This window comes from Aquimarina sp. I32.4, from assembly GCF_002924285.1.
Lineage (GTDB): Bacteria > Bacteroidota > Bacteroidia > Flavobacteriales > Flavobacteriaceae > Aquimarina.
The window spans coordinates 1-57,671 of the sequence record NZ_PGUB01000009.1 but is presented as its reverse complement, the minus strand read 5'-3'; the positions used below and the strand labels follow the sequence as shown (position 1 = coordinate 57,671).

The following is a 57,671-nucleotide window of genomic DNA, read 5'->3' as shown; positions in this document are numbered from 1 at the left end:
CCCGCAAAGGCAAAATTTATATGAGAATCGTGAAACCATTCCATAGATTGGTGGTTAAGAGGATGGTAAGAAATGCATATGCCGTTTTATAATTTTAAATGGAATACTGGTTTAATTTTGAAATAGTGATTAATGTGGGATAAATAAATTGATATAAGCATACAAATAAAAAAAATCATCAAACTCATAGTAACAGATCAGGCAAAAGAACCATATACTATAAAGAGATCGTAAATGAGGGCAAAACCACAATCAAAAAAAATAAGAAAAGAAAACCTGCCATGGCAAACTGTAGCAGATAGTGAGTTAAATTCTTCAGAATGGTTTGGGGCAATCTTTAGGTATTTTTGGTATTTAGGAAAAAGAGAATTTAATTCATTTTATAACCAAGAAGAGCTTAAGAAAAATACAGCAATTGGGTATCTGTTTAAAATCTCATTTGTTATTCTATGTATAGGGGTAGTTGTTTATTATACTGTGATTAAATTGTAAAAAAATATTTTGTTTCGCGGTATAAAGGGAGTCATGTGTGGTATATAACACCTTTCTTTGTATAGAAGAAAAGAAGATAATTATTATGAATATATTAGTGATTATAGTGTTTGTTCTCATGATGATATGGGGAATCATTTTTTTGAGATATCGTATGTCATATTCAAAATCTATTGTCTTTGAGTCAGAAGTTAAGTATGTGATGATTGAACTAGGGCAACAAGATTTTTATAGACATGCTTTTGAATCTTTAATGGGGAAAAAGAAAGTGTGGATCAAAGATGGTTTTATAGACATAGCGTACATATATGTTGATAGAAAAAATGATGATACTATATATCCAGAAAATCCATTCGAAATGAAACAAAAAAACTATACCATGCAATTACAATGTAAAATTAAGCCATTGGTTTTTGGGGGGTATAGTCCAGCTACTATTATTTCATGTCAGTCTATTAAAGGAGAGCCACTAATACGTAAATCTTAATATACATGCTGCATATGCGAACCAGTTTAATTCTTATAATAACAATATTCATAGTTTCATGTAAGGTAAGAAAGGAACGTGATGTAGAGGATACAGTGATTGAGCAGCAGCCAAATTTGATAATAACAAACCAAGAAAAGGAAATAACGACTAAAAGTATATGGGAGGAGAAGCAGGATTTATTAAAAACAGTACTGCTTAATTCTAAACCAAACGAAGCCTTGAAATTGAGTATGCTTCAAGAGTTTTATATAAAAGGAGTTGTCGATGAGCGTGATGGAATGTATGAGTTTACTCTCAATTTTGATTTGCATGATTTTGATTGCGGAGCTCCCGATTGTTATTTCACAAATATTACATTCAGCATTCCTGCAACAAACCCTGTATCATTTCCTTCTGAAATTAACTTTAAACTGATAGAAGATGGATGTATTGATAAGAAAATTTCAAAAACAGGAACCTTTGAGCTGGTCGAGCAAACCACCGAATTTGTTAATTATTATTCAAAAAATGAGCAAAGTAATTTGTTGCTATTAGGAATAGACAAAAATAAGGAGTATGCCTATTATTTTACAGAGGTAGATTCTGGTGCGACAAAAAAAATGTTGATAGATGAGCTGTTGGATAATTATAATCAAGAAGATTCTACAACTATTGCTCCATATCGAATTACTACTATGAGAACTAGAGAGTACGGGATGTTTTTAGAGGAAAAGAGTAAAGCCCATTAGACACAGAAGTAGACTTTTATGGTTGTAAAACATTTAAATCGATGAAACAAGAACAACTAGATACTTATTATTTAAACAAAGAAGAACCTAATAAAAGTTGTTTACTTGCTTTGCGAGATATTATACTTGCACAAGATGACAATATTACTGAAACCCGAAAATATGGAATGCCTTGCTTTTGTTATAAACAAAAGATGTGTTGTTATTTATGGACAGATAAAAAAACGAATGAACCTTATATCCTAATGGTAGAAGGAAAACATCTTGATCACCCAAAACTGGAGGCAGGAAACCGCTCCCGAATGAAAATTTTCAGAATTAATCCAAATAAAGATATTCCTATTGATGAGATTTCTTTATTGCTAAAGATGGCTTTAGATTTGTATAGAAAAGGAATTGTTAAAGTGAAATAATATAAAAAAGAAGAGTGTATATCATATATACAAAGGCTGAATTCTTAGAATTCAGCCTTTGTGTTTTTATCAAATATTGCCTGTTATTTACTGCACAGTGGCAGTAGTCGTAGCAGGTATTTCTGCAACGTTCTTTTTGCTAAATCTAACCTTTATGCGGTTTACAATAAAGAATAGGCAAGGCACGATAATCAATGTAAGGAATGTTGCGATAATCAACCCATAAATTACTGCCCATGCTAGTGGTCCCCAGAAAATTACATTATCTCCTCCTAAGTATATCTTTGGATCAAAATTAGAGAATAATGAAAAGAAATCAATGTTGAAACCTATAGCTAGAGGTATTAAGCCTAATACTGTGGTAATAGCAGTTAGTAATACAGGTCTCAAACGAGCCTTTCCACCTTTGATAATGATTTTCATTACTTCATCATTAGGTAGTAGACTTTTCTCTGGGATATTGAGTTCTACTTTTTTACGATCTATAAGAAGTTGTGTGTAATCCAGTAAGACAACCCCATTATTTACAACAATTCCCGCTAAAGAAATAATACCCATCATCGTCATCATAATAACAAAAGATGCTCCAGTCACTAATATTCCTCCAAAAACACCAATAAAACTCAAGAAAATAGCAATCATAATGATAGTTGGTTTTGAAACAGAACTGAATTGGAAAATCAGAATCAACATAATAAGACCTAATCCAGAGAAAAAAGCTCCCATTAAAAAGGCCATCTGTTTACCTTGTTCTTCTATCTGACCTGTGTAATCAATCTTAACTCCTCTAGGTAGTTTTATAAAACTACCCATTTCTGTTTGTATCTGTGACACGATAGCTCCAGCATCTGTATATCCTGGTTGTAAGCCAGAATAAACAGTAACCACTCTTTTTGTGTCCTTGTGCTTAATAGCACTAAAAGATGAGGTGTTTTTCTTTGAGGCAACAGTAGATACTGGGATCTCTTTTAGTTGACCTCTAATGTTTCTAAATGTAATATTTTGATCAAATAGTGCACTTGTATTATACCTGTTGTCTTTATTAAAACGAACATAGATATCATAATCTTCTCCGTCTTTTTTGTAGACTCCTGCTTTTTCTCCAAATATAGATCTACGAAGTTGGTTTCCTACTTGACCAGCGGCTACTCCTAATCCACCAGCTTTTTCACGATCAACCACTACTTGCATAGCTGGTTTTCCTTTATTAACATCGATTTTTAATTCTTCGATACCAGGAATATTCTTCTCATTAATAAAGTTGCGCATTTTCTCTGCAATATTGATCAACTCGTCATAGTCTGGTCCTTCTATTTCAATATTAATAGGGTATCCTACAGGTGGTCCTACAGGATCTTTTTCTACAGAAATAGCAACACCTGGGTAGATTCCTTTCAGTGCTTCCTGTACTTTTTGACGTAATACCTCAGAGTCTTTTCCTTTGCGATACTTATATTCTCGCATGGTGGCTGTAATTTTACCTTTGTGAGGCATTTCGGCATTACTTCCCCCATCAGTTTGGGGGTTTCCTGCACCTGCACCTACTTGAGAAACTGCAGACTCTACAAGGAAATTATGATTTGCTCCCTCTATATATTCAGTATCGTTGACAACAGCGTATACACGTTGTTCGATTTCTTTGGTTATCGTATTGGTTTTTTGGATATCGGTTCCTTGAGGATATTCAATGTATACAACAATCTGATTAGGTTTGTTGTCAGGAAAAAACTCAACCTTTGTACGTTGGCTTCCTATAGAGCCTCCAAACATTGCAAATACAACAAATAGTAGAATAAAGGTTCCTATAACAAATCCATATGCTTTCCAGCCTTTTAGCGCTGAAGTCAAGAAACGCTGATATTGATTCTCTAACCAGGCTAGAATTCTTGTTTGAAAGAAAATTGCAGCTTTTTTGAGGCCGTATTTATATCCCCAAAACATGATTGCAGTAAAAATCATAAGGCTTCCTAAACCACTTACTGTTCCTCCAAAAATTAATACGAAAAGACCTAGACCACCTAGGATAATACTTAATCGTATTAGTTGTTTTACCGTCAGAGTTTTTTCACCAACTTCCATAAACCTAGAAACTAGCATAGAGTTGATGAAAATGGCAACAAATAATGAGGATCCTAATACTACGGATAATGTGATTGGGAAATAGATCATAAATTGCCCCATAACTCCAGGCCACATACCCAAAGGAATAAATGCAGCTACGGTTGTAGCGGTAGAAATAATGATAGGATATGCAATTTCACCGATTCCTTTTTTTGCAGCTTCAATTCTAGACATACCTTCTTCCTCCATTAATCGGTATACGTTTTCAACTACTACAATACCATTATCTACAAGCATTCCTAACCCCATAATCAAGGCAAAGAGGATCATCGTATTCATGGTGTATCCTAGAGCTGATAGGATCATAAAAGACATAAACATTGACATTGGGATGGCAAACCCTACAAATAGTGCATTTCTAAACCCTAAAAAGAACATTAAAACACCAACAACTAGAATGATACCAAAAATAATATTGTTTACCAGATCATTTACTTGGTTGTTAGTCTTTTCTGACTGATCATTGGCTACAGTGATATCTAAATCTTGTGGAAAAATATCCTTTTGAGCATCTTCAAGAATTAATTTTATCTTTTCTACTGCCTCAATCATATTTTTTCCAGAACGTTTCATCACGTCTATCATAACTACACTATGACCAAACTCTCTGGCATAGGTGGTTTTATCTTCGTCTTTAAAACTAATCTTAGCAATATCTCTTAGGTATACTACCCCATCTATATTTTTTACTACAAAATCATTTAGTTGAGAGGGGGTGTCAATTTCTCCCAATATTCTTATGGTACGTCGTTGCCCGCTAGCAATCATATTTCCAGCAGACATCGTCATATTACCATTACGAATAGTGTTAATCACATCGTCAAAGCTCACTTTGGCTGCCATCATCTTATAAATGTCTACAGCTACTTCTACTTCTTTTTCTTGAGCCCCTCTGATTTCTGCTTTTTTAATCTCGGGGAGATCTTCGATCTCATCTTCTAGATATTCGGCAAACTCCTTCAGTTTTTCAACAGGATAATCACCTGCTAAATTGATATTCATGATCGGTGTCTCTTCAGAAATACTTAAATCAAAAACATTAGGTTCTACTTTGGCTCCATTAAAAGTAGGCCAATCTTCATTTGCTTTTTCAGAATCTACTTCGTCTTTTACCTTTTGTTTGGCCGCAGGAACCGAGATTTCTTCATCAAACTCAATTGTCAAAATCCCATAATCTTCTTGAGAAGTAGAAAGAACTTCTACTACATTACTTATATTTTTTAGTTTATCCTCAAGAGGATCAATAATAAGACGCTCAATATCTTCTGCTGTATTCCCAGGATAGGGGATACTGATATAAATTTTGGTTTCGTTGATCTCTGGAAAATTTTCTCTTGGCATAGAAAAATATGCAGAGAGTCCTAGCACCAAGAATATACCGATCATTACATAGATCGTGGTTGGGTTATCTATAGCCCAGGACGATAGCTTAAATTCTTTATCTACCTTTTTGTTGTTGACTTCCATAGGTGTACTAGTTTAAAATTTTAACTTCCTGACCATCTTTTACACTTCTAGCTCCTTCACTAATAATTGCATCACCACTAGAAATCCCTTTGATAACCTCGATAAGGTCTCCTTGTGTTTTTCCTGTTTTTATGATCACTCTTTTGGCTTCTGCAATATTCTGATCATTTTTGCTAGAGGTAACATACGTGTACTGATCTCCTTCTGCATTTTCAGAAATAATACTTTGTGGTATTAGTATTGCTTTCTCATTGGTGTAATCATTAATTTTTACTTTGGCAGTTAGGTTTGGTTTTACAGTTCCTCCTTCAGATGGGATACCTACTTCAACCATAAAAGAACGGTTGTTTGGGTTAATGTAATTTCCTACTTGTCTAATTTTGGTACTGATTGTTTTTCCTAGTACAGGAAAAAATACTTCTACATTCTTACCAACAGTAACATTAGGGATGTAGCGTTCTGGGACTTCCGTTTCAATATACATATCATCTAGATTAATGATACGTATGATAGATGATTGTCCTGGGGACACAACAGTTCCTTGTTCTGTAATAATATCATCAATTACTCCTGAGAAAGGTGCGTTGATGGTTGTTTTTGCTAATTGGCGTTTGACTTGATTCACAGCATTTTGTTGCGCCTCAAAATTTGTTTTGGCTTCTAGAAATTGAATTTCTGAGCCAATTTTTTGATCCCAAAGTCTTTTTTGGCGATCAAAAGTAGTTTTTGCCAATTGCGCTTGTACTTGAATTTGTGATAATTGCTGGCTCAATCCACCATCATCAATTCTAGCTAATAATTGACCTTTGGATACTTTTTGTCCTTTTTTGACATAAACGCGAGTAAGAATCCCTCCCATTTCTGGGTAGAGTACAATATTCTTCTTGGTTTCTACATTACCCTGCAATTCCAAATAGTGATTGAATATTGTGTCTTTTGCAGTAATAGTAGTTACCAAAGGAACTTTCTTTACTGAGCCCAAAGAGGCTATTGCTTCATCCAATTGTTTTAATTGGTTAGCAATAGTTTGCTGTTCAGCCATTACTTCGGTTCTCTTAGTACGCAATGCCTGTAGATTACCTTCTTCTATAATTTTATCAATAGACTTCGAATTATTGTTTCCACATGAAATGATAAGAAGTGATATAGGTAAAATAATGAATATCTTTTTCATAATATGGTTAATTATTATTATTTGGTGTGTTTAAAATCGTCTCTAAATCAGCTTTTCTATTAATGATCGTTAGCATTGCATTTAGTACTTCATTTTGCGATGTATATAACTGTAATTGTGCTTGTCTTAATTCAAAACTACTGGCAAGACCTTCAGAATACTTAATTTGATTCTTCTTTTCGATACGTTCGGCAAGAGTTAGGTTTTGTTTTGCAGTGTCATAGCTTTCTATAGAGAATTTATAATCATTAATGGCATTGTTGTATTGCAAATTAATCTGTTGTTGTGTTTTTAATAAATCTGTAATAGATTGTTCGCTTGCTATTTTTGCTTGTTGTGTTTTGGCACTTCTTTTTAATGAGCTAAAAATTGGGATTTTTAGGCTCGCTCCCAAAATAGAAGATTGAAACCATCTGGTCTCACTATCAAGAAATACAAAATCATTATTAAAGGCTGCAGTTCCGTAATTTACAAAAGCAGACAAAGAAGGGAGTGCTCTACTTCTTTCTAGTTTTAATTCTAATCGTCTTTGCTCTGTAAGAAGATGAGCTAGTCGATAATCGATATTGTTTTCTATATTAAATGGTTTTGTGATCACAGATTGATCCGTGTTTTTTACAGCAAGACTATTAAGATCATCAGAGAGAATTATCTCTGAATTTACATCTACACCTATAGTTAGATTAAACATTTGCATAGCAGTTTTTTCTAAACGTTCTGCATTGTTAAGCTGATTGGTTATTTGTAGCAGAGTGATTTGAATTTGCTCTAAATCTTCTTCTTCGGCCATACCGTTTTCAAAGATTTTTTTGGTTTCATTGTAGTTTTTATCTAAAGTAGCTACATTGTTTCTCAGTATTTTTACACTTTCTTGAGCAATCAAAACGCTACCGTAGGCATTAATTACACCCTTACGAACTTCTAGTTGTGTTTTTTCTTCAACATCATTAGTGTATTGTAAAAAACTTTTTGCTGCTTCTAGACCTACTAGATATGACCCATCAAAAATAAGTTGTGTCAAGGTTGCAGTAGCAGATGCTTGCTGTTTGGTTCCAAAAACAACGGGAACAAAGGTGCCTGGTTCTCCACCAGTAATTTCTGCTGGTAATAATGATACGGGTTGTTTTAATTGGTTTTGATAATCAATAGAGGCATTAAGTTGTGGTAGACCATCTGCCGTTGTTTCCCATTTTCTCTTTAAAGCTTTTGCTACATCTCGTCTGGCATTGATAGATTGATAGCTGTGTTCTAATGCGAATTCTATCGCCTCATCCAGTGTAAAGGAATATGAAGAATTTGCTGGTGGTTGTTGCTGGGCTAACACAGTGGTTGCATATAGCCAGCCTAGACAAATTAACCAAAGGTTGTTTCTCATACTTGGTTCTCTTTTATTAGATTGTTTAAAATTGTACGTCCTTTTTCTGTGGTAATACCTAGAATATGATATTCTAGGTAATCATCCATAAGTTTTGTTACAGGAAACATTTGATCAGGAAACATTTCCTTGTCTTTGATGCCGTTAGTTCCTATAAAATAGATTCTTGAAATAAATTCGACATCAATATTATCTCTAAAAACACCTTTTTCAATTCCTCTATTCAAATTATCGACAACAGATTTTTGCATCACATCAAATTGTTTTGATTTGAGTACTTTATAAATCTTCGGATAATATTTTTGAAGTTGATATTGCGGTGCTGCCTTTTCGTTTTTTAGATAATTCATTACAAATGCCTTAATGGCATATAGTTCCTCTATAGGGTCAAAACCTTCTTCTATGATTGTGTCAATTCCATTACAAACAAGGCTGAATAGCAGTTCAATAGTAGCTTCTACTAGTTTTGTTTTGTTTTGAAAATGAGTGTATATTGTTTTTTTAGAGATGCCCATCTCAGAGGCAAGATCATCCATAGTAACACTTTTAAAACCTAGTGTCAAAAACATATCAGTAGCTTTTTCTATTATTTTCTCCTTCATTGTTGGATGGACTTATTTTTGTCAAATGTACGTAATGGAAACTTTTAAAACAATAAACGTTTCCTAAGTTTTGCATTTTTTTAACATTTTGTATAACTCTTGTCATTTTTTATCACAAAAAATACTTTTAGATAATGAGAGTTAAAACACTTTATTTTTTTTAAAAAGATTCAGTTATTTTAGCAAAAAAAATACTGTGCATACAATTTCTGATTATCAACGTTTTTTTCTAGAATATCTCTCTAAAAAAACGATTACCAAAGAGCCCAAAAATCTTTATGAACCAATATCATATATCCTTAATCTAGGAGGGAAACGATTACGTCCAATCTTGGTGTTGATGACTTCTGAAATATTTAACGGGTCTTATGAAAAAGCATTGGACGCAGCTTTGGCAATAGAGGTTTTTCATAATTTCTCTTTAATCCATGATGATATCATGGATGATGCTCCTTTGAGAAGAGGGAAGGAGACTGTGCATGAAAAATGGGATTTGAATACGGGAATACTTTCTGGTGATGCTATGTTGATTAATGCATATCAGTTATTTGAAAGTTATGAAGGAGATACATTTAGAGAATTAGCAAAGTTGTTTACAAAAACAGCAATAGAAGTGTGTGAAGGGCAACAATACGATATTGATTTTGAAACGAGAGATGATGTGAGTATCGAGGAGTATATCAAGATGATAGAATATAAGACTGCTGTTTTGGTAGGAGCAGCTATGCGAATGGGAGCTATAGTTGCCAATGCTTCAGAGAAGTGTAGTGTTTCTATTTATGATTTTGGACGGTTGTTGGGATTAGCATTCCAGCTTCAGGATGATTATCTGGATGCTTTTGGTGATCCTAATACTTTTGGTAAACAAGTAGGAGGAGATATTATAGAGAATAAAAAAACTATTCTATACTTGAAAGCATTAGAGTTTGCTAGTGAGGATGAGAGAAAACAATTAAAAGGATTGTTTTCACTTACTCCAGAAGATCCAACTCAAAAAATACAGACCATAAAGTATCTTTTTGAAACCACAGGAGCAAAAGATCAAACTAGATTAGAAATAGAGAAATATACAAATAAAGCATTTGCCGTTTTGGATCAACTATCTATTTCAGATGATAAAAAGGCAGTATTAAAGTTATTTGGAGAACAATTAATGAATAGAAGTGTCTGAAAAATATAGTCTTACTGTTTTGAATCAATGGATAGATGAGGTTTCAGAATCGGATCTGTATCCTAAGTTTTTGATGCAATTACAAAAAGATTTCGATCGTGCGGGCATTGATTATAGTATTAAGAGTAAAATGCCGAGAGATTTGTTCTCAGAAATGGTCCATGTGCTTCTAGATAAATTGCAAAATGCATTTAATGAATATTTAAATTTATTATATGCAGTAGATGTTTCAGAGTCAAAAATACGAGCTATTAAATCTGAAGATAGTGTAGAGATTACGGAGTATGCAACTTATTTGATTTTGAAAAGAGAATGGCAAAAAGTTTGGTTTAGAAATAAACAATCAAAAAAATAAAGTAAAAAAATGAAGCTATATACAAGTGTTTTTTTCTTTTTAATTGTTTCTTTAGCATATAGTCAGGAGCTCTCCAAGGATACAACTGTTTCTGGATATGAAACCCTTTTGAAAGCCATAATTGCAAAAGATACATTGATTACCAGGGCATTCAAACAATATGAATGTTCTGAACAGTTTTCGGGAAGTATTGATTATTTTTATAAAAAAGAAAAATTGAAACTGATAAAGCATGTGTATAAAGAAAATGCAGATGTTACATTAGAGTATTATTATGTTCAAAATGATACATTAAAGTTGCAAACTATATTTACAGAGATTACTCGTTTTAATACCTTGTTACAGGAGTCAGCTCAGAGAAAAGCATTTTCAGCAGAGAAAGTATTAGATGTTACAGAATATAGAACTTACATAAAAGATAATGTTATTGCCTCATGTTATACAAGGGGAGATATGCAAAAATTTTCAGAATGGGATCACGATGCGTTTAATGCGTTAAGTTTTGAAAAGAGCGGTTGTAAAATACCTATAGATGAAATTAATTACAAATATAATTTACTCCGTAAGGCAGAGAAAAAACTTATAAACTATTATGGGCAAAAACCAAGATGTATTTTTCATCTTTGGTAAACAGAGAATGTTGTTTAGAAAAAGACTCTTACAAAAGGAGAATAAGCACTGCCGTAAATACTTTTGTTATCATCGTATAATACATCATATCTCAAGCCAAAACTTACAAGTCCAGTTCTGTAACCTGCCCCAATAAATAATGAAGGGTACCAGTAATTCTCGGTGATTTTTTGGTTTTGAATCTTAATTTCTCTGTTCACTCCCATTTCTTCAAACTCGGCAGAAATTTGTAATTGTGGCAAGGGGTTGAACATAGTTATAATACTACCTCCGTAATTGAAGCTTTTATTTTTTTGATCAAAGCGATCATTCTCAAAAGTACTGTACCCAAAACTCAGCCCTAATCCAGCACTAAACCATTCGTTGAATTCATACACTGCGGCGGGTGCAATAATGGCGTTGAATGTGTCATTGGTAAAGCCAATACCTATATTACCACCAAATCGCACATTAGACCAAAAATTCTCATCCTGCGAATATCCTTTATGCAAAGAACATAGAATGATAAAAACTAGTGTGATAATTCTTATATTTTGCTGAGTACGTACTTTCATTGTTAATTTTATAAAAAATTATAATATAAATATAAATAATTCGATACTTAATATACCGTAATTGTTGTATTTTTGTGACGTTTTATCATTAAAAAGATAATTGAGTACTTACATATGGATAAATATTCATTTTTGAATGCGGCTAATACCGCATTTTTTGCAGATTTGTATGATCAATACCTGCAAAACCCAGATAGTGTAGAACCTAGTTGGCGAGCGTTTTTTCAAGGGTTTGACTTTGGAATAGAAAGTAGTAACGGATCAGAAGATACCGTGTATGTTGAACAGACTCCCGGAGGTAGCACTATTGAAGTTCCTCAAAATGTCCAAAAAGAATTTCAGGTAGTACGATTGATAGATGGCTACAGGACTCGTGGTCATTTGTTTACCAAAACCAATCCTGTACGAGAACGAAGGAAATACAACCCAACGCTAGCATTAGAAAATTTTGGATTAAGTCAAGCGGATCTTAACACTGTTTTTAATGCTGGAGAGATTATCGGAATAGGTCCTAATACGTTAAGCAATATAATTGTTCACTTAGAGCAAATATATTGTGATTCTATAGGTATTGAGTATATGTATATTCGTAATCCAGAAGAGCGAGAATGGATACAAGCACGTGTTAATTTTAACACCAATAGAACCAAGTTCTCTCCTGAGCAGAAAAAACATATTCTCAAGAAATTAAATCAAGCAGTTTCGTTTGAGAGTTTTTTGCATACCAAATACGTAGGACAAAAACGATTTTCTCTAGAAGGGGGAGAATCTTTGATTCCTGCACTAGATGCATTAGTAGAAAAAGCGGCTGATTTAGGAGTAAAAGAATTTGTAATGGGAATGGCTCACCGTGGCCGTTTGAGTACATTGACCAATATTTTTGGGAAAAGCCCTAAAGATATATTTAGTGAGTTTGATGGTAAAGATTATGAAGAAGCGGTATTTGATGGGGATGTAAAATATCATTTAGGGTGGACCTCTAAACGAGCATCAGATTCAGGAAAAGCTATTAATATGAATATTGCACCAAATCCATCACATTTGGAAACAGTAGGTGCAGTTGTAGAAGGAATAACAAGAGCAAAACAAGATGCCCATTATAAGAATGACATCTCACAAGTGTTGCCAATCGTAGTGCATGGTGATGCAGCTGTGGCAGGACAAGGATTGGTGTATGAGATTGTTCAGATGGCACAATTAGAAGGCTATAAAACAGGAGGTACAATCCATATTGTAGTAAATAACCAAATAGGATTTACAACCAATTACCTAGATGCACGATCATCTACCTATTGTACAGATATAGGTAAAGTAACCTTATCTCCAGTATTACATGTTAATGCAGATGATGCAGAAGCAGTAGTTCATGCTACCAACTTTGCATTAGAGTTTAGAATGAACTTTGGTAGAGATGTGTTTATTGATTTATTAGGATACCGTAAATATGGTCATAACGAAGGTGATGAGCCTCGTTTTACACAGCCTAAATTATATAAAGCTATTGCTAAGCATGATAATCCAAGAGATATTTATGCAGAAAAATTGATAGCAGAAGGAATCATTGATGCAGGGTTTGTCACAAAGCTTGAAAAAGAATATAAAGCATCACTAGAAGAAGAATTAGAAGACTCTCGTAAGCAAGAAAAAACCGTTATTACTCCATTTATGCAAGATGAATGGGCTGGTTTTGAGAGAGTGCAAGAGGATGAAATGATGCAAGTAGTAACTACTTCATATCCTAAAGATGCGTTGACAGAGATTGCAGAAGTAATCACAAAGCTTCCGTCTGATAAAAAATTCCTTCGCAAAATAGAACGATTGATAGATCAAAGGCGTAAAATGTTTTTTGAGAAAGATCAACTTGATTGGGCTATGGGAGAACTATTGGCTTATGGTTCACTATTAAAAGAAGGATATGATGTAAGAATGAGTGGTCAGGATGTAGAGAGAGGAACTTTTTCTCATAGACATGCTGTAGTAAAAGTAGAGGATAGTGAAGAAGAGATAGAATTGTTGAACCACCTCAAAGGAGAACAAGGAGACTTTTGTATCTATAATTCACTATTGTCAGAATATGGAGTTTTAGGTTTTGATTATGGATACGCAATGGCAAATCCAAAAACATTAACTATTTGGGAAGCACAGTTTGGAGATTTCAGTAATGGAGCGCAAATTATGATTGACCAATATATTTCTTCGGCAGAAGATAAGTGGAAATTGCAAAATGGTATAGTAATGTTACTGCCTCATGGATATGAAGGTCAAGGAGCAGAACATTCTTCGGCTCGTATGGAGCGCTATTTGCAATTGTGTGCCAAAGATAATATGTTTGTTGCAGATGTAACTACACCAGCCAATTTGTTCCATTTATTGAGAAGACAAATGAAAGCAACATACCGTAAGCCTTTGGTTGTATTTACGCCTAAGAGTTTGTTGCGTCATCCTAAAGCAGTTTCTTCTGTTGATGAATTTGTGAATGGTAGTTTTCAAACTGTATTAGATGATACCGATGTAAAAACCAAAGATGTTAAATCATTAGTGTTTTGTACTGGTAAATTTTATTATGATTTATTAGAAGAAAGAGAAAAGCTGGATAGAAAAGATGTTGCATTGGTAAGAGTAGAGCAGTTGTTCCCGTTGCCAGTTGCAGAGATGGATAAATTGATTGCAAAATATAAAGCAGATGATGTAGTGTGGGCGCAAGAAGAACCTCGTAATATGGGGGCTTTAAGTCATATGTTGTTGAATTATGATAATGCAAAAACAGTAAGATTTGCAAGTAGAAGGCCTTATGGTGCTCCAGCAGCAGGAAGTGCTACAAGATCAAAAAGAAGACACCAGCAAGTTATCGATTATGTGTTTGATAAAACAAAAGATAATCAAAACAGATAAAATTTAATAAATAATAATCATAGATTAAAGGTTTCCGAAGGAAATTTACAAAGGATAAATTCAGAATTATGGCTTTAGAAATGAAAGTCCCATCACCGGGAGAGTCTATTACAGAAGTAGAAATAGCTCAATGGCTTGTTGAAACTGGTGATTATGTCGAAAAAGATCAGGCAATTGCCGAAGTAGACAGTGATAAAGCAACACTTGAACTGCCAGCAGAAGCAAGTGGAGTAATTACACTTATGGCAGAAGAAGGTGATGCGGTAGCAGTAGGACAAGTAGTATGTCTTATTGATACAGATGCTGCTAAACCAGAAGGTGATGCTTCATCAGCTCCCGCTGTAGAAGCACCAAAAGTAGAAGAGAAAAAGCAAGAAGTAGTAGCACCTGCCAAAACAGAAACGTATGCTACAGGAACAGCTTCTCCTGCAGCCAAAAAAGTATTGGCAGAAAAAGGAATAGATGCTTCTGAGGTAAAGGGTACAGGACGTGATGGTCGTGTTACAAAAGCTGACGCTGTAGATGCAAAACCATCTATGGGAACTCCTGGACTTGGAGCAAGAGGAGAAAGCCGTAAGAAATTATCAATGCTTCGTCGTAAGGTAGCAGAACGATTAGTTTCAGTTAAAAATGAAACAGCTATGCTTACTACTTTTAATGAGGTAGACATGCAACCTATTTTTGATCTTCGTAGTAAATACAAAGAAACATTCAAAAGTAAACATGGGGTAAGTTTAGGGTTCATGTCGTTCTTTACGCTAGCCTGTGTGCGAGCATTACAAATGTATCCTGCAGTAAACTCAATGATTGAAGGTAAAGAAATGATTTCTTATGATTTTCAGGATATCAGTATTGCCGTTTCTGGACCAAAAGGATTGATGGTACCAGTAATTAGAAATGCAGAGAATTTGAGTTTCAGAGGGGTAGAGTCTGAAGTGAAGAGATTGGCAATACGAGCAAGAGATGGTCAGATTACGGTAGATGAAATGACAGGAGGAACCTTTACTATAACAAATGGAGGTGTATTTGGTAGTATGTTATCTACACCAATTATCAATCCACCGCAAAGTGCTATTCTAGGAATGCATAATATCGTGGAACGCCCAATCGTAAGAGATGGACAAATTGTAGTAGCACCAATTATGTATGTGGCATTATCATATGACCATAGAATTATTGACGGTAAAGAATCTGTAGGATTTTTGGTAGCAGTAAAAGAAGCATTAGAAAATCCAGAAGAATTACTAATGAATAATAATGTAACCAAAGCATTAGAATTATAATACAATAAGATTTTTAATCTTCAAATCCCATTAGTGTATTGCTAATGGGATTTTTTTGTTTGGTTAATTCTGTTTTCTATTCTAGTGTAAACAGGAATCCATATGAAATATCAATAGCAACGATCAAAATATTGAATGTAAAATTAATCTCCCCTCTCAATTCTAATACCAGTTCTGATTTAAATTTACTCATAAGAAAAATGATGTATTTTTGACTTAGATGAAAAAGAAAATTCAAGCATAGTAGAGCTATGGTCGTGTTTTATTTTGAAATATCAGACAAAAAGGCGCGGTTTTATTGAGTGAATTTAAGTTGGAAATGGTATAACTTCTCAATACTATTGCTACAACATTTTTACGATCTTTGTTGATTATATATGTGCCCTCATGATCAGTCTTAGATTACTACCTCTTAATACAATTGGATGTTTGTTATGGTTTTGTGTTTTGTATTGTTATATAGGATATGCCCAAACAGCAAAAGATACATTGGTGGCTTCTCAATATTTCTCAGAAGCAGAAGTATGGTATGCTCAAAAAAAGCCTGATAGTGCAATTGTTTATTATAATAAAGCATTATCAGAATTTGCTAAAATAAATAATTTAAAGCGAGTGGCAGATTGTTATGCTGCTATAGCAAAGAGTCATAAGGATGCTTATAATTTTGATATAGCGCTGTTGTACGCGCAAACATCTTTGGGAATGCGTTTACAGTTATTTAGTGAAAAAGATCCAGAGATTGCCACATCGTATACAGGTTTAGGACATATCTTGAAAGCCAAAGATCAATATCAAGATGCTATGAGCTATTACCAAAAAGCATTAGATATTCGATTACATGTATTTGGAGAGAATAACCATCATGTTGGGAATTCTTATCGCCATATTGGGACTATTCATCACGTATTGGCACAATATGATAAAGCATTGAGTTATTATGTCAAAGCATTATATCTACAACAACAATTTTATGGTAAAACACACCCGAATATAGCAGAGACGTATATCGATTTTGGAACTACCTATTATCATTTAGGAAAATATGATAAGGCATTATCCTATTACCAAAAAGCTTTGAGGATAAGGACTGTAGCTTTTGGTGATCATAGCCCAGAAGTGGGGCTGTGCTATAATCATATAGGGAATATTCTTCTTCGATTAGATAAGTTTGAGAAAGCTATAGAGAGTCATAAAAAAGCAATATCTATTCTATCTAAAACCTATCCACAAGGTCATCCTGATATCGCACGGTGTTATGTCAGTATTGGGGTTGTGTATAGAAGAAAAGGGGTGAATGATTTGGCTTTACAGAATTATAATAAAGCGTTTCATCTTTTTAGGGGTAAATATAAACAGCTTAATAATAGTGGAGTTGTTAGTAGTCTGTATAATGAATTGGGTGTTGTTAATTCTAAGAAAGGATTGTATGATGAATCATTGAATTATTATCAAAAATCTTTAAGTATTAAGTTAAAAATGTATCCTGAAAAACATTCTTATATAGGAGGAAATTATAACAATATTGGGTCTAGTTTTTATAAGAAAGGAGAGTATGATAAAGCATTGAATTACTTGAAAAAATCAAGTGTTAGTCTTATGCATTCTTTAGGAGAAAAACATACTGCTTTAGCTCGTACTTATAATAATATGGCGAATGTGTATAAAGCTTTAAAATCATATGATTTAGCTTTGATGTATTATCAAAAAGCTTTGGGTATACGTGTTCATGGTGGAGGAGAACACAGTTCTATGGCTTCCTATTCATATGTTGATATAGGAGATATTTATGTGAAGCAAGAAAAATATTCAACAGCATTGACATATTATAGAAAGGGGTTAACAATTCAAAAAAAGCTATTTGGAGAAATTAACTACTATGTGGCGGATATTTATAATCGTATAGCTACTGTATATACAGGGCAAAAAGAATATACTACAGCATTAGAATACTTGCATAAAAGTATGGATATTCGATTGCAAACAGATGGGGTGCATCATCCCAGAACCGCCAAATCGTATAATCAGATAGCGAAGGTGTATTGTGAGAGTAAGGATTATAAAAAAGCAATCTCGTATTACGATCAAGCTATTCTTGCCAATATTAAAGCGGAAGAAACTTTGGTAGCTAATCAATTTAATGTTCAGCAGTATATAGACCTCAATGTGCTTTTGCGTAGTTTACAATATAAAGCCAAAGTATTACAAGAACAGTATATAAAAGATCAAGCTCCAAGTCATCTGGTAGAAAGCATAGCTTTATATCAAAAAGCAGATGCTGTAATCCATGCCATTAGACAAGGATTACATACACATGAAGATAAGCTTACTTTTGCCACCCAAATTCAAGAAGTATATTCTGGGGCTATACAATCCAAACTATTACAATATAAAAGAGACCAACAATCGCAATCATTACACGATGCTTTTTATTATGCAGAAAAGAGTAAAGCCAATACGCTACAAGGGTTATTGGCAGCATCTAACGCTAAAAAATTTGCAGGTTTACCAAAAACCATCCTAGAAGTAGAACAGAGCCTAAAAGCAGAACGTTCGGTGTATACCTCAGATTTGATGCAGCAAAGATCAGAAACAGTACCAGACACAACAAAAATTATGGCCTATGAAAACCGATTGTTTGATATTGCGAGAAAACAAGATTCTCTTACTCGTGTTATTGAGCAAAAATATCCTAAATATTATGAATTGAAACATAAGGATCATAGGATCACTGTAGCTGATATTCAAAAAAAGATGGATAAAAATATAACCTTGCTAGAGTATTTTTATACAGAAAATAGAACGTATGTGTTTGCGATAACCAAAAATGATCTGAATATCGCTTCTTTATCTACTCCCAATCTTATTCAGGATATTGAGCAATTGAGGGTAGCGATTACGGCAAAGAATACTACTGGATTCAAGAAGTATGCACATCAATTATATAATCAGTTAATAGCTCCAGTGCAAGATTATATAAAAGGAAATCAACTTGTTGTCATCCCTGATGGCCCTTTGTGGCATCTTAATTTTGAATTGTTGTGTACTCAAAATGATGCTTCAAATAATCCAAAAGAGTTGTCATATATGCTTAAAGAATATGCAATTTCTTATGCCAATTCTGTTAAGTTACTTATGATTCCTTTTGTTATAGGTCAGGACTCTCAACAAAAACAGGAATGTCTTGCGTTTTCTTTTTCTGATACCGATATAATAGACACAAATGCTATGAGTCTTGCTACTTTGAGAGATAGTAAAGAGGATTTGCCAGGAACTCGCAAAGAAATCAAAGCAATAGCAGATATTATAGATGGTAAATACTATTTTGGATCACAAGCGATAGAGCGTAATTTTAAGAAAAGTGCAGGAAGTTATAGTATTCTTCATTTGGCATTGCACGGGGAAGTTGATAATGAGCATCCTGAAAAATCCAGACTGTTATTTACAAAAGAAAAAGACACTATAGAGGATAATTACTTATATGGTCATGAATTATTTGCAATGAATATTCCTGCAGAACTTACAGTATTAAGTGCTTGTAATACTGGTACAGGAAAAATAGCCAAAGGAGAAGGGATTATGAGCTTGGGTAATGCGTTTCAATATGCGGGAACCAAAAGTTTGGTATTAAGTAGTTGGGAGGTGTCAGACCGAACCACTCCTGAATTGATGAAATATTTTTATAGCTACCTAAAAAAAGGGATGAATAAATCCAAGGCTTTACAACAAGCAAAATTACAATATCTGAATTCAGCACATATTAATAGAACTGCTCCTTTTTATTGGGGAGGGTTTTATTTGGTAGGAGACCACTCACCAATTCATTTTGATGCTAATTATACAGTATATTGGGTATTAGGAATAATGGCTGTTGGAATTCTGTTTTTTGGGTTGATTTGGTATCAAAAAAAACATAATCGTTAGAATTACTTCATAGAGATTAATTAAATGTTTTTTCAGATAGCTGAACACCTGCTTTGTAGATGATCTCTTTTTTTACTTTTCCTGCCAGAGAATATATTTTCCATATTCCTGTTTTTTGGCCATTGTTATAATCTCCTTGTGTGTGTAAGTTTCCTGCTTTATTGTACTCTTTGTAAGTTCCTTCTTTGGCTCCATTTTTGTATTCCTGCTCCCAAAGTAATTGCTTATCATCATTATAAGCTGTGCTTTTTCCGTTTTTGTATCCATCGAGATACTGTATTTCGAAGGTTTTGTTTCCTTTTTTATTATAAAAAATATGTGTTCCTTCTTTTCTTGAATTTTTATAATGGCTAATCTCTTCAGTAATTCCGTTTTCATAATACTTTTTTTTAAGGATAATACTTCCGTTTTCGAATTCCTGAGTGGTTATTTTCAGACCAGAAGCTGTGTATTCTTCATGAATTCCATGAGGCTTATTGTCTTTATAGCTTTTTGTAGTGTGTAATGTGCCAGTAGGAAAAAATCTCTTTTCTGTATAATCTCGATGCGCTGTGTATTTCTTACTCCATATTAATTTGTTATCCTCATTAGATATGGAAGTCCAGGTTCCTGTACGTTGATCGTTCTTATAATGTTCTGTTGAGGTAGAAGTGGTTTGGGTTTGAGGGTGGATAATGGTTTTTTTCCATTTCCCATGTTTCATTCCATCTTTATAGGTTTCTGTAGATCGCACTTTCCCTTTTTTAGTATAAGATTTCCAAGTACCTACTTTTTTTCCTTTGTCCCAATAAGATTCGCTTTCTACTGTTTGATTTTGAAAATACGAAATTGCTTTTCCGTCAATTATTCCGTTTATAAATGTAGAAACATCCTCTTTTTTACCCTCAGAAGAATAGTCTGTCCAAGTGCCGTTTGCTTTTCCTTGTTTGAATGTGATCTCAGAATAACCTCCATAAGATGATTCAGCAACTTTATAAGTTCCATCAAGGAGTTCACCTTTATAAGTTTGATATATGATTTCTGTACCATATCGTACTTGTTTGACCGCAGACCATGTAGTATAAGTTTGCGCAGAGCTTGTGGTAATGCATAAAATGGTGGCAAGTACTAAAAATAGATGTTTCATAGATGTTACTAAAATTGTTATACATCTTTCTAGATATTTTGATTTGTAGCAATATCTAGAAAGTAATAGTTGTTCTTTATGTGTATGATGCGTATTTTAATAATAATAACAAAATAAAGTTGCTATAATACCATTTCTGCATAAGGTATTATAGTTGTGTATCCTTTGTTCTTAAAATATGTCATTTCTGATATACCCCCAGTAACCAATACAAAATCGCCTCCCCATCCTCCGAGACTCTTTATGCTTCCCGTGTAATCGGGAAACAAAGTTGATTTTATGGTAGGAGTTTTTATTATTTTGGATATGATCTCTTCATGAGCGTTGATTAAAGCCTTAAACTCTTCGAGTGTATCACAGTTTAAAATTTGGGAAGTGATATCGTTAATCAAATTTTCTGCCTTGTCAAAATCTTTAAGAGGTAGTGATTGATAATGTTTTATAGATGCCTTGCTATCTTGTTTTTGATTTAAGTAAACAAAGAATAAGTCATCTTTAAAAGAAGGAGTAAAATTAGCTATTGTTATGATAGGTTTGCCTTCATTACGTCTGTATAGTATAGGAGAATCATTTTGTGCACAAGCAATATCATACCCACTGCCTCCAAAGCTTTTTTCTAATAAAGTAAACGCATCTACTTTTGCCCACTGTGCAATATTATTAATAAGAGTAGAAGAAGATCCAAGCCCCCATTGGCGGTTGAATTCTAGTTTGCTTTCAACAATATATCTTTTTTCTGTGGCAAGAAAATTAGGATTTAATTCTTTTGCTGTATTTAGGATATTGATCAGTGTATTGATGATATCATGATCCTCAGAACTGGTAGTATCAGATAATTGAAAGGAAGTGTCTTTTAAGATGAGGTCGATCTCAAACCAGCAAAGATTGTTTTCATCCAGACTTTTCCATTTGATTTGATGGGTATCATTTTCTTCTTCTTCAATAGTTAGCCATTGTCCTTTTTGGGTGGGTATTGCCAATGCCTGTACTCCATCCAGTACCAGATATTCTGATGTGATCAATAACTTACCATGACTATAAAAGGACTTTTTCATTTAGGATCTTAGTTTTTCAATTTGGGTTACCACTAGACTATGGGTTACCGCATTGGTTTCAAAATATTTTATAAGTAGTTTTTTTTCGCTTTCTGTAGCTTTGTATTGATTTAGGATATTCATAAGATGCATTTTCATGTGCCCTTGTTGAATACCTGTAGTAATTAGAGAATTGATAGCCGCAAAGTTTTGTGCAATTCCTGCTACAGCAGTAATTTCCATTAATTTTTTTGCATTGGGTTTTTCTAGGAGCAGCAAAGCTAGTTTTACCAAAGGATGAAGAGAGGTTAGTCCTCCTACAGTTCCTAAAGCTAAAGGTAATTCTATAGAAAATGTAAAAATATCATCTTGTATTTTTGCATGAGTAAGACTGGTATATTGTCCGTTTCTTGAAGCATACGCATGTGCTCCAGCCTCAATTGCTCTAAAATCATTTCCTGTAGCTAGTACAACGGCATCAATCCCATTCATAATCCCTTTGTTGTGAGTTACAGCACGATAAGGTTCAACCTCTGCAATACGAACAGCTCTTACAAATTTTTCAGCATATTGTTGTGAAGAAAGTAGAGGAGTACTAGGCAACTCTTTTATTGCACAAGAAACAGAAGCTTTTACCAAACACTGTGGTACATAATTAGAAAGAATACTCATAATGATTTCGATATTTTTCTCGAGATTAGAAAAACCAGAATATTCTTTAGCTTCAGTAATTAATGTTTTTGCAAACTGCTCTAAGCAAGAGTTTATAAAATTTGCGCCCATAGCATCTACCGTTTCAAAAGTACAATGCAATTGATAGTAGTTGTCTATTTCAGTAGTTTTGTTTTTAAGTTCAATATCAGTAATTCCTCCACCTCGTTTATTCATGTTTTCGGTTATTTCAGAAACAGCCGTAAACAATTTAGGTTTTAAAGAGGTGAAAAAATGTAATAATTGTTCAACATCCCCAGTATACATAAAATGTACCTGACCAACTTTTTGAGTAGAGATTACTTCCGCTTTAAATCCGCCACGTGTTTGCCAGAATTTAGCAGCTTTGCTTGCCGCAGCTACCACAGAGCTTTCTTCTATAGTCATAGGTAGCGTATAGCGTTTGTTATTGATTAAGAAATTTGGAGCTACAGAAAAGGGTAGATAATAGTTAGAAATAGTGTTTTCTGTAAATTCATCGTGTAATTGTTGGAGTTGGTTGTCAGAATTCCAGTAAGTTATAAGAGTGTCAATTGTATTTTGATCATTTTCAAAATGGTGTTCTGCCAACCATTTAATCTTATCATTTTTTGAGAGTTTGGAAAATCCAGAAACTACAGCCGCCATTATCTTTAATTATTATTTAGTGCCTTCAAATATACTATTCTGTTTTATCATATGCATGACCAAATGACTATTGAAACCTTTTGCATATATAATTATAAGATAGATTTTGATATAAAATATACGATACTTAATGGGATAAAATGATTTAATCAGGTGATTTTATGCAAACTCAATGAGGATTCAACAATACGGATATCACTTAAACCAACGATGGGGGAAATACATAAAATTAACGATATGTTAAAAAAAGCCTCTATGTGGCTGTTGTTTTATGGTATTTAACAGCAATTGTTGTATTTTTCACGGATTTTTTATTATTCTTGGCGTTAACAATTTTTAAAAATATAAGATGAAAATTACAAAATTGTTTTTTACAATAACATTTTTTATTACCCTAGCCATATCGGCACAAAATAAAGCTTTTACTCTCGAAGAAATTTGGAGAGGAGCTTTTAGAACAGAAGGATTACAATCATTACATTCTATGAAAAACGGAACCGAGTATTCGGTTATAGAGAGAGATGGAACTTCTGGAGCTACCAATATTGAAGTATATACATATAAAACTGGTGAGAAAGCTAGAACATTAGTAAGCACATCTCTTATAGATAATCTTGATTCGTTTCAAGGATATTCTTTTAGTAAGGATGAGAATAGAATTTTGCTTTCTAGTGGGCTAGAGCAAATATATCGTCACTCTTCAAAAGGAATTTATCATATTTATGATGTGCCCTCAAAAGGAATTTTTAAGGTAAGTGATAAAAAAATACAATCCCCTCTTTTATCGCCTGATGGTAAAAAGATAGCATATGTTTTAGATAACAATATATATATGCTCAATTTTGAAACTGGTCAAGAAGTTCAATTGACAGATGATGGTAAGAAAAATGAAATTATTAATGGGATTACTGATTGGGTGTATGAAGAAGAATTTGCTTTTGTAAGAGCTTTTGACTGGAGTGCAGATAGTAATAAAATTGCATTTTTGAGATTTGACGAAAAAGAAGTGCCAGAATTCTCTATGGATGTATATGGTAAAGATTTATACCAAAAACAACAAGTATTTAAGTACCCTAAAGCAGGTGAGAAAAATGCAAAAGTCTCTCTGTATCTTGCAGATATAAATGCAATGAGTTTAGATGAAATTAAACTGGGAGATTATAAAGATTTTTATATCCCACGAATCAAATGGACAGCAAATCCAGATATTTTGAGTGTACAAGTATTAAACAGACATCAAAATAATCTGGATTTAATTTTTGTAGATGCTAAGACCAAAGCACCAAAAGTTGTTCTTAATGAAAAAGATGAAGCATATATTGATATTACTGATAATCTTACATTCTTAGATGACAATAGTTTTATCTGGACAAGTGAAAAAGATGGGTATAACCATATCTATCATTATAAAGAATCTGGGGAGTTAATTAATCAGTTGACAAAAGGTACTTGGGAGGTAACTGATTATTACGGCTATGATAAAAAGAATAAAAATATCTATTATCAAAGTGTAGAAAACGGAAGTGTAAACAGAGATATCTATGCTGTAACACTTAGCGGGAAAGATAAAAAGAGATTAAGTCAAAAAGAAGGAACGAATGATGCTGAGTTTAGTGCAGATTTCAGCTTTTACATCAATTATTTTTCTAATGCAACAACTCCTTATGAATATACTCTTAACGATGGTAAGACAGGAAAAGTTGTTCGTGAGATTAAAAACAATAAAAAATTAGTAGAGAAACTTGCAGCATATGATGTCCGCCCAAAAGAGTTTTCTACAATAGAAGTCAATGGTGAAACATTGAATACTTGGATGATTAAACCAAAAGATTTTGATGTAACCAAGAAATATCCATTGTTGATGTATCAGTATTCTGGCCCAGGATCTCAATCGGTAAAAAACTCTTGGAGTAGTGCAAATGATTATTGGTATATGATGTTAGCACAACAAGGATATATTGTAGCTTGTGTTGATGGAAAAGGAACGGGATTGAAAGGGGCTAAGTTTAAAAAAGCTACTCAAAATGATTTAGGAAACCTAGAAGTACAAGATCAGATAGCGGCAGCAAAACATTTTGGTGGTTTACCATATGTTGATGCTTCCAGAATAGGAATTTGGGGATGGAGTTACGGAGGTTTTATGTCAAGCAATTGCTTGTTTAAAGCTCCTGATACATTCAAAATGGCAATTGCTGTTGCCCCTGTAACCAGCTGGAGATTTTACGATACTATCTATACAGAAAGATACTTGACTACTCCACAGGAAAATCCAAAAGGATACGATGATAATTCACCAATTAATTTTGTAAAAGGATTAAAAGGAAAATTCTTACTAGTACATGGTAGTGCAGATGATAATGTACACGTGCAAAATACAATGCAACTGGTAGAAGCATTAGTACAGGCAAATAAAGATTTTGATTGGGCAGTTTATCCCGACAAAAATCATGGGATCTATGGTGGTAATACTAGATTACATTTATACAATAAGATGACTAACTTCATAAAAAACAACTTATAATTAATTAAACATACATAATGGCAAATACAGTTAAAGCAGCTCACCAAAAAGAGCTATTTGGGCACCCGATAGGGTTGTTCGTACTATTCTTTACAGAAATGTGGGAACGATTCTCGTACTATGGAATGAGAGGACTACTAGTGTTGTATATTGCAACTTCGGCCACGGCTAATGATCCAGGACTGGGTTGGACAACAAAAGAAGCGTTGTGGTTGTATGGATGGTATACCATGTTGGTATACGTGATGTCTATTCCAGGAGGAATTATAGCAGATAAATGGCTGGGTCAGAAAAAGACGGTGATGTTGGGAGGGTTATTGTTGTGTTTAGGGCATGGGATATTAGCGATCCCGACAAGTACAGCCTTTTTTGGAGGGCTAGCTTTGGTGATTCTTGGGGTTGGATGCTTGAAGCCTAATATCTCTACGATGGTGGGAGGATTGTATAAAGAAGGAGATATCCGAAGAGATAAAGGGTTTACACTTTTTTATATAGGAATTAACCTTGGAGCCTTTTTAGCTGGGATTATTGTAGGAATTGTAGCGGCGAAATACGGTTGGCACTTGGGGTTCGGATTGGCTGGAATCGGAATGGTTCTGGGACAGATCGTATACATGTGGGGACAGAAGTACTTGGTAGGAGTAGGTGATTTTATTGGAGCAAAAGAATCTGTAAATAAAGAGGCTGCTAAAAAACCATTGACCAAAATAGAAAAAGACCGAGTAATTGTATTGCTGATTTCTTTCTTGATTGTAATTGTTTTCTGGGGAGCATTTGAGCAGGCAGGAGGTTTGATGAACCTGTATACAGATGTAAAAGTAAATAGAGTTACTGGATTTGGAGGACCAGAGTGGTTACAAGAAATACCAGCAGCTGTATTCCAATCACTAAATGCTGGATATATCATCATTTTTGGAACTGTAATAGCTGGATTTTGGATATGGTGGCGTAAAAAAGGAAAAGAGTCATCTTCCCTGTTCAAAATGGCAATCGGAACAATCATTATGGGGCTAGGTTTTATATTTATGATGTTTGCTTCTAAAGAAGCTGCTACAGAGAACTTTGGGAAAGCAGCAATGTTTTGGATTTTTATGGCTTATTTATTTCATACTATTGGAGAGTTATGTGCTTCGCCAGTAGCCTTATCGTTTATCACTAAGTTAGCACCAGTAAAATACGCTTCTATTATGATGGGGATATATTTTGCATGTACTGGGTTTGGAAATAAACTGGCAGGAGCAATTGGAGAATCTTCTCAATTAGAACCATATGAAGGAAAGGTGATTGCCAGTAAAGAAGCTGTTTATTCTTTCGTAGATAAAGCAGCGTACACCAAAGATGTAGATGGTAAAGAAATTACTGAAAAGGACTATGCGATTAATCGTGATAAAAACTTTGAAATAAGAGCGGCATTATACCCACAAGGAGACAAAGTAGCATTTACGGATTATGAGAGAGGAACATCTTTAAATTCGTTGTTTGTTCTTGATAATTCAGAAGGGAACAATGAGAGTTCTCAGTTATTAGCGTACTTAAAAGAAAATAATGTAACGAAAGAAAATCCATATCATACCAAATTGTTATTCGAAAAAGATGAGGAAAAGGCTAAAATAGAAGTTAATAAAGGAGATGGAAAAGATTATAGTGTTTCATTTAAAATAGAAGAGCAGCAAAATGCATTAGAGTATAACATATTTATGATGATTACCTTGTTTACAGTTATTTTTGGGTTGTTATTAATAGTATTCCTGAAAAAACTAAAGGTATTAACACATGGAGCAGAAGATAATGAAAGAGATTTGAGAAACGAAGAAGCAGAAGGATTCGAATTAGCTGATAACTAGAATAAAGAAAACGATGAACTCAAATATTACAGATACCAATGACTTTTTTAAGGATAAAGTTTTAGGTCACCCAGCAGGATTGTTTGTGCTGTTTTTTACAGAAATGTGGGAGCGTTTTTCTTTTTATGGAATGCGCGCTCTTTTAGTATTGTTTTTTACGGCATCATTATTTGATGAAGGTTGGGGATGGCCTAGAGAACATGCTTCGGCATTGTTTGGTTCGTATGTAGGGTTGGTTTATCTTTCTACTATGTTGGGGGGGTATTTTGCAGATAAGATTATTGGATTTCGTTGGGCAATTGTAGTCGGAGCGCTCTTGATGACCTTAGGGCATGGAGCAATGGCTGTAGAAACACCATTTTTCATATATACGGGATTAGCTTTACTGGTGTTTGGAAATGGTTTTTTTAAGCCAAATATAACTTCTATTATTTCCGAAATGTATAAGAATCATCAAGAGAAAAAAGATGGGGCGTATACGATTTTCTATATGGGAGTGAATGCTGGAGCCTTTTTCGGAATTTTACTTTGCGGATATTTGGGAGAAAAAGTCGGATGGAGTTATGGATTTGGATTAGCAGGAATCTTTATGCTTTTTGGGCTAATTCAATTTTGGCTAGCACAAAATATTTTTGGAGATATTGGACTAAAACCTAAGAAAGAAGAACAGGTAAAAATATCAGAAGATGATAATGATAAACGCGTACCTTTTTCAAAAGGACAACTAGTACTTATTACAATTTGTAGTGTTGTGGGGATCTTATGGATTTTGAATGATCCAGCGGCTAAGATATCAGAAGGTTCTTTTAATATTTTTGATTTTCAAATATTAGGACTGGAAGGAAATAATTTTGTAATTATAACAGCTCTTGTCTTGTTTTTAGGGCTGTTAATATACAGGTTAACAAAGTATTCTCAGTTGACAAAAGAAAAATTAATAGCGGTTACGTTTTTTGCATTTCTTACCATTTTCTTTTGGGCAATTTTTGAACAGTCGCCGAATACACTGACAGTTTTTGCTAAAGATTATACGGATAGAATACTGGAAGGAACCTCAGCATATATTTTCAAAGTAATAAACACGCTTATAGCGATAGTGCCTTTGGGAATAATTACTTGGGTATTGTGGCTTTTGTTTAAACAAACCTTTGCCAAGTATAAATGGTCGAATATTATTTTGGCTACTAGTTTTGTGATTGTCTGGGGAGTTACTATCTGGATGATCTCTAATGAGTTTAAAGCATCTTCTTATAATATTATCTATAGCAATGTTAATGGAAAAACAGAAGAGGTGAAAATAATTTCTTCAGAAGCATATAAAGAAAATGATGTTATAAAGGTAAAAGATATTCAAAGCCTTTCGATTTATGATCAGAAAGAGGAATCTAAGGGGAAGAATAAAATAGAAAATGGATATCTGATTGATGGGAAAGGAAATCAAGTGGGAGAATGCCTTGCTGCCAATGTTGTAGGGTTTTCTAAAGAATCAAAACCTGGGGCTTTTGGAACAACGGTTAATAATGTAGATGTCGTTATTACCAACAGCTTTGGAAAGTCTGTTTCTAAAAAAATAAAGATTTCTTCTGAAGAGAAGAGTCTTCTAAATGTGGGAGACGAGATATTGGTGAAAATAGCACATTCAATCAAATATGACTTGGATCAAGCATCAGAAACCACAGCCACTATTTCGTCTATCAACAGTGCGGTAGAAATTCCAGCTAGTTGGTTTTCGATACTGAATTCATTGTTTATAATTGCTTTTGCACCATTGTTTTCTAAGTGGTGGGAAAGCAAGTACAATCCATCTGCGAATATGAAGTATGGTATAGGGATGTTCTTGTTAGCAATAGGGATGGCTTGTGTAGCTTTTGGGGCCAATGGAATTGAACCAGGAGCAAAAACAGCTTCAGTGAGTATAATTTGGTTGATTTTGGTCTATTTGTTCCATACTATGGGAGAATTATGTATTTCCCCTGTTGGACTTTCATATGTGAGTAAACTTGTACCTGCCAGAATGATTGCTTTTATGTTTGGAGTTTGGTATTTAGCAGTTGCTATTGGAATGAAAGGAGCAGGTAAATTCGGAGAGAATATTGATAAGATTGCAGATACCGAGGGGATTAGCTATTTCTTTTGGATGTTGACTATTGTGTCTGTTGTGGTGGGAGTAATTTCTATCCTTTTTGAACCGATTGTTAAAAAACTAATGCATGGAGTGCGATAAATATTAAGTAATTTTACTTGCTTTCCCAAAGGCAAAGTGATTTTTTATATAAGGAACAGTTTTTGTTTCCGACTAGTTATAAAAATGAGATTGACAAAACACAATAAAAAGAAAACCTATGAAAAACCTACTTGTTCTATTTGTATTTCTAATGAGCTTTTTTGCTCAATCTCAAGAAATTAAATGGATGACGATGAATGATGCATTAGAGGCTCAAAAAAAAGAACCTAAAAAAATCTTTATGGATGTTTATACCGATTGGTGTGGGCCTTGTAAACTCTTAGATAAAAAAACATTCCATAATAAAGATGTAGTGTCTTTTGTGAATAAGAATTACTATCCAGTAAAATTTAATGCAGAAGGAACAGAAGAGGTAGAGTACAATGATTTTACCTATAAAAACCCAAACTATAACCCAGATAGAAAAGGTAGAAATAGTCAACACTTTTTTGCAAATGCATTAAAAATTAGTGGTTATCCAAGCATGGTGTTTTTTGATGAGAAAGGAAATTTAATTGCTCCTGTAGTTGGGTATAAGACTCCGCAGCAATTAGAGATCTACTTAAAAATGATCTATTCTAATGATTATAAAAAATTAACCACCAAAGCAGCTTGGCAAAAGTATGAAGAGTCTTTTGTGAGTACTTTTGAAAATTAAAATCGTACAGAATATAATTTTATGTAAATCTTGATTAGTTGTATAGTCAAAGAAGGTTTTATGTGCGTTCTTATTTCTTAATTATAAGTATTAAATAATGTAACTAGAGCCTATTAGATAGTTGCATACACAATGAATTGAGAACTTGTACGTTATATACATATATAAACCATAAACTTAATACCCAAATCTGATTTGAAAAGACAGGAGAGTATAGCTCATATGATCTGAAGTAATTAATATATACCTACGTTAAAATAATACTTACTTTATTGAGTTGTATTTACTTTTTTTTGAGTCCTACCTACTTATGAGAAAGATAATAACCATAGCCTCCCCGACTATGTTGTTACTTGTGCTACTTGTTTCTTATGTTTCCGCAAGACAACAGCCTACAACATTTCAAAAACCACAATCTGCTCAAGTGGTATCATCAGAAAACTTTAATTCTCCTGATGAAGAATATAAACAAAGATTAATTGATTCTATTAACACCTATTTTGCAAAAGCGATACAAGAAAAACTAATTGTTGGAGCTGCAATCGGGATTGTAAAATGTGATTCTGTTGTTTATATAGGAGGATATGGTAAAAGAAATGTAGCCTTACAAGATAAGATCAATGAAGAAACTATTTTTAGAATAGGTTCTGTATCTAAGGGTTTTGCAGGAATATTGGCAGGAATACATGTAGAAGAAGGCTTGCTTGATTGGGATGATAAAATAGTAGAGTATGTTCCTGATTTTAGATTCTCTAATTTAGGGCAAACCAAAAAAATATCCTTGTCACATATATTATCTCATACTACTGGCCTACCATATCATAGTTATACGAATCTTGTAGAAGATGGAGTGCCTATAAAGACGATTGCAAACCAGTTTAAGAAAGTTACTCCAATAGATAAACCAGGTAAAATATATAGCTATCAAAATGCTGTTTTTGCATTGAGTGGTACAATTATAGAAGAAGTTACTGGTATGCCTTTTAAGCAAGTTATACGAGATAAGATTTTTGAACCACTACAAATGACTTCAGCTTCAGCAAGCTATGAAGCAATTAAAGAATCAGAAAATGTAGCAGAACCCCATCGTCGTCGTAACAAAAGATGGAATTCTATAGAGATTAATAAGAAGTATTATAATAATGCTATTGCAGCAGGAGGGATTAATGCAAGTGTTTCTGATATGGCAAAATGGATGAAATTTTTATTAGGTAATAACCCTGAAGTTATGATGCCCGATACAATGGATTATGTGTTTAATCCAAAAATAGAGGTGACTGGCAGAAGGCAATACTATCAAAAATGGCCTGGATATGCAGCTTCTTTTTATGGGCTAGGCTGGAGGATTCATACCCTCACAGATAAAGAATTAGAAAAGCCAAATATGGTTTTTCATCACGGTGGAAGTGTTAATGATTATAGAAGTGAAATTGCAATTTACCCTGAAGAAGATTTAGGCATTTGTGTGCTTTTTAATAGTCAAACTAGTCTTGCTAGAGACTGTATACCAGTGCTATATAAGATAATTAAAGAAGTAAAACTCTCCATTAGAAAAGAATATATAAAAAAATCTGTAGTATCACTTTAGGGTTTTGAACAGCCTTATTTCAATACAAAAGCTCCTTTTTTATCTGTACGATGAAAAGAGATTTTTTGTTTCTTACAGCTAATTTCCCATCGATCTATATAGCTTTTATAGTTACTACCATCTGCAATAATTTGTTTGGGTTTCAGAATTGATAAAACCCTATCCAGATGTATTTTTGGTGAACCAGATAGTAAAAGGATGTCAGGAGAATAGAGTTGGGTGTTGTAAGTGCAAGAACTATCTATGATAAGGATGTTTTGTTTTTTATATTGATATTTGTTTTTTAATTGTGTCGTAGTATCAAGAGAGGCTTGATTTTGTGTCAAATAATTACCAAATAAAAAAGTTTGGGTTTTTTCAGATAAAGGAATTTTACTATATACTCTAAGAGATTGGTTTTTTAAAAAACCAATGGTTGTATTACGATGAGTGTGATATATAATTAATTCTTCTATAGCTGCTTTACTTTGTTTTTCATAGATAAGAATACCAATAAATAAAAGAAGTGGAGCAGTTAGCCAGACAAGCCTTTTTCTTAGGTGTAATTTACTGGTTGTGATTGCAAAAATCAAGATAAGATAAAAGGAAAAGAGCATACTTTTAGAAAAATAAATATTTCTAATTATAAAGTTTTCTTGTTGTGCGGTCCACGCTACAATGTAATTCATTGTACTAATGCAATCAGAAAATAAGTTTCTTATAAAATCAGGAAGAATATGTAGAGAAGCAAGAAGGATAACAATAATCCCGATTCCAAGAATGCTTCCTAAAAAAGGAATAATGATAAGATTAGAAACAAAAAATAGAACTGGAAAATGGTTAAAATAATAGAGTGTTATTGGTAATAAACCTATCTGAGCTGCTATTGTAACAGTGAATGTCTCCCATAATTTTTTGAAGATATAAAATCTGGGAGCATAAAATTTGACAATAAGTGGCTGTATCAAGATGATGGCAAGTACAGCCAGATAACTCAATTGAAAACCAATAGAAAGTAATAATAAGGGGTTGAAACATAAAAGAACAAATGCTGAAATAAAGAGAGAACTTAAAGTACTGGTTTTTGATCTCATATGTTTTCCTATTGATAGAAAAGAGAACATAGTAACTGCTCTAAGTACAGAAGGTGATAATCCAGCTATAATAGCAAAAGACCACAGAGATAATATAATTAGGATTAATTGAAGAGTTTTTCCAATTTTATGCCTATTAAGAGGAGAAGTTATACTGTTTAAAAGTAACAAGATGATTCCTATATGTAGCCCAGATACAGCCAGAATGTGAATAGCTCCTGCATCTTTATATTCATTAAAGGTGTCTTTACTTAGGTTTTGTTTCTGACCTAGTATTAGCGCATTAATAATAGATAGTTGTTTGTTGGAAAAAGAATAAGAACTCAAGGATAAATTGATGTTTTTTCTTATTTGATACGCAAGTTGAGGTAGAGAAGATTCCTTTCTTTTGTTATGGATGAGTTGATAAGACTTAGTAGTAATTTGGTGATATATGTATTGTTTATTTAGATATTTTGAATAATCAAACTGAAGTGGATTCAGTGGTTTGGGGATTTCTTTTATTTTAGTATAGAGTGTATAAGTATCACCAATTTCTAAAGAGGGGGAGATACTATCTTTTGGAATCCGTAGTAGTACTAAACCATTTGCCATTTCATCTTTTATATATCTAAGAGAAACAATATACTTGTTGTAGTATGAAGAAGGTTTTAGTTGCTCTTTAATGTAAAATCGTATTCCGATAGGACCTTTGTGGTTTAGATTGATATGGTTGATGTAATGATTTGGTTGGTTTTTTGGATTATGAATTTTTACTAGCGTTATTCCAAAAATGATAAAGAAAAGAATCATTGAAAAGGTAAAAAAATGTCCTTTACTGAACATTTTTTTTGATTGCTGCCATGTGCCGCTTAGAATACATGTTGAAATGAAAAAAATAAGAAGAAGAGCATTAATAGCAATATCAACATAGTAGTAACCAAGTAGAATTCCAACACCTGTTGAAATCGTTATGAAAATAAAAGGGATGTTAAGAAGCTTCATAAAACACTGTTGAAATTGAAATTCAGTTGTTTATGATGCAATGATATGAAATCATAGTCTCATTTTTTGAAACTACGATTTTTGTTTTCTAAAAAAAAATAAAAATGTGTTGTGTTGATTTACAGTACTCGTCTCGCGCTAGCAAAACACTTATTCCAGTATTTTTCGTTTAGACTAGATACCGTCACCCCTTTAGATGTTGAGGCATGTATGAATTTAATAACTCCTTTGGTTTCTATTACTAGACCAACATGAGAGATAACGTTTTTTCTTTTATTGGTTTTGAAAAAAAGTAAATCTCCAACAGTAACTTTTTTTAGAGATACAGGTTTACCTTGAGTAGCCATAGTTTTTGAGGTTCTAGGCAGAACAATATTTTCTTTTTTGAATGATGTATAGACTAATCCAGAACAGTCCATTCCTTTTTTTGTAGTACCTCCATATTTATATCTAGTGCCATTAAAAGTTTTGGCATACTTTACGATGCTTTTAATTTTTTTAGTACTAGGAGTTTTATTGGTTTTATGAGTAGCTCTTGTTTTAGAGGATATAACGACTTTATTTTTAGAAGAACTTCCACAGGAAATATGTAAAACAGCGATCAGAAGATATATAATTATTTTTTTCATTTGATTTGGGTTTATAACAAAGTACGTGTTTTTGTATAACAATTTCAAAAATTTAAAAATTAATTAAGATATATATGATTACTTGAATTATAAGAAAAGTACTCTTGATGTGACGTAAAATATGACAAAATATTGTAGGTGTATTTTTACATAATTTGTTTAAAACTTATGATAGGTAGTGGTTTTTTTTTGATATATTAATATGTTGAAAATCAAACTCTTTAAAAATGAAATCCTATGCCTATATATATGCCTTGTGTTTACTGATTAACTTGAGCGTAATACCTGTGAAAGCTCAGGGTTCTAATAACCAAATAAGCATTGATAGCATAAGGCATATTTTAAAAAAATCTTCAGAATTAATTTTGGGTGTAACAGATGAAGAATCAGAATCACTTTTAGGAATCACTAAAGAGAAAAGAGATAGTGGAATTTATTTACTGGAAGAGGTAGAGAAATTAGTGAAAAACATAGATGATCCTTATCTCAAAATCGAAGTAAACAGAGCAAAAATAGATTTTCTTCTTCGTAAAAGAGATACGGTAAAAATCAAGAAATATTTAAATAGTAATCTGGAAATTATTAAAGGGTTAAAAGATAATAGGGAATTAGGACTATATTATGAACATTTAGGGGTATTTAAGTCTAGGCTCAAAAAGCATGATGAAAAATTGAAGGCATGGCTTAAAGCAGAAGATTTATTGAGAAAGAATGGAGAGGTTAAAGATTTAATTGATATTAATTATAATCTTTGTTTCGCCTATGCAAAAAATAAAAAATGGAGTGAAGTTTTAGAACATGCTCTAAAATCCTTGAAAGCTATTGATCAAGCACAGGTAAAAAAAAACAGAAGAGGGCACTTAAACCTTTTTTTATCAGAGGCTTATGTTAATCTTAATAAATTTAAAAAAGTAAAAAATTGTTTTAATAATATAGAAGTAGAAAAGGGTATTTATGAATATACGTTACGTTTTGAAGGGAGATTACTCTCTGTAAAAGGGCTTTATTATGCAAATAAAAGAAATTATAAAAAAGCAGCTTTTTTTTATAAAAAATCTGCGGTTGCTTTTTCTTCTTTTTTAGATAAAAAAACAAAAGAAATTAGTGCTGATCTTACCTTGTTGAGTCAATTAAACCTTAAAGAAGAAGAAAATAAAAGAATTAAAGTAGAGAATAAACTAAAAGAATCCCAAATAAAAACGAATAAGTACATTATTCTATTCTCGAGTGTATTTATTATAGGGTTAATTGTATTGAGCGTAGCACAATACAGAAAATCTAAATATAAATCAAAAGTGAATGCTTTGTTGAGTTCTAGTAATAATAAACTAAAAGAAGCAAATGAAAAAGTTGACAAAGCGTTAAGAGCAAAATCGGATTTTTTGGATTCAGTAACCCATGAGCTTTTTACACCCCTTACCACCATAAAAGGAATTGTCTTCTTATTACAAAAAGAAAAATTAACAATAAGTCAAAAAAAACAATTAAAACTGATCTCTATGTCTAGTGATCATTTATTGAAATTACTTATCGATGTTATTCATCTAAACAATCTTGAAAAAGAGAAGTTTGAGTTGAAACATGAAATTTTTGATTTAAAAACTTTATTAGATAACCTGATAGATTTTTCTGTAGACATGAAGGGGAATAATAATACAATTCATAAAAGAATAGATAGTGATATCCCTGAAAACCTTAAGGGGGATATGCTTAAGGTGTCTCAAGTATTTCTTAAAATATTGGATAATGCACTAAAGTTTACCAAATACGGAGATATTGATATAAAGGTTATGTTAGAATCAAAAACAGAGGATAAGGCCAAAATCAAGTTTTCTATAAAAGATACTGGTATGGGGATGACCAAGGCACAAATAGATAAAGCATTTGAAAACTTTGATCAAGGCTCAGTAAAAATAAATAGAAAATTTGGAGGTACTGGGTTAGGGTTATCTATAGCAAAAAAAATACTAGAGTTGCATAATAGTAGTATCACTATAAAATCCAAACCAGGAAAAGGAACTAAAATTTCGTTTAAGATTGATTTTGATATTCCTGAAAAAAGTGCTGAGGAAAATAAGATATTTGCTGATAGTAGAGATGAATTGCAAAAAAATATAAATGTTCTGCTGGTAGAGGATAATAAAGTAAATCAGTTAATAACTAAAAAAATAATTTCTGATTATGGTTTTACATGTGATTCAGCTTATGATGGGAAAGAAGCAGTCGATATGGTAAGAAGTAATAAATACTCTATGATATTAATGGATATTATGATGCCCAAGATGGATGGTTTTGAAGCAACAAAATACATCAAAGAATATGATAAAAAAATACCAATTGTTGCGTTGACAGCAATCTCAGAAAAGTTGAATAAAGATAAATTTGATGAGGTAGGTATTGCAACTGTTCTTCATAAGCCAGTAAATCCTGAATTACTATACAAAACAATTATAAGTTGTTCGTAAATAATGGAGGAATCACTTATTTCTCTTTTATAGCATTAATAATGCATTTGGCGGTTTTTTCATTAGCTCCTTTACCTCCAAGGTTTTTTTCTAGATCATAGTAATCCAAAAACATAACAGCTCTTTTGTAATCATCGGTAATAATAGAAAGCTCCTCTTTGAGTTTTTCAGAAGTAAAATCATTTTGGATTAATTCTTTTACAACAGGTTTATCCATAATAAGATTGACCAGAGAAATATAATCTAGGTTAATGATTCGCTTTGCAATTTGATAAGAAATATAACTTCCTTTATAGCATACTACCTGCGGTACTTTGAATAATGCTGTTTCTAAGGTAGCGGTTCCAGAAGTTACTAATGCTGCATTACTTAAACTTAATAAATCATAAGTTTTATTCATAATAAGATGAACCCCTTCTTTCTTGATAAAAGGCGTATAGAAAGAGGTATCTTGGCTAGGAGCACCAGCAATGACAAATTGGTAATCAGGAAAATCATCTACCACAGAAAGCATTACCTCAAGCATTTTTCGAATTTCTTGTTTTCTACTTCCTGGTAATATTGCAATAATAGGGCGTTCATCTAATTTGTATTCAGCTTTAAAGGCCTCTGGCATGACCTGATTATGTTCAGAAATAGCATCGATCAAAGGATGACCAACAAACTCAACATTATAATCGTGTTTTGTATAAAAATCTTTGACAAAAGGTAAGATTACATACATATGGTCAATAGTAGATTTTATCGTCTTGATACGTCCAGGTCTAGATGCCCATACCTGTGGACTGATATAATAATGGGTATTAAATCCACATGGCTTTGCCCATTTTGCAATACGTAAATTAAATCCTGAATTATCTATAAAGATAAGCGCATCTGGTTGGTATTGCGTAATATCTTTTTTACAATACCCTATTAATTTTAGTATCTTTAGAAGATTAGTTATTATTTCTAAAAATCCCATAAATGCACGCTCCTTATAATGTATTACCAAAGAGCCGCCAACTGCCTGCATAAGATCGCCACCCCAAAATCTAAATTCTGCCTTGGGATCTTCTTTAAGAATGGATTTCATAAGATTGGAACCGTGTAAATCACCGGAAGCCTCTCCTGCAAGAAGGTAGTATTTCATGTGTTATCTATTATAAGCTATTATCAATCATAATAGCGTTTTTTTCAAAATTAACTAGTCTAGGATATTTATATAGGTTATGCAAATTTACTAATTGCAATAAAAATAGCCGCAATAAGTGTAGCAAGAAGCACGCCACGAGCACGATATATGTTGTTTTTTCTTAAAAAAAGAAAGAAAATAATCAAATTTGGGAGCGCCCCTAGTACAATTAAGCTTCCTAAAGAATCATTTGCTACAGATGCTTTTAAGGTTTCTGTAAATGAAAGACCTTGATTGCTAAGTGCCGAAAAAATAAATACACATGCAATAAAACCTATACTATTACTGAGCAAAGCTATAAAAAGACCAATGCTAATTTCTTTTTTAATCATTTAGTGACCAGTTGTTTAATTCTTGAATAAAGTGATGAGCAGTGAGATCAAATTGTGTAGGTACTATAGAGATATAACCATGATGTAGTGCCCACTCATCAGTATCTTTACCTTTGTCTTCGTTTATGAATTCACCAGAAAGCCAATAATACTCTCTGCCCATTGGATTTGTTCTTTTGTCAAATTTTTCAACCCAATGCGCATTTGCCTGACGACAAATTCTTACTCCTTTTATTTCGTCTTTAGCTAGTTTGGGGATATTTACATTAAGAACAACACCTTTTGGTAATCCGTTTTTTAACACGTTTTCAACGATAGTTTTCACATGTTTTTTGCAAGGCTCAAAGTCTGCATCCATGCCGTAATCTAGCAATGAGAATCCAATAGCAGGAATTCCTTCAATACCAGCTTCAACAGCAGCACTCATAGTTCCAGAATAGATTACATTGATTGCAGAATTAGAACCATGGTTAATTCCACTCACACATAAATCTGGTTTTCTTTCTAGAATTTGTCGTGAAGCCATTTTTACACAATCTACAGGAGTACCAGAACAGCTATATTCTTTTTGGGGTTCACTTTTATCAATGGTCACGGGGTCACAATACAAGGTGCTATTAATTGTTATGGCATGTCCCATACCGCTTTGAGGGCTATCAGGAGCAACTACAACAACATCACCTATTTCATTCATAACACTAATAAGAGCACGTATTCCTGGAGCAGTAATGCCATCATCATTAGTAACTAGAATTAGTGGTTTTTTATGTGCCATGATCTTATTTTTTGCGAAGGTAAAAATACACTTTTTTAGATGAATAAAAGAGATACCAGAAGTCAATATAAAATCAAACAATAGTCATAAAAAAATCAATTAATAACTGATAACTAATAAATGTATACAAGAGATGTTTTGAATAAGTAAAAGTGGATTGAATAATATTAGTACATTTAAGAAAATTTTAGTAATATTACCTGTTATTGGCACGATTTTTAATGTATTTTGCCTGTAGAATCCCTAAATTAAATGAGCGTATGAAAAAGAGTTTTTTGATTTTGATGCTTACCGTGATTGTTTCGGCGGCTTCTTGCAGTTTTACGACCAAGGTTGAAAATGATCCAGATAAAGATAAATTGTTAATAGATTTAATTAGCTATGTCTTAGGAAAAGGGCATTATGATGCAAAGAATATTAATGATGATTTTTCTAAAGAAGTTTTCTCTGATTATATAGACGCATTGGATCCTCTGAAGCGGTATTTTTATAAAAGTGATATCGACGAATTCAAGAGATATGAGAAATTGGTAGATGATGAAATCAGAAATAAAGACATCACTTTTTTTAATTTAACATACAATCGTCTGCAACAAAGAATGGCGGAAGCGAGAATCTTGCATAAAGAAATTCTAGAAAAACCATTTAATTTCGAGAAAGATGAAAGTATCGATACAGATTATGAAAAGTTACCGTATGTAGCAAGTAAAATTGATATGAGAAATCGTTGGAGGTTACAACTTAAATTTAATGTATTGTCCAGTTATTATGATAAAGTCGAAGAACAAATAGATTCTGTAACCAAAAACAGTAATTATAAAAGAAAAACTTCGGTTGTTTTAGAGCAAGAAGCTCGTGAAATGACAGAAAAATCGTTAAAAGATTATTTTGAAATTGCAGATGATTTAGAAAGAAAAGATTGGTTTTCTATTTATATAAACTCTATAGTAGAAGAATTTGATCCTCATACCTACTATTTTGCACCTCAAGACAAAGATCGATTTGATATTGCAATGTCTGGTAAACTTGAAGGAATAGGAGCAAGGCTGCAGAAAAAAAATAATAATGTTGAAGTAATAGAAGTTATTTCTGGTGGACCAGCTTGGAGAGGTAATGAAGTAGAAGTTGGTGATCTTATCTTAAAAGTAAAACAAGAAGATGAGAATGAACCAGTAAGTATCGTAGGAATGCGCCTTGATGATGCTGTAAGTCTTATAAAAGGACCAAAAGGTACCAAAGTTACTCTAGTAGTGAAAAAAGTGGATGGAACTACTGAGTTTATAGAGATAACAAGAGATATTGTTGAGTTAGAAGAAACGTATGCAAAATCATCTATTGTAAAAAAGAATGATAAAATATTTGGAATAGTGAATCTGCCAAAGTTTTATTTTAACATGCAAGATTATAACCAACGTAATGCTGCCAAAGATGTAAAACAAGAGATTATTCGTCTTAAAGAACAAAACATGGACGGATTGGTAATAGATCTTAGAGATAATGGAGGAGGGTCCTTGCAAACGGTAGTAGATATTGCTGGACTGTTTATAGAAAAAGGACCTGTAGTACAAGTAAGAACAAAAGGCGAATCTCCAGAAGTTTTAAGTGATAAAGATAGAAGTATACTTTGGGACGGGCCATTGGTAATTTTGGTAAATGAATTATCAGCTTCAGCTTCAGAAATTTTAGCGGCAGCAATGCAGGATTATAAAAGAGCAATTATCATTGGTAGTAAACAAACCTATGGTAAGGGAACTGTGCAGAATGTAATGGATCTTAATAGATGGATGCGTAGTAATGATTTTGGAGATCTAGGAGCATTAAAACTTACAACACAGAAGTTTTATAGAGTAAATGGTGGTTCAACACAATTAGAAGGAGTAAAGAGTGATGTAGTTGTTCCTGATCGTTATAGTTATATTGATATAGGAGAAAAAGACCAAGAAAACCCATTGCCATGGGATAAGATTGCTGCGGCAGATTATAAAATTTGGAATGGTTATATTGATTTTGATCAGACAATCAATAATAGTAAAGAGCGAATGTCTAAAAATGATCAGTTAAAATTGATTGAAGAAAATGCAAAATGGGTAAGACAAAGAAGAGATGTTAATATGTACTCGTTACAATATGGTAAGTATAAATCGAATATAGCTGCCAATGAGAAGCGGGTTGAGTATTTTAAAGCAATAGGAGATTATAAAACTAATTTAACTTTTCAGTCATTACCTTACGAAAGGAAAATGATGCAAGAGGATTCAATTTTAGAAAGAAAAAGAAATAGATGGCACGAAAGCCTGAGCAAAGATGTTTATGTTGAAGAGGCAATTAGTGTACTTGAAGATCTGAAAATTAATAACATTAGAAGGTCTAAAAATCCAGTTTCACTAAAGAATTAAGAGGTGTAATGCCAGAAATAACATCAAACTCTTTGAGTAAATTAGCGCTCCAAAAATTCAAAAAGAATTTTTGGGGCGTTTTAAGTTTATGTTTTATTGCTTTTTGTGCAATTATAGCTGTTTTTGCATATGTTTTAGCTCCTGATAACTCTCAGAATGCTAATCAAATGCATTTGTCTATTCATTCCAAACCCCCAGGGTTTAAAGTTCAGATGCTTACTATTCCTTCAAAAGAAGCAACAGATCAATCCTTTTTGAATAAAACTTTTTTTGGTAAAAAAAATACAGATACAGAAATTCCAATAGAACGCTATGTTTTAAAAAGTAATGGGGTCAAAATGTACCCTTATAGTGAAGGAGAAGTGATAGAATTATCAAAAGAAATTAGTTTTAAAAAATTTCCAGCTGGTTTAACTTCTAAAGAAATAATTTCAACCTATATACAAACCAAAACTTTTATTCTAGGTACAGATAAGTACGGAAGAGATTTATTAAGTAGGATGTTGATAGGAATCCGTATATCATTTGCTATTGGATTTGTGGCAGTATTGATCTCTTTGTTTTTAGGAATATCTTTGGGAGCAATTGCTGGTTATTTTGGAGGTAAGGTAGATGCGATCATTATGTGGTTGATAAATGTTACTTGGTCAATTCCTACTTTATTATTAGTTATTGCCATTACACTAGCCTTAGGGAAAGGATTTTGGCAAGTTTTTATAGCAGTAGGATTGACAATGTGGGTAGAAGTAGCTAGAGTGGTTAGAGGACAGGTTTTAAGTGTAAAGCAAATGCAGTATGTTACTGCAGCAAAAGCATTAGGATTTACCAATTCTAGAATTATTATAAAGCATATACTGCCAAATAGTCTAGCGCCTGTAATTGTAATTTCTGCTGCAAACTTTGCAGGTGCAATTCTTATAGAAAGTGGGCTTAGCTTTTTAGGAATAGGAGCCCAACCACCTATGGCAAGTTGGGGGGCAATGATCAAAGATCATTATTCTTATATCATTCTTGGTAAAGCTTATCTTGCAGTTATACCTGGATTAGGTATTATGAGTTTAGTGATGGCATTTATGTTGATAGGTAATGCGCTACGTGATGCATTAGATGTAAAAAGATAATATGGTTTGATTGCTTGCTTTTTCAAAAAGAAAAAACGAAATTAAATTAAAAAAGGAGATTGAAGCCCTAGAGTCCCAATCTCCTTTTTTTAATGCTTAAAAACATGCGCAATATCCATTCTGATAAGATCCCCCGCTATGAGGTCCTACACCACATTGCCATTGTGCAGTTCCACAACACTCAGGATCACTACTAGGGTAGCATCTTATTAAGATAGGTCTACCTCCTCCAGAGATTGATTTTTGATCTTTTTTTTCGATTTCTTGAGCACCTTCTAAGCTTAAAATTTGACGGAACATAATGAATGAAAAATTAAAGTTAATAAATTATTTAATTACTTATATAGAACGATGTTTTGTTTTGAAAAATGAAAAACAACATTCATGATAAAGTAAAGCGTATCTATTATAATTTTTTCTAAGTCACTGTTTTTGTTTATGTTAAGATAAAGCTGTAAGCGTTTTTATAGTATGTGTTTTTGTTAGGTATTAGTGCTGTATCTGTAACTCAGGTCTTTAAAATAACTTAATTAATGTTATTTTAAAGCTAAAAAGGAGGTGTTAATATCCCAAACTAGGCACAGGATTAGAACCATCAGGACAAATACTATCACACGAGATAGCAATGATTTCTAGATAACCACTATTACCCATTACGATACATCCGCAGTCATCTGTTGAAGAAAACGGAAAGTGCCTCCTTTAATACTTGATTGTCGATTTCTTGAACATCTTTTAATTTCAAAATCTTTGTTAACATGTTGTATCGGTTTTAAGGTATGATTATATGGTCACAGCATTACGAGGTTCTTCAAGTTGACTGGTGTGATTTTCAATCATAATGCTCATAAAATGGAAGAATTCTTGGTAATTGTACTTTTTTGGATATAGTTTAGTATTGATAAGCGTAGCGGGCGTGTAATACAAATTATTTTTATTTGCCCATTCAGATTGTTGCTTCAGGATGTCTAAATATTCTTGAGTGTTTTGAGGGACAGTATGTTTTTTTAGCCATTTGCTATGCGTTCTGTCTGCAAACCAATTATTGTAAGCGAGAATAAATTTGTCAGCCCCTTGATTACTATAGATATCAAAAAGAGTAAGAGCTATTTGGGTAGCTTTGTCATTGACATCATTATATTTAATATTTAGTCTAATAATTATCTGAATTTGGTCTCCCATGGTTTTTAGAGTACGTGTATACGCTTCAAATGCATCTTTACAGTATCCGCACATTGGATTGGTAAGGCTAATAATTTTGAAACTAGCGTTTGGATTACCTAATACAATTTCATGAGGGATAGTCTTGTTGTCTTCTATCTTTTCTGAACTATTAAATAAATGATTGTAGATCTGCTCATCTCTTTTGAAATGATTTAGCTTTAAGTTCTCTGCTTTAAATTTTTTGTTTTGTTTTATTTTTTCTTTTAAGTATAAAAAGCCTAGTGTAAATAACGAAGCCACAATAATAAAACTTGTAATTTCGAGAAGATCTAATTTGTTAGGGATATTGAGTATTGCTATCACCGCCAAACCTATGGATACTGATCCCATAGCTAAACAAATCGCACACCATTTTTTTATAATAAACGCTTGAGAGTATAATGAGTATACAATAAATGGAATGCCGATTAGTGATAATGCCAGTAATGTACTGTTAAAGCCATAGAATAATTGATGTAATAATATCGAACCAAAAAAGGCCATTCCAGCATCTGCCAAAGAAAAATTGGGAAATAATTTTCCGCTATTATTATTTATAACTTCTCCGCAATTTGTATTACCTACCGATGTGCAAAATTGGTGTATTGTTTGCGATTGTATCCCTAAGCTTTCTCGTATTGCAAAAAAGCTTAAAATAGTACCAGTAATTGATAAAGAAATAAAAACTAAATGATGTACAACCCATGGGCTATTGTAAAGAACAAAGAGTGCGCTGATACATAGGCCAGTCAATATTAGATTCTGAAAAATAGATTTATCAGAAATAAGTTTCTGTTTTGTGTTATATTCAACTGCGATAACCTTAGGAACCCATATATCTTTGAACTCTTCTAGAGTAAGTTTATTTTTCTTTAGATCCGTATGTTTTAACTCTATGTTGTTGTCTGTTTTGATTACAGTTACAATCTCTTCTTTATTGTCTAATGTGATCAAGGTAATAAAACATTCTGGTAATTGATCTAATGCCTCACTAGGAACTTCCACAGCTATGTTATCTATATCAAAATAATCCAACGTATCAGTAATAGATTGAAAACTTGGATAATTAGGGTGTATTTGCAATTGTAGTTCCAGATCTTTTTTGTTATAATTACCAATTCTATTATTAATTAAAGTGGTTTCAACAATTTTTTCTATAGTAGTATTCATCTATGTCTGGTTAGAATTGTTATATGTTTAAGTATGTGTTTTTTTAAAGGTGTTACACTGTGTAGTAACTGAATGATTTTAATATTTGTAATACAGGTATTATTTTAGGAAAAAAACACTTTGTCTAATGTAAAGATTTTACTGCCTAAAACGACAAGGGTTTAGCTTGAAAAAAAGAAGGAAAAACCATAGCGCATGATTGTTTAATGTGATATATATAGAAATAATAAAGGTTATAGTGTTTTTGAAAACGATAGGAGTGCGCATTTTGTTATTTTTGTCTCGCCTAAAAAAAATAGCACATGAATAGAAAGTATATATATCCAGTGTTGATTATAATTGTTACCGTTGGATTTTATTATTTTGAAGGATACTTGGATAATAATAGAGTTATGCCGAATGAAGACGGTGAAAATGGTAATAAAGGTTTTTTCTATCTTCCTACATCTACTACAGGTTCAGTAATAATTCATAATAATTATTCATTATCATATTCTGAGAAGCATGAACAAGCAGAATGGGTGGCCTATGAATTAAAAAAAGGACATATGTCCACAAATAATTTTAAACGACCATTTTTTGAAGAAGATAGAAAAGTAAAAACATCTTCTGCTGATTGGCGTAATTATAAAAAATCAGGATACGATAGAGGGCATTTATGTCCTGCGGGAGATAGAAGGTTTACATATAAAGCTTTTGAAGAAACTTTTCTTACTTCTAATATATCACCAATGAATCATGAGTTTAATAGGGGTGTTTGGAATGATCTGGAGAAAAAGGTGAGGTATTGGGCGAAAACTTATAATGCAATCTATGTAGTTACGGGAGGAGTATTGGTAAATGACCTTCCTGCGATAGGGTATGAGCATGTCTCTGTACCTCGATATTTTTATAAAGTTATTTTTGATAATTCTTCTACGAATCCAAAAATGATAGGGTTTTTAATTCCTCATGTAGATATACAGAAAGAACTACAAGAATTTGTAGTGCCTGTCGATAAAATAGAAGAATTAACTGGGATTGATTTCTTTGATAAGCTTGATGATAAAACTGAAAATAAGTTGGAATCATCAATAACCATCAAAAAATGGAAATTCTAAAAGTTAGACTACCATTCATTAACACGATTAGAGTCCAGCTTAATAAAAATAAATAGTAAAATTGTAAATCCCCATAAACCAGAGCCTCCGTAGCTAAAGAAGGGTAGCGGAATTCCGATAGTTGGCATAAGCCCCGTTACCATACCTATATTAATAGCAAAATGAATAAATAGAATACCAATAACGCTATAGCCATACACTCTACTGAATTGAGATTTTTGTCTTTCGGCAAGATGAATAAGGCGGATCAATAAAAGAACAAACAGAATTATAATTAGAGTAGCACCTAGAAACCCCCATTCCTCACCAACGGTACTAAAAATGTAATCAGTACTTTGTTCAGGTACAAATCCACCTTTGGTTTGCGTTCCTTCTTTCCATCCTTTACCAGTCCATCCACCACTACCGATAGCGATTTCACTTTGATTGGTGTTATATCCTATTCCTTTTGAATCTACTTCCTTGCCTAGAACGATATTAAATCGGTCACGATGCCTTTGCTCAAATACGTTATTAAAAATATAATTAACCGAAAAACAAAAACCTGTGATGACAATAAAAACAAGGATAAATCTTGAATATCTTATTTTTTGCCTTTCAGAAGATTTCTTTTTGCTTAATAAGCCAATAAAAAAACCAATGGCAATTATTAATAGGAATATGATAATTAATTTAATAGCGAGAGAGAGTACGCCTAGCTTAGTAATTATTGCTGTAATAAAGTAAAATATAATTAATGTAACTATAGATAAGCCTATGAATAAGTATGTTTTTAATTTTATTTCTTTATGCATATAGATTGATTTGGAAGTTAAGAATCCAATCAAAAATGAAAGAGTTCCTATGATGACAAAAACAGGACCATAGAGTAGTGTAAGTATAAATAATATGGCAGCAGCAGCTCCTACAATTAGATATATAGCCGCGAGTCCTTCTCTGTAAAGAGGAAAGAAAAAAGCGGCATAGACCAATGCACTTCCAGGGTCGGGTTGAGGGATAATAATTATCGCTGGAATCGCAATGATCAAAAAAGCTCTTACTTGATGCCCTAAAAGGTTAATATTGGTCTGCATGTCGCTAAGAAATTTAGCAAGAGCTAATGCGGTACAGGCTTTAGCAAATTCTGATGGCTGTATACTAGCTGGACCTAATTGATACCAAGAAGTCGCACCAGAGATGGTTTTTCCGAATACAAATAGACCTAGTAAAGATAACAGGGATATTACATAGATTAGTCCAGCAAAACGTTCATAAAATTTAACCTCGACTGCTTGAGTGATAATAATAAGAACAATACTAAATAAGATCCAGTAAGCTTGTCTTACATATGCATGGGAAAAATCAGTTAAAGAAAAAGCTTCGTTGTTATAGGAAGAGGAATAGATATTTCCCCATCCAAAACCAACTAGGGCTATAAATAATAAGACTGTGATCCAATCTATTGCTGCTACACTGGATTTTGCCATTATTGATTAATTTTAAAGGGTTCGCCACTATACTGTTTTGCGTATTCTTCTTCCAGACTATGAGTAAGAAGCCATTTTTCTAAATCTGTTCTGGAAATAGTGCCATTAATATGTTTTTCTATCATTAAAGAGGCTATTTTGCCAGCATAACGAGACCCCCAATATCCATTTTCTATAAACACAGCAATAGCTATTTTTGGGTTGTCTTTAGGCGCAAATGCAATAAATACAGAGTGGTCGGTAAGCTGTGTTCTTTTGCCATTGATTTTGGTAAAATTTTCTGCGGTTCCTGTTTTTCCACAAATTTCAATTCCTTCAACTTGCAAAGAAAGTGCTGTACCTTGAGTATATACCTGATGCATTCCTTCTATAACAGGTTCAAAATGCTCCTTATCAATGGTTGTTACTTTTGGGGTAGTGTAATTTTCATTCTCTATAGGTTTTCCATTGATATTCTTTATGATATGAGGAGTGTAATAAAATCCTCTGTTGGCAATTGCGGCAGTCATATTAGCTAGCTGTATAGGTGTTGCTATAACTTCACCTTGCCCAATAGAGTTTGATAATGTAGCAGAAGCATACCATTTATAGGTAGGGTATTGATATATTTTGTTGTAATATTCAGAATTAGGTACTTTTCCTCGCTTTCCAGTTGGCAAATCATATCCTAGATAATTTCCTAAGCCAAAACTTTGTACATGTTCTCTCCACGTGTCAATCCCTTTTTGAGGAGTGTCGTACTTTTCAATGATTCGTCTATAAACAGTGGCAAAGTAGGCGTTGCAGGAATTGGCAATTCCTGGAATCATACTTAGTGGGCTTCTATGCGAATGACAACCCAGTTTTCGGCCATTTTTCCCATAGTAATATCCCATTCTACAGGAGATACCTTCTTTTATATCAATAATGTTTTCTTGTAGTCCGATTAATGCATTTATCGTCTTGAATGGGGAGCCAGGGGGGTATTCACCTTTTAATCCTCTGTCGTAAAGTGGTTTTCCAATAGTGTCATAAACCAGTTTAGTAAAATTAGGAGACCTTTTTCTTCCTACTAGTAATTCTGGTTTGTAGGTTGGTGCAGTTACCAAAGCTAGGATTTCTCCTGATGTTGGTTCAAGAACCACAATACCACCACGCTTATTCTCCATTAATTTTTGCCCATACGCCTGTAGTCTGCTGTCTAAGGTCAGGGTAAGATCTTTTCCGTTTACAGGTAAAGTGTCAAATTTTCCATTCTTATAAGGGCCGATATCTCTGTTGAATCTGTCTTTTTGAATACGTTTAACCCCTTTGATTCCTCTAAGCTCTTTTTCATACTGTTTTTCTACACCGCCAATGCCAATAAGATCTCCTGATAGGTAATAAGGGTCTTTTCTGATCAAAGCGTCATTTACTTCTCCAATATATCCTAAAACATTAGCTGCACCAGTGGTTTGATATTCTCTTAAGGAGCGTTTCTGAATATAAAAACCTTCGAATTTCCGCATCTTTTCTTGTAGATACGCATATTCATCCTTGGTTAATTGTGGAATTACGATAGAGGGAACTCTAGGGGAATAGACTCTGGCTTTTTTTAGTCTTTTTTTTAGCTTTTCTTTTGTGGTATTAAGAATAGAACAAAATTCTAACGTGTCAAAAGGTTTTAATTCTCTAGGGATTACCATGACATCATAAGAAGGTTGATTGGTAACCAATAGTTTGCCGTCTCTATCATAAATGGCCCCTCTTTGGGGGTAATCGTATATTACTTTTATAGCATTGTCTTCTGATAATGAAGCGTAAGACGTGTTGTAAATTTGTAAATAAAATAGTCTTGCAATAAATACAATACCAGTAGTAATAATAATTAGGTAGAGTAATAACTTTCTCATGAATTATTTCTTCTAAACAATGCCAGAACCAACATAGTGATTACAATAGTAAATAAACTAGATAATAACGTTTTTTTGATAATTAATAGTATGTGAGAAAAGTTAAAAATTTCTAGTGAGAAAAGTACAATATGATGTGTTAAAACCATTAGGGTTACGTAGACAAAACGTTCTCCGAATCTAACATTACTTAATTTTACAGTTTGAAACTCATAACTAAGTCCAAATACAGAGCGTAATGCTATAGGGCGAAAAAAAGCAATAATGGTACAGGCAGCTGCATGCACTCCTCCAGAATCACCAAACATATCAATAATCAATCCTAGCATAAAACTTACTACCAAAAAGAGACTTCTATTGATATTGATGGGGGCGAGAAGAATAAAAATAATATAAATGTATGGATTTAAATATCCTAAAAAATTAATGTGATTAAGTACCATAGTCTGAACCAAAATCAAAACAATGAACCGTGTGATATGTAGTAGTGTATCTTTATTCATGAATTAATCCTCTAGACTTTTGATTTCTTCAATATCTCTGCTCTTTATTGTATACACAAAACCAATATCACTCATGTCATTAAACAGTTTGATGTCTATCAAATAATAACTTTTATTTTGATTGAGTTTATAGCTTGCGATAGTTCCTATTCCTATGCCTCTAGGAAAAATAGTAGAACGCCCGTGAGTAATAATTGTGTCACCTTCTTTGAGAATAGCTTGCCTGGGGATGGTTTCTAATTGAACAATATTTGGGTCCTTGCCATTCCAAACTAGTGAGCCGTATTGATTTGATTTTTTAAGACCAGCATTGATTCTGGAGTTACTATTGAGAATAGAGATAATTCTACTGTAATTTTTTGAAGTGTTTTCTACGATACCAATGATGCCTTTGTCTGTAATTACTCCCATATCAGGAAAAATACTATCGTTCTCTCCTTTGTCAATAAGGATATAATTATCTGTTTTGCTGTAATCATTTTTAATGACCCTAGCTTTGGTAAAGGTATAAGGTTTATCAAACGATAATGTATCTGTTTTTATAATGTCTGTAGGCTTTAGCCCTAATAAAACGCTCAGCTGATTACGTAAATTTTCATTTTCTTCCAATAAACGTTCATTTTCACCTTTTAAGCCAAAATAAACACTGGTAGAATTTTGCCATCCATATAAACCTCCGCTAAAAAAATTGGTAGAGCTTATAAACTTACTCTTGTGATAGGAGTGGGATTGTATTGTAAATATCAATGATAAAAACAATAATAATAAGAATAGCAGAAAATGTTTATTCTTTATTAAAAAATTAATAATCTGCTGCATGATTTACAATATGATAACTTTCTTGGTTAAACCTTCTGTAATACCTTGCTAGTTCATATTTAGCAAGTGTCAAAGCAGGATAACGTAAAATCAGAAATTTAGGTATATTTTAAGAATGTTTTTTTTCAAAAACATTATTTTATAAGCACACTTTTATATCTGTTTAAATTTTTGAGTGTGATTCCTGTTCCTCTTACTACTGCCCTCAACGGATCTTCTGCAATGTATACAGGTAGATCAGTTTTTTGTGATAAACGTTTATCTAGTCCACGAAGCATTGATCCTCCACCTGCAAGGTATATTCCTGTGTTGTAGATATCAGCGGCAAGTTCTGGGGGAGTTTGTGATAAAGTCTCCATTACAGCATCTTCGATTCGTAAAATTGATTTATCTAAAGCTTTGGCCATCTCTCTAAAAGAAATTTGAACTTGCTTTGGTTTTCCTGTAAGAAGATCACGCCCTTGAACATTCATTTCTTCTGGTGGTAATTCTAGATCTTCTGTTGCAGCACCAATTTGTATTTTTATTTTCTCTGCCGTACGCTCTCCAACATATAAGTTATGTTGCGTACGCATGTAATATATAATATCATTGGTAAATACGTCACCCGCAATTTTTACCGATTTGTCACAAACAATTCCTCCTAAGGCGATAACTGCGATTTCGGTAGTACCTCCACCTATATCAACAATCATATTTCCTTTGGGTTGCATGATGTCTACTCCTATACCTATAGCTGCAGCCATAGGTTCATGAATAAGATATACTTCTTTTCCATTTACCCGTTCGGCACTTTCTTTTACAGCACGCATTTCTACCTCTGTAATACCAGAAGGGATACAGATAACCATGCGCAATGCTGGAGCAAATAGTTTCTTTTTTAATGCTGGAATATCTTTGATAAACATGCTAATCATTTTTTCGCTAGCATCAAAGTCAGCAATAACCCCATCTTTCAATGGCCTTATGGTTTTTATGTTTTCATGAGTTTTTCCTTGCATCATAGCAGCTTCTTTTCCTGCTGCAATAATTTTGCCAGTCATTATATCTCTGGCTACAATAGAGGGACTGTCCACAACTACTTTGTCATTGTGAATTACTAGCGTATTGGCGGTACCTAAATCTATTGCAATCTCTTCGGTAAAGAAGTCAAAAAATCCCATAAAAGTCGAAAAAAGGGGTTAAAATTCAGTAAATGTAATAAAATTAATGTTTAAAATGACGTGTTCCTGTCATAACCATTGCAATTCCGTTTTCATCACAGTAATCAATACTTAATTGATCCTTGATAGATCCTCCAGGTTGAATTACCGCTTTTATGCCTGCATTATCTGCTAATTCTACACAATCAGGAAAAGGAAAAAAAGCATCACTAGCCATTACTGCTCCACTAAGATCAAAATCAAAAGCTCGTGCTTTTTCTACAGATTGTTTTAATGCATCTACTCTTGATGTTTGTCCTGTTCCACTAGCTAGTAATTGTTTTTCTTTGGTAAACACAATCGTGTTTGATTTGGTATGTTTACATATTTTTGAAGCAAACAAAAGATCTTCTATCTGTGCTGCAGTAGGAGCAGTCTTTGTAACAGTATTTAGATCGTCTGTAGTATCGGTTTTAAGATCTTTATCTTGTACCAATGCCCCATTTAAGCATGATCTTATTTGTGTTTCTGGCAGATCAATTTCTTTTTGTACCAGAATGATTCTATTTTTCTTTCCTTTTAAAATTTCAATAGCTTCACTACTGAAAGAAGGAGCAATAACTACTTCACAAAATAATTTATGAATTTCTTCTGCTGTTGCTTTGTCAATTTCTGTATTACTAATCAAGATTCCTCCAAAAGCAGAAACTGGATCACCTGCTAATGCACCAACATAAGATTTGAGAACAGTTTCTCTTTGAGCCAAACCACAAGCATTATTATGCTTTAATATTGCAAATGTGGGAGCTTCTCCTTTGAATTCATTCATAAGATTTACCGCAGCGTCTACATCAAGAAGGTTGTTGTAAGACAACTCTTTACCATGTAGTTTGTCAAACATAGCTTCAAAATCCCCAAAGAAAAATCCTTTTTGATGAGGGTTTTCTCCATAACGTAATTTTTTTCCTTTTGTCTCGCTTACTTTTAGAGAAGGAATTGTATGGTCACTATTGAAATAGTTAAAAATTGCAGTATCATAGTGAGAAGATACATTAAAAGCTTTTGCGGCAAAACGTTTTCTATCTTCGATTGTAATAGTACCATTACCTTCTGAGATGACAGATAAAAACTCAGCATAATCATCAACAGAAGCTACACAAGTAACGTCTACAAAGTTTTTAGCCGCTGCTCTAATCAATGAAATCCCTCCTATATCTATTTTTTCGATAATATCTTGCTCAGAAGCTCCAGAAGCTACTGTTTTTTCAAAAGGATATAAGTCAACAATGACTATGTCAATTTGTGGAATCTCATATTGCTCAAGTTCTGCAACATCACTATCATTATTCTGACGGTTTAAAATTCCTCCAAAAACTTTAGGATGTAAGGTTTTAACTCTTCCTCCAAGAATTGAAGGATATGAAGTAACATCTTCTACTGGAATGACATTAATACCAAGATCTCTGATAAATTTTTCAGTTCCACCTGTAGAATAAATTGTAATTCCAAGTTCGTCTAATTTTTTTACGATCGGAGCTAATCCGTCTTTACTGAATACAGAAATTAATGCAGATTTAGCAGTTTTTGTGTTGCTCATGAGAAAATTTAGTTTGTAAAACGCAAAAATAGCAATTTAGTAGTCAATTAGACAACCAATTATATGTAATTGTTTTTGCTAAATTGTAACAAAAAGATAAGGAATACGTCCTATCTTTAAATAATCCAAAATTCAATTCAAAAAACAAAGCATGCTCATCTATCTTAGAGTACTTAAAGAAAGTTTTAATTTTGCGGTTAATGCGCTTGTAAACAATAAGTTGCGTACATTTCTTTCTTTGTTGGGAGTTACCATAGGTATTTTCTCAATAATTGGAGTTCTTGCGGCAGTAGATTCGTTAAAACAAGAGATAAAAGGAAGTATTAGTTCATTAGATAATAGCACTATTTATGTGATGCGTTTTTCTTTTGGACCTACAGATATTCCCCAATGGAAAAGAGAGCAATTTCCTGATGTTACTTTTGAAGAATATCAATATATCAAAAGATCAATGCCTAATGTCAAAGCAACAAGTTTTATTCTGAATGTTGGGACAGAAACGATCAAGTATGAAGATAATAGTGTGAGTAATGTAGAGGTGGCTCCTGTAACAAATGATTATTATGATATAGAAGAGTTACAGGTGGTCAAAGGTAGATTTTATAATGAGCAGGAATCTGTTGCAGGAGCTCCAGTGATAGTTATTGGTGATCAGATTGCTAATAGTTTGTTTGGAGGGGTAGATCCTATTGGTAAAAAAGTGCGTTTGTATGGTAGAAGACTTACTGTGATCGGAGTGCTGAAAAAAGAAGGAACTGGACTTTTTGGGGATAGTAAAGATACGGTGGTAATTCTTCCTGTTAATTTAGTAAGAAGAATGTATGGGGATAATAATAAATCAGTTTTTCCTGCCATTATCATCAAACCAGAATCAGATATTGATACTCCCGAGTTTGTGGCTTTGCTAAAACAGAAAATTAGAGCACATCGTGGTTTAAAACCAGATGAGGTAGATGATTTTTTTGTGAATCAATTACAAGGATTTACTGATTTTATTGATAATATAACTAGTACAATGTCTACTATAGGTGGTTTTATAGGTATGTTTTCTTTGTTGGTAGGAGGTTTTGGAATTGCAAATATTATGTTTGTAAGTGTAAAAGAACGAACCAACCTAATCGGGATACAAAAAGCTTTGGGGGCTAAAAAAAGGTTTATATTATTTCAGTTCCTGTTTGAGGCAATTATTTTGGCTGTTTTTGGTGGTTTGATAGGGCTTATACTAGTTTGGCTAATATCAATATCGGCATCACAATTTACAGGGGATTTTCAATTTATCCTTTCTGGATCGAATATGTTTTGGGGTATGTTTTCTTCTACTATAATTGGTTTGATTGCAGGAATTTTACCTGCTATATCAGCTTCTAGATTAGACCCTGTAGAGGCTATTAGAACAGGAATGTAATACAAAAACAACAAGATTTTTAATACATACGCACACTATTTGCAAATAGTGTGCGTATGTGTTGGATATTGTATGCTTAGTTTCTTGTCTAAGTATATATTACTTAATTTAACTTAAACTTTAAAATAATTTCATGAGTTCCGTTAGTATATGTATTAACATCTGTGGTGGTATGTTCATAGGCGTATCCAAAGGTCAGTACATTTTCAAGGAAACTTGTGGTCAGAAACATGGTTACGCTTTCGTCTAGCCTATAATTAGCTCCTAACTCTATTCGCTCTTTGTATAGTAATGAACTTGTAAGGTCTAATGAGAATGGAGCTCCTGTTACTACTTTTCCTAATACAGACGGGCGTAATTTGAAATCTGGACTAATATCAAAATCATATCCACCTCCCATAAAAAATTGCGTATCATCACTTGCAGATACAGGGTTTACTCCTTCTTTTTCGTACCTATCATTAGAAAGAAGGCTAGGAGCAGACACAGATATATAATACTTAGGAGCTTTAAGATAAAACCCTACTCCAACATTGGGATTAAAAGTACTTATGTTCTCTGCAAATAAAGGGTCATCTTCAATACCAACTTTATTGAGGTCAATTTTTAAGAAAGATCCTCCAGCTTTTATTCCTGCATAAAGATCTAGCTCTTCTGCTAGCTTAAGTTTGTATGAGAAATCAGCATATAAATGCGTTTCATCTAGTACAAAAACTTTGTCGCTTACTACAGTTAGCCCAACTCCTATTTTGTCACTAACAGGAGTGTTTACATTAAAATTAAGAGTTTCAGGTCCTCCTTGAACTCCTGTCCATTGACTTCTAACCCCGAATACAGCTTCAAGATTTCCGCTAGTTCCTGCATAAGCAGGAGTAATAACATTCATATTGTATCGGTACATGCTAAAATGTGGGTCTTGCTGTGCATTACATATGAATGAAGTAGCAAGTGTGAAAAATATATATTGTAAATATTTCATTTTTATTTTTTTTATAGAAATAATAAGATTTTACCTTTTTATGGACTTGAGATCATTTAATAGTTAATATAGATCCAGCCATTAAAAGGAGGGATTTCTGGATTACCAGTTTCTATAACATAATAATAAGCTCCTGCTGGCAAAGTGTCGTTTCCAAATGTAGAACGACCATTAGACTCTCCGTTCCAATTGTTTTGATAGTCTACCGCTTCAAACACTTTTTTACCAGATCTGTTAAATACTTGAATCGTATGATTCGCAAAATTCTCAATACCTTCTATCACCCAAGTGTCATTGATTCCGTCACCATTAGGAGAAAATCCTTTGTCAAATGTAAGTGTAGTCGTAGCAATAGGAGTTTCTGTTTCTATTACAAAGTTTGATGAATCTGTAGTACCTATTCCAGTGTTTCCAGCAACATCGGTTATTCCAATGTTATTTATTGTAATCACATTGGTAGCATCATCTAGTTCTGTATTTGGAGTATAGGTGGCAGTATATGTGATACCTCCATCTGTTGAGCTTACGTCAGATAGTGTTCCGTTTGGTATAGTAAGATCAGTATTATCAAAATCAGTAACTATTTCAGAAAAAGTAAAGGTTACAGACATTGTTTCTTCTGTTGTTAAAGAAGTATCACTAATCGTTATTGTCGATGTAGGTGCAACGGTATCTATACTAAAACTATCAGAATCTGTGGTGCCTACTCCTGTGTTTCCTGCACTGTTGGTTAGTCCAGTGTTATCCAGAGTGATCACATTTGAGGAGTTTTCTACTTCTGTATTAGGTGTATAGGTTGCTGTAAATGTAATATTACCATCAGTAGAACTTACAGTAGACAGTGTTCCGTTGAGTGTACGACAAATTTCCCTTTTTGTTAAAATTTAGTATTTTTATTAGAAACATATTTAATGGATATAAAGACTCAAGCCTCGTTAATCTTCGACAAACATTTTGAACAATGGTTATCTGATCCTTCTCGTATGGAGAATGGATATCAATACGAATCTACGTACGCTGCAATGATGTCAAATGTTGAGCAAGAAGTTTTACAATTATCTGTTGGTCGTGTTCCCAAGAGCAAGAACTTAAAAAAAAACTTCAAACCAGATTTGGAAAGATAGAATCCTGCAAGTCTCATGTTATTTCTCAATCTCCAGGTTTTATGGGTATTAGTAGTTTGGCTCAAGAAACCATGTGCTATATGGGTCAGTATTTGGTATTTAGTGAAGCAGAAGATGTGATCAATAATTTGACAGGTTCAGGGGTCAATGCCAAGCAAATAGAGCGTGTTTGCCACAAATATGGACAATGGATTGAAGATGCTGATAATGCGGTTATCAAAAATCTGGTTTATAAAGAATATGAATCAGGTAAAGCGGATGAACTTCATTATGTTAGTGTAGATGGGGCTATGTACCTAACAAGAGAGGAAAGTTGGAAAGAGAGTAAGCTAGGTAGACTAT

General features: G+C 33.1%; 46 protein-coding genes (1 of these 46 running past the window's edge). 23 read left to right on the top strand and 23 right to left on the bottom strand.

What is annotated here, in order from left to right:
• The 5 genes from CVD18_RS03410 to CVD18_RS03390 all read left to right on the top strand — a co-directional run.
• A protein-coding gene (locus CVD18_RS03410) for a DUF2867 domain-containing protein (protein ID WP_103864041.1) crosses the window boundary here: on the top strand, window positions 1-92 show its final stretch. The gene continues 406 nt to the left of window position 1, outside the view; the window shows 92 of its 498 coding nt (coding positions 407-498); its start codon lies beyond the left edge, outside the window; its stop codon occupies window positions 90-92.
• A gap of 142 nt (window positions 93-234) precedes the next feature.
• Window positions 235-492: a hypothetical protein gene (locus CVD18_RS03405; protein ID WP_103864040.1), complete on the top strand. Its 258-nt coding sequence runs from the start codon at window positions 235-237 to the stop codon at window positions 490-492.
• An 85-nt stretch (window positions 493-577) separates the two neighbouring features.
• Entirely contained in the window at window positions 578-979 is a 402-nt protein-coding gene (locus CVD18_RS03400; RefSeq protein ID WP_103864039.1) for a hypothetical protein, read from the top strand.
• Window positions 980-993: 14 nt separating this feature from the next.
• Complete coding sequence (locus CVD18_RS03395; RefSeq protein ID WP_158250380.1) at window positions 994-1,710, top strand: hypothetical protein; 717 nt, start codon at window positions 994-996, stop codon at window positions 1,708-1,710.
• Window positions 1,711-1,751: 41 nt separating this feature from the next.
• Window positions 1,752-2,123, top strand: coding sequence for a DUF1801 domain-containing protein (locus tag CVD18_RS03390; protein ID WP_103864037.1), 372 nt, complete (start codon window positions 1,752-1,754; stop codon window positions 2,121-2,123).
• A gap of 87 nt (window positions 2,124-2,210) precedes the next feature.
• Here the strand turns inward: CVD18_RS03390 and CVD18_RS03385 are convergent, their stop codons facing one another.
• From CVD18_RS03385 to CVD18_RS03370, 4 genes are read right to left on the bottom strand one after another with little or no spacing between them, the layout of a single operon-like run.
• The gene (locus CVD18_RS03385; protein ID WP_103864036.1) at window positions 2,211-5,711 is read right to left on the bottom strand and encodes an efflux RND transporter permease subunit; all 3,501 of its coding nucleotides are present in this window, start codon (window positions 5,709-5,711) and stop codon (window positions 2,211-2,213) included.
• A gap of 7 nt (window positions 5,712-5,718) precedes the next feature.
• The gene (locus tag CVD18_RS03380; RefSeq protein ID WP_103864035.1) at window positions 5,719-6,885 is read right to left on the bottom strand and encodes an efflux RND transporter periplasmic adaptor subunit; all 1,167 of its coding nucleotides are present in this window, start codon (window positions 6,883-6,885) and stop codon (window positions 5,719-5,721) included.
• A 7-nt stretch (window positions 6,886-6,892) separates the two neighbouring features.
• Window positions 6,893-8,260: a TolC family protein gene (locus CVD18_RS03375; RefSeq protein WP_103864034.1), complete on the bottom strand. Its 1,368-nt coding sequence runs from the start codon at window positions 8,258-8,260 to the stop codon at window positions 6,893-6,895.
• Window positions 8,257-8,862: a TetR/AcrR family transcriptional regulator gene (locus tag CVD18_RS03370; RefSeq protein ID WP_103864033.1), complete on the bottom strand. Its 606-nt coding sequence runs from the start codon at window positions 8,860-8,862 to the stop codon at window positions 8,257-8,259. The genes CVD18_RS03375 and CVD18_RS03370 overlap by 4 nt, the downstream gene beginning before the upstream one ends.
• Before the next feature lie 196 nt (window positions 8,863-9,058).
• On the opposite strand from CVD18_RS03370, the gene CVD18_RS03365 reads away from it, so the two are divergent.
• From CVD18_RS03365 to CVD18_RS03355, 3 genes are read left to right on the top strand one after another with little or no spacing between them, the layout of a single operon-like run.
• The gene (locus CVD18_RS03365; RefSeq protein WP_103864032.1) at window positions 9,059-10,033 is read left to right on the top strand and encodes a polyprenyl synthetase family protein; all 975 of its coding nucleotides are present in this window, start codon (window positions 9,059-9,061) and stop codon (window positions 10,031-10,033) included.
• Between the two features lie 19 nt (window positions 10,034-10,052).
• Complete coding sequence (locus CVD18_RS03360; protein ID WP_146052695.1) at window positions 10,053-10,388, top strand: hypothetical protein; 336 nt, start codon at window positions 10,053-10,055, stop codon at window positions 10,386-10,388.
• A 9-nt stretch (window positions 10,389-10,397) separates the two neighbouring features.
• Complete coding sequence (locus tag CVD18_RS03355; RefSeq protein ID WP_103864030.1) at window positions 10,398-11,018, top strand: hypothetical protein; 621 nt, start codon at window positions 10,398-10,400, stop codon at window positions 11,016-11,018.
• Between the two features lie 14 nt (window positions 11,019-11,032).
• On the opposite strand, the gene CVD18_RS03350 is transcribed toward CVD18_RS03355, so the two are convergent.
• Window positions 11,033-11,572, bottom strand: coding sequence for a hypothetical protein (locus tag CVD18_RS03350; RefSeq protein ID WP_233194456.1), 540 nt, complete (start codon window positions 11,570-11,572; stop codon window positions 11,033-11,035).
• Between the two features lie 114 nt (window positions 11,573-11,686).
• Here CVD18_RS03350 and CVD18_RS03345 point away from each other — a divergent pair, with 114 nt between their 5' ends.
• From CVD18_RS03345 to CVD18_RS03335, 3 genes are all read left to right on the top strand, one after another.
• Window positions 11,687-14,464, top strand: coding sequence for a 2-oxoglutarate dehydrogenase E1 component (locus CVD18_RS03345; RefSeq protein ID WP_103864029.1), 2,778 nt, complete (start codon window positions 11,687-11,689; stop codon window positions 14,462-14,464).
• A gap of 68 nt (window positions 14,465-14,532) precedes the next feature.
• Window positions 14,533-15,747: a 2-oxoglutarate dehydrogenase complex dihydrolipoyllysine-residue succinyltransferase gene (gene odhB / locus CVD18_RS03340; RefSeq protein ID WP_103864028.1), complete on the top strand. Its 1,215-nt coding sequence runs from the start codon at window positions 14,533-14,535 to the stop codon at window positions 15,745-15,747.
• Window positions 15,748-16,134: 387 nt separating this feature from the next.
• The gene (locus tag CVD18_RS03335; protein WP_103864027.1) at window positions 16,135-19,668 is read left to right on the top strand and encodes a CHAT domain-containing protein; all 3,534 of its coding nucleotides are present in this window, start codon (window positions 16,135-16,137) and stop codon (window positions 19,666-19,668) included.
• A gap of 16 nt (window positions 19,669-19,684) precedes the next feature.
• Here CVD18_RS03335 and CVD18_RS03330 read toward each other — a convergent pair whose 3' ends face one another.
• The 3 genes from CVD18_RS03330 to CVD18_RS03320 all read right to left on the bottom strand — a co-directional run bounded on the left by CVD18_RS03330 (window position 19,685) and on the right by CVD18_RS03320 (window position 23,166).
• Window positions 19,685-20,794, bottom strand: a complete 1,110-nt coding sequence (locus CVD18_RS03330) for a toxin-antitoxin system YwqK family antitoxin (protein WP_103864026.1) — start codon at window positions 20,792-20,794, stop codon at window positions 19,685-19,687.
• 122 nt (window positions 20,795-20,916) lie between these two features.
• On the bottom strand, window positions 20,917-21,849 hold the full coding sequence (locus CVD18_RS03325) for a GYDIA family GHMP kinase (RefSeq protein WP_103864025.1): 933 nt from the start codon (window positions 21,847-21,849) through the stop codon (window positions 20,917-20,919).
• Window positions 21,850-23,166: a hydroxymethylglutaryl-CoA reductase, degradative gene (locus CVD18_RS03320; protein WP_103864024.1), complete on the bottom strand. Its 1,317-nt coding sequence runs from the start codon at window positions 23,164-23,166 to the stop codon at window positions 21,850-21,852.
• A 349-nt stretch (window positions 23,167-23,515) separates the two neighbouring features.
• On the opposite strand from CVD18_RS03320, the gene CVD18_RS03315 reads away from it, so the two are divergent.
• The 5 genes from CVD18_RS03315 to CVD18_RS03295 all read left to right on the top strand — a co-directional run bounded on the left by CVD18_RS03315 (window position 23,516) and on the right by CVD18_RS03295 (window position 32,001).
• Complete coding sequence (locus CVD18_RS03315; protein WP_103864023.1) at window positions 23,516-25,687, top strand: S9 family peptidase; 2,172 nt, start codon at window positions 23,516-23,518, stop codon at window positions 25,685-25,687.
• Between the two features lie 17 nt (window positions 25,688-25,704).
• The gene (locus CVD18_RS03310) at window positions 25,705-27,531 is read left to right on the top strand and encodes a peptide MFS transporter (RefSeq protein WP_103864022.1); all 1,827 of its coding nucleotides are present in this window, start codon (window positions 25,705-25,707) and stop codon (window positions 27,529-27,531) included.
• A 13-nt stretch (window positions 27,532-27,544) separates the two neighbouring features.
• Complete coding sequence (locus CVD18_RS03305; protein WP_103864021.1) at window positions 27,545-29,755, top strand: peptide MFS transporter; 2,211 nt, start codon at window positions 27,545-27,547, stop codon at window positions 29,753-29,755.
• A gap of 118 nt (window positions 29,756-29,873) precedes the next feature.
• Window positions 29,874-30,413 carry a thioredoxin fold domain-containing protein gene (locus CVD18_RS03300; RefSeq protein ID WP_103864020.1) on the top strand — a complete coding sequence of 180 codons (540 nt, stop codon included), beginning with the start codon at window positions 29,874-29,876 and terminating at the stop codon, window positions 30,411-30,413.
• A gap of 310 nt (window positions 30,414-30,723) precedes the next feature.
• Entirely contained in the window at window positions 30,724-32,001 is a 1,278-nt protein-coding gene (locus CVD18_RS03295; protein ID WP_103864019.1) for a serine hydrolase, read from the top strand.
• A 14-nt stretch (window positions 32,002-32,015) separates the two neighbouring features.
• Here CVD18_RS03295 and CVD18_RS03290 read toward each other — a convergent pair whose 3' ends face one another.
• Together CVD18_RS03290 and CVD18_RS03285 are read right to left on the bottom strand one after the other, a co-directional pair.
• On the bottom strand, window positions 32,016-34,058 hold the full coding sequence (locus CVD18_RS03290; protein WP_103864018.1) for a ComEC/Rec2 family competence protein: 2,043 nt from the start codon (window positions 34,056-34,058) through the stop codon (window positions 32,016-32,018).
• Window positions 34,059-34,177: 119 nt separating this feature from the next.
• On the bottom strand, window positions 34,178-34,687 hold the full coding sequence (locus tag CVD18_RS03285) for a C40 family peptidase (RefSeq protein ID WP_103864017.1): 510 nt from the start codon (window positions 34,685-34,687) through the stop codon (window positions 34,178-34,180).
• 227 nt (window positions 34,688-34,914) lie between these two features.
• On the opposite strand from CVD18_RS03285, the gene CVD18_RS03280 reads away from it, so the two are divergent.
• A complete protein-coding gene (locus tag CVD18_RS03280) occupies window positions 34,915-37,152 on the top strand; it encodes an ATP-binding protein (protein WP_103864016.1) in 2,238 nt (745 codons plus the stop codon).
• Between the two features lie 16 nt (window positions 37,153-37,168).
• On the opposite strand, the gene lpxB is transcribed toward CVD18_RS03280, so the two are convergent.
• The 3 genes from lpxB to surE all read right to left on the bottom strand — a co-directional run bounded on the left by lpxB (window position 37,169) and on the right by surE (window position 39,433).
• Window positions 37,169-38,284, bottom strand: a complete 1,116-nt coding sequence (gene lpxB, locus CVD18_RS03275) for a lipid-A-disaccharide synthase (protein ID WP_103864015.1) — start codon at window positions 38,282-38,284, stop codon at window positions 37,169-37,171.
• Window positions 38,285-38,361: 77 nt separating this feature from the next.
• The gene (locus tag CVD18_RS03270; RefSeq protein ID WP_103864014.1) at window positions 38,362-38,658 is read right to left on the bottom strand and encodes a hypothetical protein; all 297 of its coding nucleotides are present in this window, start codon (window positions 38,656-38,658) and stop codon (window positions 38,362-38,364) included.
• The gene (surE, locus tag CVD18_RS03265; RefSeq protein ID WP_103864013.1) at window positions 38,651-39,433 is read right to left on the bottom strand and encodes a 5'/3'-nucleotidase SurE; all 783 of its coding nucleotides are present in this window, start codon (window positions 39,431-39,433) and stop codon (window positions 38,651-38,653) included. The genes CVD18_RS03270 and surE overlap by 8 nt, the downstream gene beginning before the upstream one ends.
• A gap of 260 nt (window positions 39,434-39,693) precedes the next feature.
• Here surE and CVD18_RS03260 point away from each other — a divergent pair, with 260 nt between their 5' ends.
• Together CVD18_RS03260 and CVD18_RS03255 are read left to right on the top strand one after the other, a co-directional pair.
• Window positions 39,694-41,829 carry a carboxy terminal-processing peptidase gene (locus tag CVD18_RS03260; protein WP_103864055.1) on the top strand — a complete coding sequence of 712 codons (2,136 nt, stop codon included), beginning with the start codon at window positions 39,694-39,696 and terminating at the stop codon, window positions 41,827-41,829.
• Between the two features lie 8 nt (window positions 41,830-41,837).
• Window positions 41,838-42,950 (top strand): ABC transporter permease, encoded by a 1,113-nt coding sequence (locus tag CVD18_RS03255; RefSeq protein ID WP_103864012.1) that lies wholly within the window; start codon window positions 41,838-41,840, stop codon window positions 42,948-42,950.
• Between the two features lie 96 nt (window positions 42,951-43,046).
• On the opposite strand, the gene CVD18_RS03250 is transcribed toward CVD18_RS03255, so the two are convergent.
• Both CVD18_RS03250 and CVD18_RS03245 read right to left on the bottom strand, forming a co-directional pair.
• Entirely contained in the window at window positions 43,047-43,250 is a 204-nt protein-coding gene (locus CVD18_RS03250; protein ID WP_103864011.1) for a hypothetical protein, read from the bottom strand.
• A 483-nt stretch (window positions 43,251-43,733) separates the two neighbouring features.
• A complete protein-coding gene (locus CVD18_RS03245; RefSeq protein WP_103864010.1) occupies window positions 43,734-45,323 on the bottom strand; it encodes a vitamin K epoxide reductase family protein in 1,590 nt (529 codons plus the stop codon).
• Between the two features lie 302 nt (window positions 45,324-45,625).
• Between CVD18_RS03245 and CVD18_RS03240 the strand changes: the two genes are divergently transcribed.
• Window positions 45,626-46,423, top strand: a complete 798-nt coding sequence (locus CVD18_RS03240; RefSeq protein WP_103864009.1) for a DNA/RNA non-specific endonuclease — start codon at window positions 45,626-45,628, stop codon at window positions 46,421-46,423.
• 8 nt (window positions 46,424-46,431) lie between these two features.
• Here CVD18_RS03240 and rodA read toward each other — a convergent pair whose 3' ends face one another.
• From rodA to purH, 6 genes are all read right to left on the bottom strand, one after another.
• Entirely contained in the window at window positions 46,432-47,889 is a 1,458-nt protein-coding gene (gene rodA / locus CVD18_RS03235; RefSeq protein WP_103864008.1) for a rod shape-determining protein RodA, read from the bottom strand.
• A complete protein-coding gene (mrdA, locus tag CVD18_RS03230) occupies window positions 47,889-49,760 on the bottom strand; it encodes a penicillin-binding protein 2 (RefSeq protein ID WP_103864007.1) in 1,872 nt (623 codons plus the stop codon). Before mrdA ends, rodA begins: the two co-directional genes overlap by 1 nt.
• On the bottom strand, window positions 49,757-50,263 hold the full coding sequence (gene mreD / locus CVD18_RS03225) for a rod shape-determining protein MreD (protein ID WP_103864006.1): 507 nt from the start codon (window positions 50,261-50,263) through the stop codon (window positions 49,757-49,759). Before mreD ends, mrdA begins: the two co-directional genes overlap by 4 nt.
• A gap of 3 nt (window positions 50,264-50,266) precedes the next feature.
• The gene (mreC, locus tag CVD18_RS03220) at window positions 50,267-51,082 is read right to left on the bottom strand and encodes a rod shape-determining protein MreC (protein WP_103864005.1); all 816 of its coding nucleotides are present in this window, start codon (window positions 51,080-51,082) and stop codon (window positions 50,267-50,269) included.
• A gap of 134 nt (window positions 51,083-51,216) precedes the next feature.
• Window positions 51,217-52,245 carry a rod shape-determining protein gene (locus tag CVD18_RS03215; protein WP_103069858.1) on the bottom strand — a complete coding sequence of 343 codons (1,029 nt, stop codon included), beginning with the start codon at window positions 52,243-52,245 and terminating at the stop codon, window positions 51,217-51,219.
• A 43-nt stretch (window positions 52,246-52,288) separates the two neighbouring features.
• Window positions 52,289-53,821 (bottom strand): bifunctional phosphoribosylaminoimidazolecarboxamide formyltransferase/IMP cyclohydrolase, encoded by a 1,533-nt coding sequence (gene purH, locus CVD18_RS03210; protein ID WP_103864004.1) that lies wholly within the window; start codon window positions 53,819-53,821, stop codon window positions 52,289-52,291.
• A 151-nt stretch (window positions 53,822-53,972) separates the two neighbouring features.
• Here purH and CVD18_RS03205 point away from each other — a divergent pair, with 151 nt between their 5' ends.
• Window positions 53,973-55,226, top strand: a complete 1,254-nt coding sequence (locus tag CVD18_RS03205) for an ABC transporter permease (RefSeq protein WP_103864003.1) — start codon at window positions 53,973-53,975, stop codon at window positions 55,224-55,226.
• Window positions 55,227-55,329: 103 nt separating this feature from the next.
• On the opposite strand, the gene CVD18_RS03200 is transcribed toward CVD18_RS03205, so the two are convergent.
• Together CVD18_RS03200 and CVD18_RS03195 are read right to left on the bottom strand one after the other, a co-directional pair.
• Window positions 55,330-56,205 (bottom strand): type IX secretion system membrane protein PorP/SprF, encoded by an 876-nt coding sequence (locus tag CVD18_RS03200; protein WP_103864002.1) that lies wholly within the window; start codon window positions 56,203-56,205, stop codon window positions 55,330-55,332.
• Between the two features lie 56 nt (window positions 56,206-56,261).
• Window positions 56,262-57,047: an Ig-like domain-containing protein gene (locus CVD18_RS03195; RefSeq protein ID WP_369858576.1), complete on the bottom strand. Its 786-nt coding sequence runs from the start codon at window positions 57,045-57,047 to the stop codon at window positions 56,262-56,264.
• A gap of 69 nt (window positions 57,048-57,116) precedes the next feature.
• Between CVD18_RS03195 and CVD18_RS03190 the strand changes: the two genes are divergently transcribed.
• Both CVD18_RS03190 and CVD18_RS03185 read left to right on the top strand, forming a co-directional pair.
• Window positions 57,117-57,329 (top strand): hypothetical protein, encoded by a 213-nt coding sequence (locus CVD18_RS03190; RefSeq protein WP_103864000.1) that lies wholly within the window; start codon window positions 57,117-57,119, stop codon window positions 57,327-57,329.
• Window positions 57,330-57,370: 41 nt separating this feature from the next.
• The coding region (locus CVD18_RS03185) for a hypothetical protein (RefSeq protein WP_199185034.1) at window positions 57,371-57,671 on the top strand (301 nt) is incomplete at its 3' end.

What these genes read in the sequence shown, in the direction of transcription:
- CVD18_RS03245 (WP_103864010.1), bottom strand. Translation starts at nt 45,323, where the DNA reads ATGAATACTACTATAGAAAAAATTGTTGAAACCACTTTAATTAATAAT.
- CVD18_RS03330 (WP_103864026.1), bottom strand. Translation starts at nt 20,794, where the DNA reads ATGAAACATCTATTTTTAGTACTTGCCACCATTTTATGCATTACCACA.
- CVD18_RS03280 (WP_103864016.1), top strand. Translation starts at nt 34,915, where the DNA reads ATGAAATCCTATGCCTATATATATGCCTTGTGTTTACTGATTAACTTG.
- CVD18_RS03260 (WP_103864055.1), top strand. Translation starts at nt 39,694, where the DNA reads ATGAAAAAGAGTTTTTTGATTTTGATGCTTACCGTGATTGTTTCGGCG.
- odhB (WP_103864028.1), top strand. Translation starts at nt 14,533, where the DNA reads ATGGCTTTAGAAATGAAAGTCCCATCACCGGGAGAGTCTATTACAGAA.
- CVD18_RS03305 (WP_103864021.1), top strand. Translation starts at nt 27,545, where the DNA reads ATGAACTCAAATATTACAGATACCAATGACTTTTTTAAGGATAAAGTT.
- mreD (WP_103864006.1), bottom strand. Translation starts at nt 50,263, where the DNA reads ATGAATAAAGATACACTACTACATATCACACGGTTCATTGTTTTGATT.
- CVD18_RS03255 (WP_103864012.1), top strand. Translation starts at nt 41,838, where the DNA reads ATGCCAGAAATAACATCAAACTCTTTGAGTAAATTAGCGCTCCAAAAA.
- CVD18_RS03405 (WP_103864040.1), top strand. Translation starts at nt 235, where the DNA reads ATGAGGGCAAAACCACAATCAAAAAAAATAAGAAAAGAAAACCTGCCA.
- CVD18_RS03250 (WP_103864011.1), bottom strand. Translation starts at nt 43,250, where the DNA reads ATGTTCCGTCAAATTTTAAGCTTAGAAGGTGCTCAAGAAATCGAAAAA.
- CVD18_RS03300 (WP_103864020.1), top strand. Translation starts at nt 29,874, where the DNA reads ATGAAAAACCTACTTGTTCTATTTGTATTTCTAATGAGCTTTTTTGCT.
- CVD18_RS03335 (WP_103864027.1), top strand. Translation starts at nt 16,135, where the DNA reads ATGATCAGTCTTAGATTACTACCTCTTAATACAATTGGATGTTTGTTA.
- mrdA (WP_103864007.1), bottom strand. Translation starts at nt 49,760, where the DNA reads ATGAGAAAGTTATTACTCTACCTAATTATTATTACTACTGGTATTGTA.
- CVD18_RS03390 (WP_103864037.1), top strand. Translation starts at nt 1,752, where the DNA reads ATGAAACAAGAACAACTAGATACTTATTATTTAAACAAAGAAGAACCT.
- CVD18_RS03345 (WP_103864029.1), top strand. Translation starts at nt 11,687, where the DNA reads ATGGATAAATATTCATTTTTGAATGCGGCTAATACCGCATTTTTTGCA.
- purH (WP_103864004.1), bottom strand. Translation starts at nt 53,821, where the DNA reads ATGAGCAACACAAAAACTGCTAAATCTGCATTAATTTCTGTATTCAGT.
- rodA (WP_103864008.1), bottom strand. Translation starts at nt 47,889, where the DNA reads ATGGCAAAATCCAGTGTAGCAGCAATAGATTGGATCACAGTCTTATTA.
- CVD18_RS03285 (WP_103864017.1), bottom strand. Translation starts at nt 34,687, where the DNA reads ATGAAAAAAATAATTATATATCTTCTGATCGCTGTTTTACATATTTCC.
- CVD18_RS03325 (WP_103864025.1), bottom strand. Translation starts at nt 21,849, where the DNA reads ATGAAAAAGTCCTTTTATAGTCATGGTAAGTTATTGATCACATCAGAA.
- CVD18_RS03380 (WP_103864035.1), bottom strand. Translation starts at nt 6,885, where the DNA reads ATGAAAAAGATATTCATTATTTTACCTATATCACTTCTTATCATTTCA.
- CVD18_RS03190 (WP_103864000.1), top strand. Translation starts at nt 57,117, where the DNA reads ATGGATATAAAGACTCAAGCCTCGTTAATCTTCGACAAACATTTTGAA.
- CVD18_RS03270 (WP_103864014.1), bottom strand. Translation starts at nt 38,658, where the DNA reads ATGATTAAAAAAGAAATTAGCATTGGTCTTTTTATAGCTTTGCTCAGT.
- CVD18_RS03395 (WP_158250380.1), top strand. Translation starts at nt 994, where the DNA reads ATGCGAACCAGTTTAATTCTTATAATAACAATATTCATAGTTTCATGT.
- CVD18_RS03320 (WP_103864024.1), bottom strand. Translation starts at nt 23,166, where the DNA reads ATGGCGGCTGTAGTTTCTGGATTTTCCAAACTCTCAAAAAATGATAAG.
- CVD18_RS03375 (WP_103864034.1), bottom strand. Translation starts at nt 8,260, where the DNA reads ATGAGAAACAACCTTTGGTTAATTTGTCTAGGCTGGCTATATGCAACC.
- CVD18_RS03295 (WP_103864019.1), top strand. Translation starts at nt 30,724, where the DNA reads ATGAGAAAGATAATAACCATAGCCTCCCCGACTATGTTGTTACTTGTG.
- CVD18_RS03315 (WP_103864023.1), top strand. Translation starts at nt 23,516, where the DNA reads ATGAAAATTACAAAATTGTTTTTTACAATAACATTTTTTATTACCCTA.
- CVD18_RS03310 (WP_103864022.1), top strand. Translation starts at nt 25,705, where the DNA reads ATGGCAAATACAGTTAAAGCAGCTCACCAAAAAGAGCTATTTGGGCAC.
- CVD18_RS03355 (WP_103864030.1), top strand. Translation starts at nt 10,398, where the DNA reads ATGAAGCTATATACAAGTGTTTTTTTCTTTTTAATTGTTTCTTTAGCA.
- CVD18_RS03385 (WP_103864036.1), bottom strand. Translation starts at nt 5,711, where the DNA reads ATGGAAGTCAACAACAAAAAGGTAGATAAAGAATTTAAGCTATCGTCC.
- CVD18_RS03290 (WP_103864018.1), bottom strand. Translation starts at nt 34,058, where the DNA reads ATGAAGCTTCTTAACATCCCTTTTATTTTCATAACGATTTCAACAGGT.
- lpxB (WP_103864015.1), bottom strand. Translation starts at nt 38,284, where the DNA reads ATGAAATACTACCTTCTTGCAGGAGAGGCTTCCGGTGATTTACACGGT.
- CVD18_RS03215 (WP_103069858.1), bottom strand. Translation starts at nt 52,245, where the DNA reads ATGGGATTTTTTGACTTCTTTACCGAAGAGATTGCAATAGATTTAGGT.
- CVD18_RS03200 (WP_103864002.1), bottom strand. Translation starts at nt 56,205, where the DNA reads ATGAAATATTTACAATATATATTTTTCACACTTGCTACTTCATTCATA.
- CVD18_RS03400 (WP_103864039.1), top strand. Translation starts at nt 578, where the DNA reads ATGAATATATTAGTGATTATAGTGTTTGTTCTCATGATGATATGGGGA.
- mreC (WP_103864005.1), bottom strand. Translation starts at nt 51,082, where the DNA reads ATGCAGCAGATTATTAATTTTTTAATAAAGAATAAACATTTTCTGCTA.
- surE (WP_103864013.1), bottom strand. Translation starts at nt 39,433, where the DNA reads ATGGCACATAAAAAACCACTAATTCTAGTTACTAATGATGATGGCATT.
- CVD18_RS03370 (WP_103864033.1), bottom strand. Translation starts at nt 8,862, where the DNA reads ATGAAGGAGAAAATAATAGAAAAAGCTACTGATATGTTTTTGACACTA.
- CVD18_RS03350 (WP_233194456.1), bottom strand. Translation starts at nt 11,572, where the DNA reads ATGAAAGTACGTACTCAGCAAAATATAAGAATTATCACACTAGTTTTT.
- CVD18_RS03205 (WP_103864003.1), top strand. Translation starts at nt 53,973, where the DNA reads ATGCTCATCTATCTTAGAGTACTTAAAGAAAGTTTTAATTTTGCGGTT.
- CVD18_RS03240 (WP_103864009.1), top strand. Translation starts at nt 45,626, where the DNA reads ATGAATAGAAAGTATATATATCCAGTGTTGATTATAATTGTTACCGTT.